This is a genomic window from Enterovibrio gelatinilyticus (assembly GCF_028683095.1).
Lineage (GTDB): Bacteria > Pseudomonadota > Gammaproteobacteria > Enterobacterales > Vibrionaceae > Enterovibrio > Enterovibrio gelatinilyticus.
In genome coordinates this window covers 1-46,514 of record NZ_JAJUBC010000038.1, presented here as the reverse complement: position 1 = coordinate 46,514, position 46,514 = coordinate 1, and the positions used below count along the sequence as shown (strand labels likewise).

The window sequence follows — 46,514 nt, the reverse complement described above, 5'->3', positions numbered from 1 at the left end:
GTAGGTTTTTGTGGATGGACTCTCACGCGCCTTCGGCTTGAGTCCCGGACGAGCGCGCCCCCGGCCGCTCCGCCATTTATTAAGAAGCCTCGCTAGCAATAGCGGGGCTTTTTATCGTTTGTAGGTTTTGTAGATGGACTCTCACGAGCCTTCGGCTTGAGTCCCGGACGAGCGCGCCCCCGGCCGCTCCGCCATTTATTAAGAAGCCTCGCTAGCAATAGCGGGGCTTTTTATCGTTTGTAGGTTTTGTAGATGGACTATCACGCGCCTTCGGCTTGAGTCCCGGACGAGCGCGCCCCTGGCCGCTCCGCCATATATTAAGAAGCCTCGCTAGCAATAGCGGGGCTTTTTATCGTTTGTAGGTTTTGTAGATGGACTATCACGCGCCTTCGGCTTGAGTCCCGGACGAGCGCGCCCCCGGCCGCTCCGCCATATATTAAGAAGCCTCGCTAGTAATAGCGGGGCTTTTTATCGTTTGAGGGTTTTGTAGATGGACTCTCACGAGCCTTCGGCTTGAGTCCCGGACGTGCGCGCCCCCGGCCGATCCGCCATTTATTAAGAAGCCTCGCTAACAATAGCGGGGTATTTTATCGGATATCACTGCGTCACTTTGTTCTCGTTTCCACCATTTATCTTAAGCCCAAGCAACTATGCTTGGGCTTTTTGACGTTTAGAGGCTTAGACATAAGCAATACTGGATGGTTTCTGCCTTTTTTGGTGAATCACAAACAAGGTAATTGCTACCGTTAGCGTGACAAATTCGGCGATCGGTAAGGCAGTAAGAAAGTGCTTTTGCTTAAAGTATATTGAGAAGGTCAGAAGGAAGAGTACTGGGAGCAGCAGCCCTCTGCTGAGTGCGATAACTGTTGATTGTATTGGCTTTTGTATTGCTGTGAAGTAGGCAGAGATTAAAACATTGAGGCCGCTGAACAAGAGGCAAGGCCAAATGATCTTGATATATAGCAAAGCCCTTTGTTGCGAAACGTCTTCTGCTTCTGATAGGAACAACTGAGAGAGCTGATGAGGGTACAGAGTACAGACTATGACGAGTACGCTACTAACACTTATAATCGTTATTGCCGCTAATAACATAAACTGTCTGATACGACGAATATGCCCAGCCCCAAGGTTTTGACTCACCAGAATATGGATCGCATCAACAATTCCATAGTACGCCATCATACTGATGAAAAGCACATAATTGGCAATAGAAAAGCCTGCAATAGCCGCATTATCACCTTCAATGAGTAAGAGCCAGTGAACCGTGAAGATCACGATACCTACGGATATTTCATTAATAAATTCAGAGAAACCGTTGATGAGTGCACGTGCTGATTCTTTGAGTTTTAGTCCTTTTAACGTGAACGTAAGAGTTCTGTGCTTTCGTGTAAAAAAGCACAGCAATATAGCGAGTTGAATACACTGCGCAAGGGTTGTTGCCCAAGCAGCCCACTCGATGCCAAGCTTTAAATAGCCAAGAAACAGCACGTCTAGCGCAATGTTTGTCAGTGCGCCAATAATCAGAGCCGTTGTTGCTAATACGGGAAATCCATCTGCACGTACAAAGTAGTACAACACCATGGCGCTTAACTGGATGATTAGGCAGTAAGACATAATCCCAAAGTAGCTATCCATGGCTGGGCGTATAGAAGGGGGCGCATTGAGCGCTTCAAAAAGATACTCACTGTTTGGTGTCACTAACAGTGCCATTGAAACCGTAAATAGCCCAGCACAGAGTAGAGATTGGGAGAAGATGGCATTGGCTTTTTTCTGCTTCTTTTCACCTATATACCTTCCCGCTAATACCGTACCTCCTATCGCAATCATTAAGCAGACGGAAAACATAAACGTAAAGTAAGGAATAAGCAGGTTAATTGAGGCAAGTGCCCCTGCTCCTAGATAGCGTCCAACAAATATCCCATCAACAATACTGGCACTGGAGATTGCGAGTAATCCAACGAGAGATGGTATCGCGAAATAGAAGAACGTCGGGATGATCGGAGCATCAGTTGTTCGGGTTTGAGAAGTCATAGAAAGTCAGGCTTTACGATAAAACGAATATCTTGTTCGAGTGGAGGAATTCTATCTATGAGGGGAATATGAATTTGGGATCTTTCTAGTGGGGTGTTGTAACAAAGGTAACAGTTAGTGAAATGATAATTAATATCAATTAGAGTTCTCAGCCTTGTCGAGTGTAGCGCTTAAAACAGTGTTACTTGCTTTTAAGGTGAGGTCATTTTGAGCCAAAACGCAAAAGTCATCGCAGAGATTGCATCATTTCAGGCATTCTTCAACTGCTACCTAAAAGAGATAGATGAAGGGCATTGGTATACCGCGAAACAATGGCAAGATGCGGAGAACAACATCTCATTTGAAAACGGTGCCTGGGTGGTTGAAACGCCCTTGCCTAACCAAAGCACTAAACTTGCCATTGTCGTTAGTTACCGCACCTTGGTAGGCTGCCACCAATTTTCCTGCGCTTATCTATTCAACTCGTTGAGTGGCGACTGGCAGGAAGTGCCTTTCTCTAGTGCTGTGCGTCTCCTGATCGACACCATTTTCTCATCCAATATCTTTTCAACATTTAACATTCAGCGTGAAACGAACAAACAGGAACTGCTCTCTAGAGTGACTGAAAGTCGATCATTGATGGAGGCCTATATTGCACGCAGACTTGGCGATACAAAGCTAGCCAGCACCGATTTTATCGATGCGGAACAATCGCTGTTGTATGGACATTGGCAACATCCAACGCCTAAAAGTCGGCAAGGCATGCTTGATTACCATCATGCCTATTATGCACCTGAAACTAAGGGGAGCTTCGCGCTGCACTATTTCAGTATTGCAAGAGACCTAATATGTCAGCGCTCTGCGCTGACGATTTCAGCAGAAGAGATCATCACGTCTTCATTGCCAATATCATCACTGATAAAAGATGATCATTTGGTTCTACCTATGCATCCACTACAAGCTCAATGGCTGCTTCATCAACCGAATGTTCGCCAGTTGATGGAGGATGGTTTAGTCGTTGATTTAGGTATTCAAGGTGTTGAGTTCACCGCAACGTCTTCGGTTCGTTCACTCTACAACGCGCATTTGTCTTGGATGTACAAGTTCTCGTTACCTGTCAAAATCACGAACTCATTACGCGTGAATAAAAGGCATGAGCTTGATGCCGGTGTAGTGATGGCAGCGCTTTATCGTAAAACTAGGTTCAGTGAAGCCTATCCTCAATTCAAAATCATTACGGATCCGGCATACATAACGGTTGTTTTACCAGGGCAAAGCGAAACTGGCTTTGAAGTCATCATTAGAGAAAACCCATTCTCTGAAGGCAGGGATACCAATGTCGTCACCATTGCGGCGCTAACCCAAGAAGCGCTTCTAGACGATATTTCTATGCTTTCTCGATTTGTAAAAGCCATTGCACTCAGGGAAACATCCTCGTTATCTCAAGTATCCATTAAATGGTTTGCTAAGTATTGGGAATGCAGCATAGAGCCTATGTTAAAACTCTATGATGAGCATGGCATCGCCTTGGAAGCCCACCAGCAAAATAGTGTTCTTCATATAGAAGACGGCTATCCATCAATCTATTACTTCAGAGATAACCAAGGTTTCTACTTGTCGAACGCTTACAGGAACCACCTTGCTGCCATGGATCCTGAGTCCGTTACTGTTGATGATCTTTACTTTGACGATGACGTTATTTGTGACCGATTTGCCTATTACCTTCTGATTAATAACCTGTTCTCGATTATTGGTCGTATGGGAGCAGACAGCTTGGTCGACGAAAGAATACTGATCAGCTTCGTTCAGCAGCGCCTTTTGGCATTGCGTCGCGTATTTACGGGAGCAGGTACGTTATTTGTCGACCAGTTGCTTTCTCAATCCAATATTCCTGCTAAAGGAAACTTACTTACTCGCGTTCATGATGTTGATGAACTCACCGTCGAAAACGAGCAAGCCATTTACTGCCAAATTCCCAATCCACTTGTAATGACCTGCTTAGAAGAAGCGACGGAGGTTTGCTATGCCTCTGCCTAAATGCGAACGGCTGCCGCCAGAAGTACGAGTGATTAAGCAATTACTAGAAGCTCTACTGTTTGAAAAGTATGTTGAGGTATCGGTTTCACCTTGTATTGAAGAGCTCTCGTGGGTGATGGGAAGCGGTGAATACAGCGTGAAGGGGAAGATTGGTGCGTTTGGCCGGTATCGATTAATCATCAACAGCTTGAAAATAAATCAACGATCCATTGATGTGAGTATCGAGTGGTTAGCAATTATTGATGACCTCCCTACAACGAAAGACATCAAGAAAGCACTCATTAAAGAATTTATTCAAACGGTACAACTAAGCCGTTGGAACTCTCAGCATTTACCCAAGCGGCTTTCACGACGTTCATCAAGTTACTCGGATCTAGAACATCAATTAGATGAAGGTCATCCTTATCACCCTTCTTTTAAAGCCCGAACGGGTTTTGATGATGCGGCTCATCGAGCCTTTGGGCCGGAAGCGGGAAATACATTTAACCTGTATTGGTTGGCTATTCGTCATTCATACCTCAAGCAAGCCTTGCCTGTTGACCAAGCTCATTTTTGGAAAAATGAACTTGGGCATGGTCAATGGAGCCGACTGTCTGGCGCGTTAAATGCGCATGATGAAACTTGGGATGACTATGGTTTACTGCCTATCCACCCTTGGCAATGGCAGCAATTAAAAGACGGTTGGCTGGCGAATCACCTTGAGAACAAAGACATCATATTTCTTGGAATTGGCGCGGATAAATACACGGCAACACAATCTGTTAGAACGTTACTGAATAAAGACGTACCACTGCACCCAAACGTAAAGTTGCCAATGAATATGGTTAATACGTCCTCGCATCGAAACTTGGCGGCGCACTCTGTTTGCCTTGCACCTCATGTATCTCAATGGCTTCGAAATGTCATTGATAGCGATGTCGAATTAATAGGCTTGAGCATTCTCAATGAGTACGCTGGCGCTAGGTTCTCCGATGATTCGTTAGACGTCACCTCATCAATTGAATTAGGCCAGTTGGCTGTTATTTATAGAGAAAGTGTTAATAGTCACTTAAAAGAGGGAGATGACGCCATTCCATTTAATGCCATCATGATGGTTGAAAATGATGGCTTACCGTTCATTGCAGGTTGGGTTGAACGTTATGGACTTGATGCATGGATAGAGCAGCTTATCGAAGTGACGGTAATCCCCATTTGGCATCTGCTGGTTAAGCACGGTATCGGGATCGAACCCCATGGTCAGAACTTGGTGCTGGTGCATCGTGATGGTTGGCCTGAGCGCATTATTGTTCGAGATTTTCATGAAAGCGTCGAATACAACACAACATTTATTCGTGATGCTGACTCGGTTCCAAATTTTGCAGAAATCGAACCTTCGCTGCTCGATGCCCCGCTTGATGATTACTACGCAATGAGTTCGGTTGAACTGTTGCGAGAACTGGTCATGGATACCTTGTTTATCTACAACCTTGCTGAAGTTTCACACCTTATTAGCATTTTCTACCCCTTGTCCGAGCGTGAATTTTGGCTCCGGGTTTCTAGCAAACTCGATGAGTATGAAAAGAATCATCCAGAACTTTCAGAACGCTTGTCATTGCTGGGATACCGATCGCCTGAAATCCTCACCGAGTCTCTTATGACAAGAAAATTGAAGGGGAGCCGCGGCGAGTGTCATCACTCTATTCCAAATCCACTATCCATCGAGCACATTTAAAAGTAGGGACGTTATGATTTTCGTTAACGATGAATTCTATGGTCATGAATATTTTCATGACGCTTACGAGACATTTAAAGCCGATCCCATTCTTGGTGACTGTGCGGGCAAACGTTTTGCGATATGCAGCGGTGACTCTGCTTACGTACTATCTGTGTGTCTGTACTTACGTGAACATGGGGGGTCTTTCTATCCCATATTTTCACCAACGCCTCGACTTGCCGCCAAGCGACTCGCAAACCGAGCTAAGTGCCATTTCTTGCTTTTCGATAAGCATCAACCTGCGATGACATTGCAAAACAGCGCGATAGATAAAGGTGCGGTGCTCGTTCAAACCAGTTCAGGAACAACGGGTGAACCAAAAGTCATTACCCGTACTTGGCAATCAGTAGCCGAAGAAGTGGAAAGCTATGTGTCTTTCTTCAGTGCCCCTCAAACCATGACGCCACTTATTGCCTGTCCTATTACGCATTCTTATGGGCTGATTGCAGGTGTGTTTGTTGCGTTAGAGCGTGGGGTAACACCCGTAATCATCAATAACATCAACCCAAAGTACTTGTTAAAAACCTTGCTGAGCACGCCCAATCATCTTTTGTATTCGTCACCAGCGTTAATTCATTCTGTTGTTCAACTCTATCCTAAAGATCAGGTGCTACATGCTGTGATGACGTCGGGCACGGTGCTTCCAGGTGTTTGGTTTGATGCGCTTAGAAAGAAAACGAAACATGTCTTCCAGCAATATGGATGCTCAGAGGCCGGATGTATCGCCATCAATCCATATACGCAAGCAGCAAATCAAATGGGGCTACCGCTTCCGCATCTCAATGTGACAGCCGGAAAAAGTGAGGCTTTCCCAGAAGAAATCTTGGTGACCAAAGGCGAATGGGTAATTCGCACGCAAGATCTTGGGTATCTCGATGATAAGGGCGAGCTTTGTTTCGTTTCTCGTTGTGATGACATGATCAATGTCTCTGGGCTAAACGTTTATCCGCAAGACATCGAAAATGTCGTGTTGGAAATTCCAGAAGTGACAGAAGCGATTGTTTTTAAACGCCCAGACTCGTTTTCAGGAGAGCGTGTTTGCCTGCAGTTTATTGCGTCAAATCAGGTTGAGCCGAGTCGTATTCGCCAATGGTGCGGTACTAGATTAGCGGCTTATCAATTGCCCGTGGATATTGAGCAATGTGAGGAGATTGAAAAAATGGCGAACGGCAAAGTTAATCGAAAAGCACTCTCACAAAGTAAAGTTCTAATTCCAGCAATAGGCTAAGGAGGCACCATGCAGCGCGAAGAAATCATTGAAGCAATCCGACAGGTATTGATGGAAAATATGCAAAGTCGACATATGAGTAGCTTTAGTGAGTCGGCAAAGTTAAATGAGGACCTCTATCTAGATTCGGTGCTAATTCTCCAGTTAATTCTTCATTTAGAGCTCGATCTAGGGCTAAGTGTGCCGGAGCAAAATATCACGGCTGCAGACTATATAACCGTATCTAGCTTGGCTGATTTTCTGTGCCGAGTTAACAGGAAAAATGAGGTGTTCGACGATCCTGTCACTGAAGAGTTTGAAGACGTAAAAGTGCATTGCTTTGTTAGCTGTGTGTGTGAGTCATTGAAGCGAAAAGGGATCGATCACCGTCCGTTTTATTTTGGCGTGTGGGATGCAACTTTCACCATCAGTGACGACTTTCGGCTTCAATACCATTCCGACGATATCAATCATGAACAGTTTCTTTCGTGGTATCAGCGGCTCTATGGTGTTCGTCTAGATTCTTGGTATACGGAAAGTGCGTCTAAGCAAGAAAACATTCAAGTAATGAATAGGTTGCTATCCGATAAATCAAATACAACAAATCTTATGGTGATGTTGGATATGTACCAACTGCCTGAACGAGAAAATAAATTTAGCCAGAACCCTTTTCCTCACTACGTCATGTTAGAAAACACGGACGATCCTAAAAAGATCATGATGCTAGATCCTGATTTTCGCTGGGAGGGTGAACTTGAGCGAGAGCGCGTCTTTAATGCCATTACACAGCCGAGTGTCGCCGGCGGTTATGTGTTTGACGAGCAGGGTTTAAAGCATGCGAAGCCCGAAGATGTGCAAGCCTATTTCGAAGCATGTTTTATCGCGGCATCGAACCCACTGACTGATGCCATTCGCACCATTCTCCACGCCCATACGTCCGGCGACAATGACGTAGCTTTGTCGGCATTGCACCTCGCAGTGCGTGAAATTCGTGTTATTGCCGTGCGCAAATACGCCTATGAGCATGGATTCGCATTTTTCTGGCGAGCCTTAGGTCTCTCAGATGATGATTTTGAGCGGTGGTGCGATGTGATTGAAGAGCTGATTCAGACTTATTCTTCGATTCAGTATCAAATGATGAAACTTGCCGAGACGAATGACCTGTCTCTTCAAGTCGGTATTTACGCACTGCTAAACAAGCAAAACAAAACCGAAATGCGCATTAAAAAGCGACTTCATGAAGTCTACAGAGACTGGTGCGAACTCAATGACTTGGTTGTTGAAAACTGTGCTGAGGCTGTGTGATATGCAACTGTCTATTTGCACTATTTCATTTCGACACCATTTGGTTTCCCTAGAGAACATCGCAGAGTGGGCGAGGAGTCATGATTTTCAAGGCATTGAGCTTTGGGGGGCTCACGCGCTTGGCTTAGAGCACCAGCCTCAATATGATGCCAAATGGATCAATGAGATGGGGCTATCTATCTCTATGTTAAGTGACTATTTGCCCATCGTTGGTGATGAACGAGAAGCTGAGAAAAAATGTCAGCATATCTGCCGTCTTGCCAACTACTGGGATACATCAAAAGTACGAACCTTTGCGGGACATCAAGCGAGCGATTGTGTTGATGCTAAACAGCGAAAATCGATGGCGCGCCGCCTGCATCAGATCTGTTGTTATGCCGCCGATTTAGGAATAGATGTGCTAGTGGAAACTCATCCTGGGACGCTTGCCGATACGCCAAATTCAACTCTCCAGTTGTTGGATGAGGTCAATCACCCTGCATTGAAATTGAATTTTGATACCTTACATGTTTGGGAGGCTGGTGAAGATCCTGTCGCCTTCCATCGACGTGTAGCGCATTGTGTTGGTCATTATCATCTAAAAAATGTGCGTTCGAGAGAGCAATTGAATGTATTCTCGCCGCACAATGTTTACTCCCCTGCAGGGAGTCGATATGGCATGGTTCCGCTTTTAGAAGGAGCGATGGATTATCATCGATTCTTACCAGAGGTGTTGAGAAACGAAGATTCAACAGCGTCGCTGGAATGGTTTGGTAATGACGTGAAGAAAACCTTATTGGTGGACAAAGCTGCACTTGAGTCCATTAAGCAAAACCTTCATATGTATTCATAAGGGAAATAACACAGCCGCCTAACTTACTAGACTCTAATAGTGTGATCTTGATCTAATCTGTGGTGTGATTCTCTTTCATAAAACGTAATGATATTGATAATCGATCTCATTATCGGGCGATGAAACCTTACGGATGGCGTAATGAATGCACAAGTAGCGCAGTACGGACACACTTTGCTGGTTGTTGAGCCTGATAAGAAATACGGAAAAGCACTCGTTGATCAACTTCAACGCAAAGGTTTCTTGGCGCGATGGTGTGTATCTTCTGGCGAGGCGTTAGCGCTTGAAGAGCAACTGGCGACTGAACTTATGATGCTATCAAGCTCACTTCCTGAAATGAAAGGGCATTGCTTACTCAAAAATCTGCGCCAAAAGACATCTATTCCGATCGTATTGTTGGCTGAAGAGTATTGCCAACGCACCTGTATCAATAGCTTTATTTACGGTGCGGATGATTACATCACTCGCCAGCAACCCTTTAGCGAAATCGTGTGCCGAACAGCCGCAATACTTAGGCGCACAGCACAACAACCAGCCTCCTCTCACCATTCGCTTATGATTGTTGATCAATTGGTGATGGATAAAAAGCAGCAAGAGGTGATCTATGATGGACAAATTATCTCTGTTACGCCCATCCAATTTAAGCTGCTTTGGACGCTGGTGGCTCAACAGCATCAAATCCTGAGTAAAGACTATTTGTATCAACGCGTTCTCTCGCGAGAATTTCAGAAATACGATAGGAGCTTAGATATGCATTTGAGTCGAGTCCGCAAGAAACTGGTGGCGGCTGGAATGAATGCAGAGCGTCTACAAACAGCCCATGGGATAGGGTACTGTTTTTCTTAGTCACAGACCATTGGCGTGAACCAGCCACTAATAACTTAAAAATCAATATCTTAGTGCATTTGTAACAGTTGTAAAATTCGTTTACAGTACACCACTCTCATTTGATAATAATGAAAATCATTATCGTTATTATATGGAAGTAGAAAGATGTTCCAAGGAAGCCGCTTCAAAGTATCCCCACTTAGTGTTGCTGTATGTACCGCACTTTTCAGCCATATCGCAATCGCGAATACCTCAAACACTGATGAGACAGTTGTTGTTACTGGTAATCCACTTCAAGCTACTGATGTCGCTATTGATGCCAGCCAGCTTGAGAAGAGCCAAGCTAGCGATCTCAATGATATTTTCCGTACCAGCTCGGAAGTATCGGTAGGTGGCAGCACGGACTATTCACAGAAAGTCTACGTGCGAGGCCTTGAAGATACCATGTTGAACGTCACCATTGATGGAGCGGTTCAAGCGGGTTCTTTGTTCCACCACCAAGGCAGTTTGTTTATTGAACCTGAGCTACTTGAACAAGTTGACGTTTTTGCAGGTGCAGGACGTGCGACCGATGGCGCAGGTGCTTTAGGCGGTGCTATCAAGATGAAAACCAAAGATCCTCGTGCGTTGCTCGAAGCGGGTGAGCAATTTGGTGGTCGAGTGAAAACCACTTACTCAGACAATACGGAAGGTTTTAAGACGTCCGCAACGGGGTATGGTGCACTAACAGAGAAAGTCACTGTTCTAGCATCCTTGGGTTATACCGATCAAGATGATTACGTTGACGGAAATGGCGATACTGCTGATTACACAGGGTTTCGTAATAAGTTCGGCTTTGCGAAAATTGTGGGTGAGCTGACAGATTTTCAAACGGTCACTTTCAGTTATGAGCGCAAAGAAGATGATTCAACGCGCTTTGCACGTCCACATATGGGGGATTTCAGTAGAAACTACCCATTGCTACAAAGCACTTATCGTGACACCGCGACGCTAAACTATTTATTAGATTCTGACAGTGCATGGCTGAATCTGGATACCACGTTTTACTACACCGATATAAATCTTGAGCGTTTTAATGATCCTCGATTCGGAACCTATGTTGGTAACACCGAATCGATCGGTGGTGACATTCGCAATACATCTCTCTTCGATCAGTTCACGTTGATTTACGGCACAGACTTCCGTGGTGATGAATCTACGTTTAGCGGTGGAGGCCAAACTTTCGTCGATAAAGGTGACCAATTTGGCGTTTACCTCCAAGGTGACTACAACGCGACACAGTCATTGGTACTAAGCGCTGGTGCGCGTTATGACCGTTATGCCTTAGATGAAGATCTGCGAGATGGTGATTCTCGCTCCGAAGGCAGTGACATTTCAGATAGCGGGTTTAGCCCGAATGCTGCAGCTACTTACTTCATCACTGACGATGTGAATGTCATTCTTGGTTATGCAGAGGCCTTTAGAGGCCCGCAAATTGGCGAATTGTGGTTGTTGGATTACACCTATAGTGATAATGACCGTAAGGGTGAAACAGCAAAAAATACGGAGCTGACCGTTAACTGGAGCTTTGACAACGGGTATTTGTCGGCACAAGTGTTTGATAGCAAAATCGAAGATGTGGTTGATCGTGATGGTGCCGTTTATGAAAACGTTGGCACGTTAGACAATCAAGGGTATACCGTCTCAGCGGGTTACCAGTTGGAAAGCATTGCAGCGACTATTAGTTATACTCGCGCAGAACCAGAGCTAAACGGTGTCCCTTTGAGCGATAGCGACATGAACATTGGCACTTCGATTGGCGATACGTTGGTTACCAGTGTGAACTATTTTGCGACGGAAGATCTTGAGTTTGGTTGGACAGGACGTTTTGTTAGCCGTTTGACAGATGTGCCAGAGGGCTCTGAAGAAAAACCAGGTTATGGTGTTCATGACGTATACGCTCAGTGGATGCCTGTGAACGGCGAAGATCTTACGTTGACAGCGTCAATCAAGAACGTGTTCGACAAAGCATACCGTGACCAAGCGAGTTTGAGTGAAGATTACAATGGTACGTTTGAACCTGGGCGTAACATCAAACTGGGTGTGAATTGGGGCTTCTAATTGGTAATGAAAGAGGAGTCTGAACTTCTCTTTTATCAGGCCTGATGCTGGCCGTAATTTTGACGAAAAGGAGAAGCGATGCTTCTCCTTTTTTGATTCGGCTTACAATTCTTTCCATCGTTTAACTCTTTAAGTAACCCTTCGTCACTCGCAGTAGTCTAGCCTGCTAAGATCGTAGAGAATTCTTTGTTGTGGGGCTGAGATGACGAAAACCATATTCATGCTTTTTCTAATGGCTTTGTTTTTATGGGGATTAGAAATGGCATTTGCCAATGAATGGGAACGTGTTGATGCCCCTGCATACGGGCAAGATCAATCAATCGGCAGTTATGCCAATGGGTGCCTTCAAGGCGGAGAAGCCATGCCGCTGGTGGGTGAAGGCTACCAAGTGATTCGACCATCAAGAAACCGTTACTATGGCCACCCAGACATGATTGCTTACCTAACGAAGCTTGCGGCGAGAACCAAAGGCTTTGGTCTTGATGACTTGTTGATTGCGGATATTTCGATGCCACGTGGAGGGAACTTTACCAGCGGGCATTCCAGCCATCAAACGGGGCTGGATGCGGATATCTGGTTAAGCTTTACGCCAGATAGGCTTAAACAAAGTACATTGGAAGCTCCCACTGCAATTAGCATGGTTGATTTAAAGTCCTATTCGTTGCGCCGTGACAATTGGCTTGAGGAACATGCCATTCTTTTCCAAGTGGCCGCGTCAGAACCTGAAGTTGCACGTATTTTTGTCCATCCAGTGATCAAAGAAACCCTGTGTGAAATGGCATGGGAAGATCGTTCGTGGTTACAAAAAGTGAGGCCGTGGTGGGGACATCACTATCACATGCATGTGCGACTGCGTTGTCCTGACGGAAACGCCTCCTGTGTTGAGCAAGCAACGCCGCCGAAAGGGGATGGCTGTGGCAGTGAATTGATCAGTTGGCGACCGAAGCCGAAAGATGAACAGGAAAAAGTCGTCACGACAAAAAAGAAAAAGCGGGTGAAAGTGAAACCAGAGCAGTGCTTGATTGTGCTTCGCCAGTAGGAGCTGAGCGTTTATTTATTGCAGCCAACAAAAAAGCGCCTTTCGGCGCTTTTCTTATGCAAGACCCTGAAGGGTAACAAACTTTTCTAATAGTTCATCGTTCGTTTCACGACGTTCTGGATCAATAATGATGCAGTTCGTGATCGGGCAAACCGACTGACAGGTTGGCTTTTCATAGTGACCCACGCATTCCGTGCATTTGTCTGGATCGATCTCGTAGATCTCAGCGCCGAACGTGATGGCATCGTTCGGACACTCAGGATCGCACATGTCGCAGTTAATGCACTTCTCGGTGATCAATAGCGCCATCGATTACGCACTCACTGTCTGAATGGTATTTGGGTTACGGGTGTTCGCACCGTCGACCAAGTTACGCATAAGCAGGCCGAAATCTAGGTTCATGTCTTCTGGCATTGGGATAAAGACAAAGTGACCGTTACCTTTCGCATCGTCGATCACTTCACTCTTGCGGTTTTCCATGGTTTCTAGCGTGAATACGACATTGCCGCTTGGCGTCATCACTTCCAGTGAGTCGCCCACAACAAATTTGTTCTTCACTTCGACTTCAGCCAAATCACCACGACGTTTACCAGTGAACTCGCCCACGAACTGCTGGGTATCTGAAACAGAGTAACCGTAGTCGTAGTTTTGGTATTCACTGTGGTTGTGACGACGAAGGAATCCTTCGGTGTAACCGCGGTGCGCTAGGCTTTCTAGCGTGCCCATCAAGGTCTCATCAAAAGGCTTGCCCGCGACTGCGTCATCAATCGCTTTACGATAGACTTGCGCAGTACGTGCACAGTAGTAGAAAGACTTAGTACGGCCTTCGATTTTCAGCGAGTGTACACCCATCTTGGTCAAGCGCTCTACGTGCTGGATAGCGCGAAGATCTTTTGAGTTCATGATGTAAGTGCCGTGCTCGTCTTCAAACGCCGCCATTTTTTCTTCTGGGCGGTGCGCTTCGCTCAACAGCACCACTTCGTCTGTTGGTTTACCAAGACCCAATGTGTTGTCTGGACGCTCTTCAACGTCTTGAACTTGAACGGCGTCTTGAATTTCAACGATTTGACCGGTTTCGTCTTCTTGCGCTTTCTCTGTTTTGTATTCCCAACGGCATGCATTGGTGCAGGTGCCTTGGTTCGGGTCACGTTTGTTGATGTAACCAGAAAGCAGACAGCGGCCAGAATAAGCCATGCAAAGTGCACCATGAACGAAGATTTCAATCTCCATTTCCGGCACTTCTTTACGAACTTCTTCGATTTCTTCTAAAGACAGTTCACGTGAAAGGATCACGCGCTCAATGCCTTGGGTTTGCCAGAACTTCACCGTTGCCCAGTTAACCGCATTCGCTTGAACTGACAAGTGAATTGACATGTCAGGGAATGCTTCGCGTACCATCATGATAAGACCTGGGTCAGACATGATTAGGGCATCAGGGCCCATATCAACAACAGGTTTCAGATCGCGAATGAAGGTTTTTAGCTTCGAGTTGTGCGGTTGAATATTACACACCACGTAGAACTTTTTACCCAGTGCATGGGCTTCATCGATACCGATTTGAAGGTTCTCATGGTTGAATTCGTTATTGCGCACACGAAGGCTGTAACGCGGTTGACCTGCGTAAACGGCATCAGCGCCGTAAGCAAAGGCATAACGCATGTTTTTTAGGCTGCCAGCAGGCGATAGAAGTTCTGGTACAAACATATTCTTAGCTTCTGTTGTCTGAGTGTAAGTCAGGCCACATCGGACTTGATGTGGAATAGCGGGCGATTTTACTGTGATCTTGTTAACATAGCCAGTTCCATTCTGGAAACCAATCGAAGAAAATGGTGTCTTTCTTATGGCCTGCCGATTTACGCGTTTTCAGTGCATAAATTGACATAGTGATGTAACGAATTGTACGGTGCTTGATTATACTGAGGCCTGTAGCTTTCGTTGATTGAGCAACATTGAGAAGTGGATTGATGTACGAAAAGAAAACCAAGACGTTTAGTAAGCTGTCTAAAACGATGCTTGGCTTGATGGGGCTATCCCTCATCACAATGGCAGTTTCCGTATCGGTGAACATGAAAAACGACCCGATCAGAATTATCCCATTGAATCTTACGGACTCAGTGATGCCAACTCAGCCAGTGGTCGAGCTAGAGGCTGAAAGTTCGATTGATCTCCCTGCCTATGAATACACCATTCAATCTGGAGATAGCCTCAGCGAAATCTTCATGAAGCTGGGCATTCCTTATAGCGATTTACTTCAGTTGATGGAAGCAGACCTCAACCACCTGCGTATTGATACCTTACAACCGGGTGACATTCTTCGCTTTTGGATTGATGGGGCAGTAAAGCATCTAGAGAAGCTGGAACTAGAATTTAACATTGCTGAAAAAGTACAGTATCAGCGCTTGGGCGATGAAGGCTATGAGTTGGTTGAAGTCAACATTCCCGGCAAATGGAATCAAACCGTCACTACGGGGGATATTGAAGGGAGCTTTTCTGTATCAGCCCGTCGTGCAGGACTTAGCTACAACGACGTAGCGGCGATAACGACACTCCTGAAAGATAAGATTAACTTCTCGCGTGATCTAAGAGCGGGTGACAAATTTGAAGTCGTGCGTGCTGAGCAGTTTGTTGAAGGTCAGCCAAGTGGCAATCGAGAGATTCAAGCCATTCGTATTGAACGAAGAGGCGCACCAATAACAGCTTACCTGCATAGTGACGGTAACTATTACGATAAAAGCGGCGATAGCTTACAAAGTGCTTTCCAGCGTTATCCAACGGTGAGCAAGAAACGTATCAGCTCCGGTTTCAACCCTAAACGAAAACACCCTGTAACAGGGCGCGTTTCGCCACATAACGGCACTGACTTTGCTGTGCCGACAGGAACGCCAGTTGTATCGACAGGGGATGGTGTAGTTGTGATGGTACGAAACCACCCGTATGCGGGTAAGTACATCGTTGTGGACCACGGCAACCAATTCCGCACCCGATACTTGCACAACAGCAAAATTTTGGTGCGAAAAGGTCAGCGTGTCACTCGCGGTCAGCGTATTGCATTGTCCGGGCGTAGTGGGCGAGTCACTGGACCGCATATTCACTATGAATTGCTGATACGTGGCCGAGCGGTGAATCCAATGACAGCCAAAATTCCAATGGCGACGTCAGTGTCTCGTCAAGAGATGACCGATTTCAAAAAATCCGTTGCCGTGTTCGACAAGATGATGCTGGCGCAGCAATTCAAATAATTCGTTCGCGGATATTGTTATTGTCACCAAGAAATTAGGCGTTCCAACAGTCCAACAGACATAAAAAGGGGCATCATTATGATGCCCCTTTTTATCGTGTCCATGAAGCATTGCGCTGTGTTAGTCAGCAGATTTCTCTACGCCATCCAACTCTTCATAGAGGTTTGGCAAGAAAGCGCCGAGTTCACCGCACATCAGAGAAAGATCAGCATCCAGGCGCTGAGCTATATCTTCACGGTCGATATCTGCGTTTTGGTCGCGCAGCTCTTCAGAGAACTTAATGCGCTTGATAGACATGTCGTCGCAAAGCATCAGATCGATGCGATCTTGCCAATTCAGTGCCAGCTTGGTTACCAACTTTTCCGCTTCGATGTGCGCAAGGATTTCGTCACTCGACAAATCTTGTTGCTTACAGCGGATCACGCCACCTTGCTCCAAAATCGCTTTCAGCTCAGCTTCATCACCAATGGTGAAACCTTTGGGCGCAGCATTCGAGCGAACCCATTCTGTCATTGCCAGCTCAACAGGCTTGTTGGTTTCAACAGGAACAACAGGAAGGCTGCCCAATGACTTACGCAGCAACGCCAGAATATCTTCCGCTTTTTTAGCGCTACCTGCATCGACAATCACAAAGCCAAGCTTTGGCATGATCAACGCGTAGGTTTGGCTCAAGCGGCTAAAGGCTCGCGGTAGCAAATCCATCACGATGTCATCTTTGATGCTGTCTTTTTCTTTCTTCTTCAGCGGGCGACCTTGTTCTGTTTCCATCGCTTCGACACGTGCATTTAGTGAGTCTTTGATGACAGAAGCAGGAAGCATTTTTTCTTCTTTACGCGCACAGATCAGCAGGTTGCCGTCGCTGACGTGAGTCATCATGTCGCCATGTTTACCTAACGCCGTCGTCCAGCCGAATTTTTGCATGTCTTGGCTGCCGCAAGGCGTGAAGCGAAACTCAGACAATTGCTTCTCAATGTGGTCTGGGTCGAGGTCGATGTCTCGAGTAAGGCGGTAGGCAAAAATATTTTTGAACCAAATCATGACGAGGCTTTATCCATCCGGTAATGACAAAGGCCACATGGTATTGCATTCATCGCAGAATGTCGCTCCAAATGGAGTACAATTTGGCGCAGATCTAAAACAGCGAGCACACAAACGGCAATGAAAATACTTCACACTTCTGACTGGCATTTAGGGCAAAACTTCTTCACGAAAAGTCGTCGAAGCGAGCACCAAGCCTTCCTCGATTGGTTACTTGACCAGATCGATGATCACCAAATCGATGCGGTTATTGTTGCGGGAGATGTGTTTGATACGGGCGCACCGCCAAGTTATGCCCGAGAGCTGTATAACCAATTTGTGGTATCGATTAGTCAACGTCACTGCTCACTGATTGTCTTAGGCGGAAACCATGATTCGGTCTCCACACTAAAAGAATCGAAATCCTTATTGGCCTGCCTTCATACACAAGTGGTGGCCAATACCAGCGACGATCTTCAAGACCAATTACTGACGTTGAAAAACAAAGCAGGCGATGTCGGCGCGATAGTCTGTGCCGTGCCGTTTGTGCGCCCTCGTGATGTCATGACCAGCCGCGCTGGCGAGTCGGGCACTGAAAAACGCCAAGCGTTAGGTGATGCTATCAAGGGCCATTATCACGCGCTTTATCAAGCGGCGGTCGCGCTTCGCGATGAACACCAATGGCAAGTTCCCATTATTACTACCGGGCATTTAACCGCATTGGGTGTGAGCCCGTCTAAATCGGTGCGTGACATCTATATCGGATCGCTCGATGGCTTTGCCGCGGATGGTTTCCCCCCAGCCGACTATATAGCATTGGGGCACATTCATCGGCCTCAAATTGTCGCCAAGTCAGAGCATATTCGTTACAGCGGATCGCCAATCCCTCTTAGCTTTGATGAACTCAAATTTAGCAAGCAAGTCGTGCTGGTGGAATTCGATGGTGAACAGCGTATTGGTATTGAGCCAATCAGTGTTCCGAGCTTTCAGCCTATGGCTGTCCTAAAAGGGTCACTGGAAGAGATAGAGGTACAGCTTTCTGAGTTAAAAGATCATGATGATCCAAAACCTATTTGGTTGCACATAGAAGTCGCGGTGCAAGACTATTTGTCTGACCTGCAGCAACGCATTCAGCTTCTTACCGAAGGCCTAAATGTGGAAGTGCTTCAGCTACAACGTGCTCGCACACAAAAATCGCAAGCGCTGACCCAAGAGGCAAAAGAAACCTTGGCTGAATTAACCCCGCAAGATGTTTTCCAAAAACGCCTCGACTTAGAAGTGTTTGACGGAGAGGTAGAGGAAGCACGCAAAGCACGCATTCAAACTCAATTCGCGCAAATCGTCGCGGAAGTTGAGCATGTGGAGGCCAGCGAATGAAAATCCTCAGCTTACGTTTTAAAAACCTGAACTCCCTGAAAGGCGAATGGAAAATTGATTTCACCCAAACGCCATTCGTAGACAATGGTTTGTTTGCCATTACGGGCGCGACCGGTGCAGGTAAAACCACCTTGTTGGACGCTATTTGCTTGGCGCTTTATCACCAAACACCGCGATTGGGGCTGATCTCTACCTCAAGTAACGAAATCATGACTCGCGGTACGGCTGAGTGTGCCGCGGAAGTGGAATTCGAAGTAAAAGGCCACCCGTATCGCGCGTTTTGGAGCATGCGACGTTCTCGCGGCAAGGTTGACGGTAACTTGCAGCAGGCCGATGTTGAGTTGGTCGATGCGAAAACCGACAAGGTGCTGGCAACACAAGTGAAGCAAAAAAATGAGCTGGTGGAAGACATCACAGGTCTCGATTTTTCGCGATTCACGAAATCCATGATGTTGTCGCAAGGCGACTTTGCGGCTTTCTTAAATGCCAAAGAAAACGAACGTGCGGAGTTATTGGAAGAACTCACGGGCACGGAGATCTACGGTCGAATCTCAGAGAAAGTGCACGAGCATTTTGCGGCAGCGAAGCTTTTACTTAGCCAAAAGGAAGCGGAAGCCAAAGGTGTTCAACTGCTGAGTACAGAAGAAGTCGAGGCAGTCGAAAAGGCCTTGGCCGATGTGGATGCTAACCACAAAACCCAGCAAGGACGACAAGTCGAGCTGGCGGCTCATCTTGTGTGGTGGAAAGAGCACCACAAGAGCCAGCAAGAAATGACTCAAGCTGAACAGCAGCAATATCTTGCCCAATCAAATTGGGATGCTGCACTGCCGCGCATTGAAAAACTAGAAAACAGTGAACCTGCTGAAAAGCTGCGTATGCCTTACGAATTATGGCAAACAGCGATGCAGAAAAGTGCATCAAGTGCCGAAGTATTTGCGGCGAAACAGCAAATGTTGTTAACCAGCACAGTCCAAAACGAGACTGCAGAAAAAGCCTTTTCTCAGGCGCAAGAAACGTTGACGCAAACAAAAGCGCAGCACCAAGCGCTTGATGCGCTGATCACCGAAAAAGTCATGCCTCTTGATACCGAGATAAAGCACAGCACCCAGCGTCATCAAGACGTCTCTGCGCAGAGCCTAGCACTACAAACCAAGTGTGCTGATCAAACCTCGGTTCGTGATGAAAAAGCGCGAGCTTTAGAGGAACAAAACCAAGCGCTGGGAGTGGTAACTGCTTACCTTAGCGAGCATCAATCGGCGGGAATGCTCAAGCAGCACCTTGGACAATGGGCGCAAATGGGTCAGCAGATCCAACAAGAACAATCCGCCATGGGGTCGCTTGCTGAGCAAGAAAAAACACTTAACGAATCACTGAATACTGATAAGGCTCGAGCAGAGAAAGATCAGCAGGCGCAGCGTGCCGCAGTTGCAGCTAGTGATTCGGCAAAACGCCACTGGGAAGCCTTGCAGCATGCCTTTGTAGAAGCGACAGCAAAGGGTGATGTGGAAGCCATCGATAAGCAGCGTGAGCAGCTCAACACGCAACTTTCAACGCACTTCCAGTTGAGTCAGTGGCAACAGCAGTGGATTGATATCGATAAAGACAATGTCGAGAAACGAACGCTACGTGAACAGCAAACCGTGTTGGCGACAACCCTAGAGCAAGAGCTGGTGGCACTTCGTGGTCAATTCAAGGACAAAAAGCAGCTTATTGACGCGCTTGGCAAACTTGTCAGCCAAGAAGAGCACCTTGCTCAGTACCGCGCAGCACTTCAGCCCGACGAAGCATGCCCGCTGTGTGGTTCGACCGAACATCCCGCTTTGACTGGTGCGGTGCTGAATGTGTCTGAAACCGTTCAACAGAAAAATAATGCAGAAACAGCATTGGGTCAGTTGGAGGTTACTGGCAAAGAAACCGGCGTGAAGCTGGAGACATGCAAGCGTTACATCACTGAACTTGAGCAGCAATTGGCGCGCGCACAATCACAGCAAGTAGCTTTAGAACACCAATGGGCCGAAACCTGTGCCGCATTGGGTATTGCATTGACGATACAGCAACAAGACACGTTTGTAGCGTTCAATGAAGAGCAAAAACAAGCCAGAGATACATTGACCCAAACACTGGCTCAGCTAAAAGACCAAGACAAGCACCTTCAACTGGCGAAGCAACAATGGACTGACGCAGAACGCGTTCAATCGGGTGTTGAGCAAGCTCTGTCTTTGCTGACGTTAACCATAAAAAATAATGAGCAGCAGCTACACCGCTTGCAAGAAGACAAGCGCCTTCGCCTAGATAAACTGGATACCTTACAAGCTGCCTTGAACACCCAAATTGTGGATAGCGGTTACACCGCGCCTGATGCCGACGCGCTATTAATGTGGCTTGAGGAAAGAAAGCAAGATGCGGAGCTGTGGGAGCAAAACGCGCAGCGTAAAGACGCACTTGGAAAAGCGGTGGCTTTGTTGGAATCTGAACTCGCGGGCATCTCTCGTGAGTTAATCGCATTGGACGAACAGCGGTTAGCCATGCAAGCGGACAGCGAAAAACTGCTCGGTGTATTGAATGTAGCGAAAGCACAGCGAGACGCGCTATTCGGCGACAAAGTGGCGGAACAAGAACGACAAAATAGTGCAGTGAAATTGGCGAACGCAGAGCAAGCCCTGACGTTATCTCAGCAGCAAGCGCAACAATGCCAAGGTGATTTGCGCGCGATACAAGCGGAAGTGAGTAGCTTAGAACAAGCGCTCAATAGCCAGAAAGAAGACACAGCAAACAAAGAAACAACGTGGAATGAACGCTTGGTTGCTTCACCTTTTGCATCACTGGATGCCTTTCAATCAGCCTTATTGCCTGAAGATGAAAAGCAGCAATTGTTGGCAGAAAAACGCCAGCTAGAACATGCGTTAGAAGGGGCGAAAGTCTTGCTTCAAAAAGCGCAAAATCATGTGGAAGAGGTATTGGCTCATGAAAACGCAGAGCGATTGCAGCAAACACCACTCGACGAAGTAGAAACTGCGCTTCAGGCGCAAACTGACGTACTTAACCAATTGGCAAAACGCAGTGGTGAGCTAAGTAATGAATTGTCATCTGACAAGCAACGTCGAGAGAATCAACAAGCCTTGTTTGGTGAGATTGAACGTCTTCGCGCAGACTACGATGATATTCAGTATTTGCACTCGCTGATTGGCTCACAAAAGGGCGATAAATTCCGTAAGTTTGCCCAAGGCTTAACGTTGGATAACCTGGTATATCTCGCGAACAAACAGTTGGAGCGTATTCATGGTCGATACCAACTTAATCGCAAGCAGGGCGAAGGGTTAGAACTCAGTGTGCTCGATACGTGGCAGGGCGATATTGAGCGTGATACGAAGACCTTGTCTGGCGGTGAAAGCTTCTTGGTCAGCTTGGCGCTAGCATTGGCACTTTCTGATCTCGTGAGCCACAAAACCAGCATTGATTCTCTGTTCCTTGATGAAGGGTTTGGCACGCTAGATAGCGAAACCTTGGATATTGCATTGGATGCGCTTGATAGCTTAAACGCCTCTGGCAAGATGATCGGGGTGATCAGTCATATTGAAGCGATGAAAGAGCGGATCCCGACACAACTGCGTGTCTCGAAGAAGACAGGATTGGGAATTAGTGAGTTAGAAAGTGACTATCGTGTCACGACAGCGTAATCTGCTTTAGACCGTATGTTTCGTGGCCTGTAGGGATTAATCGACAAAGTTCAACGTTGTCTGGACACGCATTCATGGTTGCGGGTCACAAAAATGTCATATTAAAATCACATAATGGCGCCCATAAATCATAAGTTAACTGGGTATGGAATAATGGTAAGACGGATTCTTGTTGTCGAAGACGAAGCACCAATTCGTGAGATGCTGTGCTTTGTACTAGAACAAAAAGGCTATCAGGCCGTAGAAGCAGAAGACTATGACAGTGCTCTGGAGAAAATCTGCGAGCCTTACCCTGAATTGATCCTGATGGATTGGATGCTGCCGGGTGGATCGGGGATTAACCTGATCAAACATCTCAAGCGAGATGAACTGACTCGTCAAATTCCCGTTGTGATGCTAACGGCTCGCGGCGAAGAAGAAGACAAAGTTCGCGGGTTGGAAGTGGGCGCGGATGATTACATCACCAAGCCATTCTCACCAAAAGAGTTGATGGCACGTTTAAAAGCAGTAATGCGCCGTGTTTCGCCAACGTCTTTGGATGACGTAATCGACGTTCAAGGTCTGAAATTAGACCCTGTTTCGCATCGCGTGACGGCGAATGAAAAACCGCTGGATATGGGTCCAACCGAATTTAAGATGTTGCACTTTTTTATGACCCACCAAGAGCGTGTTTATAGCCGAGAGCAACTTCTGAATAACGTTTGGGGTACCAACGTCTATGTAGAAGATCGCACGGTAGACGTACATATTCGTCGCTTGAGAAAGGCCTTAGAAGAAGACGGTCACGATAAACTGGTGCAAACCGTTCGTGGTGCGGGTTATCGCTTCTCAACACGTGCATAGAAAGACATATTACTAGTCATGTTGCTGTCCGATGGCCACTGGATGGCGTGATGGAGACATAGATGGTCGAAAGACTCACATGGAAAAAGCTGGCTCTAGAGCTGGCTTTTTTTTATTTACCTTGGTTCGTGATTGGCTGGTTCTTTGGCGGCTTGTCTTGGTTGTTGCTGATCGCCACCGTGCTGGTCTTGTTGTGGAACTTTTACCACCAACTGAAGCTTTCTGACTGGTTATGGAAAGAGCGTAGCCTCACGCCGCCATCAGGCTCAGGCAGTTGGACACCACTTTTCAATGGCATCTATCGCCTCCAAAAGCGTAACCGTCGTCGTCGTAAAGAATTGGCCAACTTGATTCGCCGATTCCGAAACGGTGCTGAATCCTTGCCCGATGCCGTTGTCGTGTTTGAGCACGATGGTTCGATTGTATGGTGTAACAAGCTGGCACAGGATCTGCTCGGTTTTCGCATGCCAGATGATGCGGGGCAGTATATTGGTAACCTGATCCGCACCCCTGAATTCATTGAGTACCTGAGTCGCGCAGAGTTGGGTGAAGCTTTTGAAATGCGCTCGCCACTGCATGTGTCCAAAACTCTCGAATTTCGTACCATGCCTTATGCCGAAGGTGAATACTTGATGGTGGCGCGTGACATTACACAGCTCAAGCAACTTGAAGGCATGCGTCGAAACTTCTTTGCCAACGTTTCCCACGAACTGCGTACGCCAATGACGGTATTGCGTGGCTACTTGGAAATGTCAGAAGACCCAGAGATGTTGCAAGGCCCAATGTGGGACAAAGCACATGGCGTTATGACAGAGCAGTTAACGCGCATGGAAGGGCTGGTGGAGCAATTGCTGACGTTGTCGAAAATCGAAGCAAGCGCAAAAATTGCCCTCGATCAGACTGTGAATGTCCCCGCGATGTTGGATGTTTTGCAAAAAGAAGCGCAAACACTGAGTGGTGAACATGCGCATGAGTTGGAGTTTGATGTTGACCACTCGCTGAGCGTGCTTGGTGATGATGACCAACTTCGCAGTGCGATTTCCAATTTGGTTTATAACGCGGTCAAACACACACCAGCCAACGCAAAAATTTCGGTTCGTTGGTATCGAACGCCACAAGGCCCACGTCTGGAAGTCAAAGACAGCGGTGAGGGCATCGCACCTCAACACATCGATCGGTTAACAGAGCGTTTTTACCGCGTCGATAAAGCCCGTTCACGAGAAACCGGCGGGAGTGGTTTAGGGCTAGCCATTGTAAAACACGCGCTGAACCATCATGAATCTGAACTGGAAATAAGCAGCAAGGTCGGAAAGGGGAGCGTGTTTTCGTTTACCTTGCCGGAGCGTTTAGCATGCTAAAATACGCTCTCGTTTTTATCGCGTTTTTATCTTGGTGCAGCACGGCTAACGCTGATGACCATCTTCCGGTTTATCATCGAGCGGATAATATCTCAGGTAATCTTTCGACTGTGGGTTCGGACACGCTGGCGAATTTGGTCACTCAGTGGGGGGCTTTGTTTAAAAAGTACTACCCCAGTGTCAACGTTCAAATCCAAACGTCAGGCTCATCGACGGCCGTTCCGGCGTTGATTGAAGCAACGGCACAATTTGGCACCATGAGCCGTCAAATGCGTCCACGAGAAGTCGCATTATTTGAGCGAAAATACGGCTATCCGCCAACGGCGATTAAAGTGGCGATTGATGCGATGGCTATTTTTGTTCATCAGGATAACCCGCTAACTACTCTTGATTTGACACAAGTCGATGCACTGTTTTCTGAAACCTTGCGTTGCGGCTCAACGGAGCGTTTTGAAAAATGGGGGCAACTGGGGCTTGGCGGTAGCTGGGACAAGCGCAATATTCAGCTCTTTGGGCGTAACTCAGTGTCTGGGACCTACGGTTTCTTTAAAGATAAAGCCTTGTGTGATGGTGATTTCCGCGCCGATGTGAACGAACAACCTGGCTCTGCATCGGTGGTGCAGTCAGTGAGTACCTCGCTAAATGCTATTGGTTATGCAGGCGTTGGGTATCGCACGGCGGGGTCGAAAATGCTTCCATTAGAAGTTGATGGAGAGCAGGTGTTCGCCACTGTTGATAACGTCACATCGGGCGAGTACCCGCTGTCGCGCTATTTATATGTGTATGTGAACAAGGTACCGGACAAGCCATTAGCACCGCTAGAGTCGGAATTTGTTGAGCTGATCCTATCTCGTCAGGGGCAGGCGCTAGCAGCCGGTGAAGGCTTTGTGCCATTGCCAGCAAGTGTGATCGAAGAGCAGCGCAAAGTGTTAGGGTTATAGGTTGTAAGTCTGATATTAAACAATGAATCAATAACAACAAAGCCGATAGGGTCGACCTTATCGGCTTTGTTGTTATTTGCTAGGAGGCTTCGATGGCTAGCGTCCATCCAGCGGATTGCCAGTAGATTTGCTCGGTGGCAAGGTCTGCGGCAAGCAAACGATTCTGGTTAAGCCAATTTTCAGGGAAGTGTAATGTCCAGTGGTCGTCATTGGCGATGAGTTTTACATCGGGTAACTCGTCTCCTGAACGTTGAACATTGAGCACGCAAGCAAGTCGCAACGCGCGTACCAGTGGGAAAATATGCTTGAGTTTAAACAAGGTGAACTCAGGCATCTCTCCCAGTTTTAGAGCTTTGCGATGAAAGCGAGTGAGCGTCGCTAATACGGTTTGTTGCTCTTGGTTAAATCCTGGCAAATTGGTGTTTTGTAAGATGTAAGCAGAGTGCTTGTGAAAGCCTGAATGCGAAATACTGAGCCCCACTTCATGCAGCAATGCAGCCCAGCTCAACAAAATAGCCAGTTCTGCTTTTTTGCTATTTAGCTGAGGTTCCGCCTGCAAATAGAACTTCTCTGCGGCTTGCTGCACATTGTCTGCATGTGTTTGGTCGATGTGATAACGTTCGGCGAGATCGGCCGCCGTTCGGCTTCGGATGTCACTGTGTTGGAATCTGTCTTCCATTTCATAAAGTAGCCCTTCTCTCAACGCACCGTCTGAGAACACCATTTTCTGAATGTTCAATGCATGGAATACACCGGAGAGAATGGCGAGGCCTGAAGCAAAAACGGGTTGCCTGTCTGGAGAGAGGCCAGGAAGAGATAGTTCTTCGCAGGATTTAAACGTGAGGACTTGGTCAATCAAGTTGTCGAGACGTTTTCGGGTGATAATGCCATCTTCATGACCGCTGGCAATTAAAACTTCCCGTATCGATTTTATCGTTCCCGATGAGCCCACGGCTTCGTCCCAGCCACGCTTAATATACTGTCTAGCGATGCTTTCTAGTTTCAACTCAGCGGCGAGTTGTGCGGATGCAAAGCGTTTGATTGAGAGTTGTCCATCTTTGAAAAATTGTTCGTTAAAACTGACGCAGCCCATACGCTTGCTGTTAACCAATGAGGGGGTAAACCCTTTGCCGATAACGAGTTCGGTACTGCCTCCGCCGATATCAACCACCAACTTTTGACCTTCTCCCGGCTGAGTATGACTGACGCCTAGATAAATTAGCCGAGCTTCTTCAACACCAGGAATGATTTCGATCGGATAAGGAAAGACGTGCTGTGCGCGCTGGAGAAAAATGTGGCTGTTCTTGGCTTCACGCAATGTAAATGTTGCCGCGATGCGCACGTTTTCTTGGTTGAACCCTTGTAAGCGTTCGGCGAACATTTTTAGGCATTCAATGCCGCGGTTAATAGCGGCATTATCAATGTTAAGTTGCTCATCAAAGCCAGCGGCAAGCCGAACGCGTTGCTTGTGTCGGCTAATAATTTGCAACCCTTGCCCGACAACACGAGCAACGACCATATGAAAACTGTTTGAGCCGAGATCAATCGCGGCAATTTCGCGTGGTTTTTCTGTATTGGTGGTTTCACTCATTCTTCTGCTTGTCCGCTAACCGTCGTCTTTCTGTTCTCTCTATTTGTTTAAGGTAATCATAAATTTCAACCTGTGATCGTATTTTTTTGCGATTTCCGCGTTTTACATAAGCATTGGACATGTCTTTATCCAAAACACGGGCTTTGGCGCGGTCGGAAAACTGAATTTCTAAGATTTCCATAATGCGGTCTTTTAAGCGCTGATCTTTTATCGGGGTTGCCACTTCTATTCGGTTATCGATATTGCGCGTCATCCAGTCGGCAGAAGATATGAAGACGTCACGATCGCCGCCATTTTCAAACGCGAAAACGCGCGGGTGTTCGAGAAAGCGGTCAACGATACTGATTGCTTTGATGTTTTGGCTAAGTCCTTTTACCCCAGGGATGAGGGAGCACATGCCACGTATAATCATTCGTATTTTGACACCTTCGTTGCTGGCTTTGTACAGCATGTCGACAAGCCCTGTATCAACCAAATTGTTAACCTTTAGGGTGATGCCCGCTTTTCGTTTTGCTTTGGCGTGCTCTATTTCACGCTCAATAAGGCGATACAGACGGTTTCTTGAGTTGCGCGGCGACACTATTAGATGATTGAACTTGACTGGCTTGTAAGGGTTTTCGATGAAGTTGAAAACCTTTCTCACTTCAGTCGTGAGTGATTTATCTGCGGTGAACAAGGAGAAATCAGTATAAATTCTGGCGGTTTTTTCGTGAAAATTGCCCGTGCCAATATGGGCATATTCGCGCAAGCCATCGTCTTCTCGACGTGAGATGAGACAGAGTTTGGAGTGTATTTTTAATCCTGGCGTGCCAAAGACAACTTTGACACCAGCATCGGTTAAAACTCGCGCCCATTCGATGTTGGCTTCTTCATCAAATCGCGCTTGCAGTTCAACGACAACAGTAACCCGTTTGCCATTATTGGCAGCATCGATCATTGAGTTGATGATCCGACTGTTTTTGGCGACACGATAAACATTAATGCGGATGCTTCGAACTTTGGGATCGTAGGATGCCTGACGAACCAACTCGGTCATATGTCTGAAGGTGTGATAAGGGTAGTGCAGCAATATATCGCGCTGGCGAATAGCATCAAACGCATTGGATGTTTGCCTGAAATCGGCGGACTCTATCGGCGGTAGTGGTGGGTTTTCTAAGTAACGCATCCCCACGTTTGGAAAGCCGATAAAGTCTTTGAAGTTGTGGTAGCGGGCGCCGGGTAATACGCTGTCATAGTCCGAGATACGCAGCATCTTGATGATGCGTTTAACCATAGCTTTGGGCATGTCTCTTTGGTAGACAAAACGTACGGGCAATGCCGTCAAGCGTTGGTCCAAACTGTCGGACATGTTTTCTAACAGGCTGTGATCAACTTCGTTAGTCAGGTCATACTCAGCATCCCTTGTCATTTTCATGGCAAAGGCTTCAATGCTGTCGTAATCGAAGAAACCATCAAAAATTTCGTCAAGACAAAGACGAATGATGTTATCGAGCAAGATGATTGTCTTGCGACGGCGCCGACCTTTTGGCTCTGGCACTTTAATAAAGCGCTCGATTTCATCAGTGGGAATTTCGATCAATGCGTAACGTGTCGCTTGTCCTTCTTTTTTGAGTTCGACAACGAGGTAGGAATAAGCGTCCTTAAGGAATGACAGCAAATCCATGTCATCAGTCAGTATGATTGGGGTGATATGGGGAAGAAGATTGCTGACAAAGTGCCTTTTCAACCAATTTTTTTGGTATTCCGTCAACTGTAATTCGTTGACTAGGAATATATGGCGACGTGCCATTTCCAGTAAAATATCGTTGTAGAGGTGGTCAAAATCTTGATTGAGCTTGAGTACTTTGTCTTGAATTTTACTAAGTAGTTCTTTAGCTGTTCCGTCAATTCCTTGCTCTTCATTGATCAAGATTCGACGTTTAACATCTGCAAATCGGACTTGGTAAAACTCATCTAAATTGCTTGAGAAAATACCCAGAAAGCGCACTCTTTCAATGATGGGAACACTCTTGTCTGCTGCTTCTTGCAGCACCCTTTCATTAAAGGATAACCAGCTGAGTTCTTTGTCTATATAGCAATTATTGGCGCTCATTCTTCCCTGTTCCTGTTACTAAATGTCGTTAGCGTCAAACTCAACGATCAAATCGTCAGATAGGCCTTCCAATGCTTCTCCGAGATCATCTAATGATGTTGTGTTGGCAATATCTAAATCAAAATCGGCAGTGAAAATCATGCCACCCGAATTCGCCGCGCTTTGTGCGTTGGTTTCGAGGTTATTAATGTTTATGCCGAATTTTGCAATTTCTCGAGTGACCTCTTGAATAATCCCCGGTCTATCATTACCGGTAACGGTCAGAGAGTGTGTTGTGGAGTCAGGCTCCGATTGGTGAGGTGCGTCGGCGATAAGCACGTCGAGTTCAGGGATCTTGTTAAGTGCGAGAGACAGCGATTTTGCATCGTCATCTTTAATGTCGACTTGAATGATCCCTGCAAATTTTCCAGCGAGTTTGCTAAGACTACTGGCCTGCCAACTGCCATGATGTTGAAAGACGGTGTCGGAAAGTGTTTCTACGAGGCCAGGACGATCAGTGCCGATTAAGGTGATAACTAACTGCTTCATGGTTGATCCTTAACGTTTACAGCGGGAGGAGATTTCATTATTGGAGTTGTATGAAAGCCTGTCTACTGCTGCTTTAATGAGCACTTCCTTTCTGTGCCTCACATCAATGTTAGAGAAGCCTAGACACAAATTGTGACACTTTTATTTCACTTGGTTGACTAAGTATGTTTTTCTGTACTGTCACATTTATGTCATCAAAAAGAAATATTATGTATCGCTTAATTTAGGAAAAGAGGTACCAATGGCAAACGCCACACATTCGCTGATGCAAGGAGACCCTCGTCGGCGTATTAAGGATAAGTTGGCTCGTCTATCTGTGACCGGTGGCGGCCTTGTGGTGTTGTTCGCGCTATTGCTGATCTTTTTCTACCTCGCCTATGTGGTTTTGCCGCTATTCAAAAGCCCTGACGTTACGCTCAGTGAACAGCTTGATTTAAACCTGTCAGGTGCGCCTGTTCAAATTGGGGTCGATGAAAACAATCAACTTGGTTTTCGCTATTCTGATGCGGGTGACTTGACGGTATTTTCATTGCGCGGCGATCATGATGTCTTAGTTAATAGGCAGGTCGCATCATCTCCTACAAGCTTTTTTGCACAAGATGCGTCTACGGGTTTCAGCGCTTATGGCTCTGATGATGGAAGTGTGTCTTTTCAGAGATTGCGTTTTGTTGCGCACTACAACGATGGCGCTCGTCATTTCACCCCTGATGTTCATGTACTCGACACCTTGCAACTTGGCGATGTCGACCAGACGGTTTCTAGTCTCTCTTTTTCCATAAATGGTAATGAGCGCGTGGTGGCTGGTGTGGTAGGCGACACCGTCAACATTGTTACTGAGGTCGAGGCGATTGAACGTCTTCGCGTTGCTATTCCATCAGAAAAAACCGCAACGGTCTTAGTCACCCCCAATGGGCGAAAGCTCTTTGAAATGGTGGGGGACGAACTGAACATCTATAACCTTTCAACGACCAAGCTAGCATTGCGTGAAACCGTGAACATTAAAGATGTGACGGGTCAAAAACCTATTTCGATGACCTTGCTTGCTGGTGGTCACTCTCTTTTGATTCGTCTTGAGGACGGACGCATCGGTCAGTGGTTTGATGTGGTGAAATCCAACACAAGAACTTTGACCATGGTGCGGGAGTTTTCAACGCCGAAAGGACGTCTAGCGGTTGAAGCGCATCGTAATGTGTTTACTAACCTTGCCGATAATGGTGAGTTGTCTCTTTGGCATGCGCCAAGTGAGTCATGGGACGGTTTTGAGTTTTTGACTTTGTCTGGTGGTGTCGAAGCCCTGACGTTTTCACCTCGTGCTGACCGTCTCTTGGTTGAGCAAGCACAGCGACTCACTGTACTCGATGTCGATAATTCGCATCCTGATGTGAGTATTACTTCACTTTGGAAAGAGATTTGGTACGAAGGTTATAGCGAACCAGATTATGTGTGGCAGTCAACGTCAGGGAGTGATGCCTTTGAAGGTAAACTGAGCGCAGTACCTGTAGTATTCGGTACTATCAAAGTTGCAGCTTATGCCCTGATTTTTGCAATTCCGATGGCGGTGGGTGGAGCGATTTACACGGCTTACTTTATGCCATCAGGTTTGCGAAAAGTCGTGAAGCCAACCATTGAAATCATGGAAGCTTTGCCCACGGTTATTCTCGGTTTTCTTGCGGGCCTTTGGTTGGCACCCATTGTCGAATCGCATTTACCTGCCATGTTTATCATTTTCTTCGCGATGCCTGTGTCTTTCTTGCTGACGGCGGTGGTTTGGACTTATATACCACGCGGTTGGCGTAAGAGAGTGCCTGCGGGTGGCCACCTCATCATTTTAGTGCCTTTGATCTTGATAATCGGTTTCTCTGCATTTTCTCTGGGGCCTTGGGTTGAGCAAACCTTCTTAGGTGGCGATAGTCGTGTATTTGTGACGGACGTGCTCGGTGTGAATTTCGACCAACGCAATGCCATTGTGGTTGGTATTGCGATGGGCTTTGCGGTGATACCAACCATATTCACGATTGCTGAAGATGCTATTTTCTCTGTACCCAGCCATTTGACTAATGGGTCTTTAGCGCTTGGTGCGACTCATTGGCAAACCCTCACTCGCGTGGTGTTACTAACAGCAAGTCCAGGGGTGTTTTCTGCGGTGATGATGGGGTTAGGTCGCGCGGTGGGTGAAACCATGATTGTATTGATGGCAACGGGGAACACACCGTTGATGGAATGGAATCCCTTCGAAGGTTTACGTACGCTCTCTGCCAATATTGCTGTTGAAATGCCGGAGTCCGAAGTCGGCAGTTCGCATTATCGGGTATTATTCCTGACCGCCTTCATTCTGTTTAGTTTTACTTTTTTGATTAATACGGTGGCAGAGTTTGTACGCCAGCAGCTACGAGAAAAATACCGTGCGTTGTAATGTCTCCATGCCGATAGATATCTCGTTCCTTCAGGGGAATGTAGATGTTTAAGCGATTGAACAGCAGTTCGCCTTGGGTGTGGATGACCGCAGGCATGGTCAGTTTGTGCTTGGTCGCGGTATTGGGTGTGATGCTTTTGATCGGCTGGAAAGGGTTAGCCTATTTTTGGCCAGCGCCAGTATATGAATTCCAAGTAAAAACACTGCAGGGTGAAGAGACCCTGTTTGGCGAGATCTATGGCATTGAGTCTGTGTCATCTCTCCAGTTGCAAGAAGCAGGCGTTGACGTTAGTCCAGAATTTGAACTCGACCAAAATCGACTTTTGATAAAAATTGCAAATCGTGAGCGTGAGGCTCATGACTTTGTTTCTGTGCTCGAACAAAACATTTTATCTCAAACACTTCGTGCTGATATTGCCGTCATTGAACGCACTGAACATGGCGTGTTCTTTGGTATTCCTGTTGGCTTCATGGAAAATGGAGCGATTGTCGACAGGGATGTAAGCCCTGCCTTCTATGAAGAAAAGATAGATGTCGCCGAACAACAGCGAACTGCGATTTCAACACTGGAATACAGTGAGATAGAGAAGGTAAATCGACAGCTAAATGCGATAAAAACGGAAGCCCAGTCCTATCAAAAAGCGGACCAATCTATTCCTCAATTCGTGTCTGATGAAATTGCGATACTGACTCAGCGTTATGATGCGTTGGAGACGTCTTTAATGACGCTACGCACTGCTCACGCGCTGGATTATTTATTGGTAAAAGACCGCAACGGCAATTCGGTGAAAGTCCCGCTAAATAATGTTTTAGCCATGTGGTATCCCAATGCAATGAGTGGGCCCGAAAAGCTCTTTCAGTGGGCGCATCAAATTCTACGGTTTGTGACTGAGAACCCACGAGAAGCGAACTCTGAAGGTGGTGTGTTCCCCGCTATATTTGGCACTGTGCTAATGGTGCTATTGATGTCGATAATGGTGACGCCTCTTGGGGTGCTAGCTGCTGTATATCTTCATGAATATGCGGGAAAGAATGCGTTTACTCGCCTCGTTCGGATTGCAGTGGTCAATTTGGCCGGTGTCCCGTCTATAGTATATGGCGTTTTTGGGCTTGGTTTTTTTGTTTACTTTGTCGGCGGAAATATCGACGACCTTTTTTATTCGGATACGCTACCTAACCCAACATTTGGTACGCCGGGGCTACTTTGGTCATCATTAACTTTGGCAATTTTAACGCTCCCTGTTGTGATTGTATCGACGGAAGAGGGCTTGACGCGAATTCCTCTCTCGGTTCGTCATGGGTCGATGGCATTGGGAGCGACGCAAGCTGAGACTTTGTGGCGAATCGTTTTGCCTATGGCAAGCCCAGCGATCATGACAGGGTTAATTCTTGCGATTGCAAGGGCCGCGGGCGAAGTGGCTCCCTTGATGTTGGTCGGGGTGGTGAAAGTCGCGCCAAGCCTTCCTTTGGATGGTAATTTTCCGTTTCTGCATTTGGATCGGAAGTTTATGCACTTGGGATATCATGTTTATGATGTCGGCTTCCAAAGCCCAAATATCGAAGCGGCACGTCCCTTGGTATATGCAACGTCTCTGCTTTTGGTTACTGTGATAGTGAGCTTAAACCTCGCGGCAATCTCTATTCGTAATCATCTTCGTGAAAAATACCGCGCGCTCGAACAAGAACTGTAGGATCCCGAAAGGAACAATCAACGACATGATATCCATCAATGCCAATATCGGACTACCTGGGCCAATTGACTTGTCATCACTCTCTGATGAGCAGACCGCGCTGGTCATCCAAAATCTCGATTTGTATTACGGCAATACGCAGGCATTGTTCGATATCAATATGCGTATTCCAAAGGGAAAAGTGACCGCATTTATCGGTCCTTCGGGGTGCGGTAAATCGACACTTCTTCGCTGTATCAACCGCATGAATGATCTCGTGGACGGATGCCGTGTAAATGGCGAAATTTTGCTACATGGTACGAACGTTTATGACGAAGCTATTGATGTACCAGCGCTACGCCGAAAAGTTGGCATGGTATTTCAACGTCCAAATCCGTTTCCAAAATCGATATATGAAAACGTGATTTACGGCCTTCGATTGCAGGGAGTCAAGAATGTTAGAACCCTAGATGATGCAGTCGAGCGCTCGCTTCGAGCGGCAGCCCTCTGGGATGAAGTGAAAGACAGGCTTCAAGACAATGCGTTTGGTTTGTCTGGCGGTCAGCAACAGCGCCTTGTCATTGCTCGCGCGATTGCGATTGAGCCTGAGGTCTTGTTGTTGGATGAACCCACCTCGGCGCTAGACCCGATTTCTACGTTAACCATTGAAGAACTGATAAACGATTTAAAGCGCAAATATACTGTAGTCATCGTCACTCACAATATGCAGCAAGCGGCGCGTGTCTCGGATCAGACGGCATTTATTAACTTAGGTAAACTGGTAGAATACGCAGATACAGACACACTCTTCACGACGCCGAAAAGTAAGCAAACTGAAGACTATATCACTGGCCGTTACGGCTAAAGGATTCGGACCTGATGGACAATCATAATTTCAGTCGACATATATCGGGCCAGTTTAATGCTGAACTGGAATCCATTCGTACGCATGTTCTTGCGATGGGTGGTTTGGTTGAAAGACAGCTGACAGACGCACTTCGTGCTATGCATTATCAAGATGTCGAGCTTGCCAAACAGGTTATCCGAGAAGATCACAAAGTGAATTCGATGGAAGTGGCGATCGATGAAGCCTGTACGCGAATCATCGCGAAGCGTCAGCCCACCGCGGGTGATCTGCGGTTGGTGATTGCTATTATCAAGACGATTACTGATCTTGAGCGTATTGGTGATGTAGCCGATAGCATTGCGAAAATGGCACTGGATAATTTCTCGAACCATCAGCAACCGTTTCTTGTTTCGCTAGAAAACTTAGGCCACAAAGCCGCGCGTATGCTTCATGATGTGCTGGATGCGTTCGCACGCATGGACGTTGATGCAGCGATGAAGGTGTATCACAGCGATGATCATTTGGATAAAGAGTATGAAGCGATCATTCGTCAGTTGATGACCTATATGATGGAAGATCCGCGCTCAATACCTAATGTGCTCAAGGTGATGTGGTCTGCACGCGCCATCGAGCGAGTGGGTGATCGCTGCCAGAATATCTGTGAGTACATTATCTACTTTGTTAAAGGTAAAGATATTCGTCATACCAACAAAGAGCAGCTTGAGAAAATGTTGAAGTAGGCGATGCGCTTTCGTCTTTAAGTCCTAAGTTAAGTTGAGGCAGACGGCGGATGACGGCGTTAGATTAGATATAAAAAAACCCGCGATTGCGGGTTTTTTGTTATTTGATTATCGAATCGCTTCAAAGAAACTTGTACCGGCTTCAAAGTCACCTTTCATGCCGATTAACTGACCACTGTCATCGAAAGAGAGTATCAATTCTTTTTGCTCAGGCTCTGAATGGCCAGGTTTCAGCCATTGAACGAAGTACCAAGTGTTTGGATAACCTGATTCGACCAACATGGGTGGACCGAGTAAGAATTTGACCTGTTCTTTGGTCATGCCAAATTTCAGTTCTTCAACAGAACTTTGGTCGATGTAGTTTCCCTGATTGATATCTATACGGTAAACCAGCTTGTTAACCCAAGAGCAGCCTGAAAGGCTGGCTAGGACAAGAGTGACCGCAACGACGTGTTTCCAATGCATGACTTCTTACTTCATTTCCAAAATAGGGGACGATGATAAACAAGCGAGTGAGAGAAGTAAAAAACTCTTCTCTCAACTTGGTTGTTCGACCGTGCTATTTGAAAAAAGTTTCTTTTCAGATAAACACTATGCAGCCACTAACAACTCTTTGGCATTTGCCAGCGTGTGTTCTGTTATTTCACTACCACCGAGTAAACGAGCTAGCTCATGCACCCGTGCAGAGATATCAAGCAGTATCATGTTGGTGGAGGTGGTTCCTTTCTCGCTCGTTTTGGTAACAAACATTTGCTGATGACCGCAACCTGCAACCTGCGGTAAGTGGGTGACACACATAACTTGCGTGGACTCGCCAAGTCTGCGGAGCAGTTTCCCTACAATGGCTGCTGTTGGGCCGCTGATGCCAACGTCGACTTCATCGAAAATCAAACTTGGTGTATCCACTTTTTGAGCGGTAATCACTTGAATGGCTAGCGAGATACGTGACAGTTCACCACCAGATGCGACTTTTCCTAATGCTTGCATAGGTTGGCCTGGGTTAGTGGAGACCAAAAACTCGATGCTATCTACCCCCATTGGCGAGAGGTGACTCTCCGGTTGGCTGTTAAGGGCAATATGGAATTTGCCATGTTGCATGCTAAGTTCGTGCATACTCGCAGAAATAAGCTTATCCAATTCTTTAGCGTATCGCTTACGGCTCTTACTGAGTTTCTCTGCGGAAGCGAGACAAGCCTGATGTTTCAATTCAACGTCTTGTGTGAGCTGTTCAATGTGATTGTCACTGTCATTGAGTGAGTCCAATTCGGATATCAATGCTTGATGAGCATCATAGAGTGCTTCAGGTAGCACCTGATGTTTACGAGACAAACGCATAATGGTTGCCATGCGATCGTCTAGATAGTTCAAACGTGCAGGATCCATATCCAGTCTATCCATATAGCTGGTGATCTCATGGCTGGTTTCTTGAACTTGAATGCAAGCTTCGTCCAACATCTGCATAAGCGGTGTGAACTGGCTATCCATCGTCGTTAATTCAGCCAGTTTTTGTTGGGCATATTGCAACAGAGAGAGCGCATTGTTGTCTTCGTCTTCACTAAGCGCTTGAATCACGCTTTGGCTACAAATTGCAATATCGCCGCAGTTAGATAAACGTTTGTGTTCCTCTTCTAGTTCAGGGTACTCCGTTTCTCCCAATGCAAGCTCATTGAGCTCACTGACTTGATATTCGAGTAGCTGTTTTTGCGCCTCGAAGGCTTCTTTGTTTTTCTCAAGTTGCTTTAGTTCATTGCGCTTCGCTCGCCATTCTTGATAACGCTGACGCATGGTCACAAGAAGATGTTGATGACCAGCATACTGATCGAGCAAAGTAAGCTGGTAATCATTGCGCATCAAAAGTTGGTGGGCGTGCTGACCATGAATATTAATCAGGTGCTGACCTAAAGATTTTTGTTGTGAGGCGGGCACTGGGCTGCCATTGATGAAGGCTCGAGAGCGTCCCTCTTTGGTGATCACTCGGCGCAAAATGCACTCATCGCCATCAGTTAGCTCATTATCTTCAAGCCATCGACGTGCTGCTGGATTGTTCTGCAGATGAAAGAGAGTCACGATCTCTGCTTTATCTTCTCCGGGGCGAACCATGGATGCATCAGCACGATCACCGAGACAAAGGCCAAGTGCGTCGATGGCTATCGATTTACCTGCGCCAGTTTCACCCGTGATGGTGGTCATCCCTGAATGGAAGTCGAGTTCTAACGCTTTAACAATGGCAAAGTTTTGAATCGTGATGTGCGCCAGCATGAGTGAGTACCTGTATCTATAAACACCTGTTTGTAATTACAGTATATACTGTGTTTGTATACAGTAAAGTCGTTCGGATCCAGTTGAGGGATAATTTTGTGATATTGGTAACGAAAAAAAGCAGGCTAGGCCTGCTCTTGATGCGGAAATTCCGAATTTAATCTTCTCTGTTGGGTCAGAAGAGCTTGCTAGACCAACCCAATTTAGTCCGCAACGTTTTGTAGTAATTGTAATTTTTAGGGTGAATTAGCTTCAAAAACGAAGGGCTTCGATAGATGTGAACTTCGTCCCCAGGATTTACTGGTAGTGAGACTTGGCTATCGCAACTGACTTCCAATGTGCTTCCATTGTCTGGCGACACGACCAATTTAATATGGCGTTTGGCATCGACGACCAAAGGGCGGCTGGAAAGTGTATGAGGGAACATGGGTACCAGCGAAATCGCATCAAGGCTAGGCGATAAAATCGGGCCACCGCCAGATAAGCTATATGCGGTAGAACCCGTAGGCGTAGAAATGATTAAGCCATCCGAGCGCTGCGAGAATGCAAAGTTATCATCGATGTACACTTCAAACTCAATCATATGAGCGACTTGACCCGGGTGCAGCACAGCTTCATTGAGCGCGGCATTGTGGCTCTTAATCTGCCCATGTCGATGCACTTCAGCTTCAAGTAAAAAGCGCGGGTCTTCGACGAATTCTCCTGCAAGGACCTCTGATAGGGCAAGTTCGTAGTCATCGGGATCGAGATCGGTAAGGAAGCCGAGATTGCCACGGTTAACACCAATGACGGAGATATCGAAGCGAGAAAGTACGCGAGCCGCTCCAAGCATATTGCCGTCACCACCAATGACGATAGCCAGATCTGCTTTCGCTCCCATCGAGAGAAGGTCGTGAAAATCTTCGGCTGGCACATTGATGTAACTATCCAGTCGATTATCGACAAGCGTGCGATAGCCTTGTTCTGTTAGCCAGTAATACAGTTTTTCGTGTGTTGCTACGGCTTCGGGGTTTCGCGGCTTACCAACCAAAGCAATTGTCTTAAAACGCTTTGACATCTTAGAGATCCTGCGCTGTCTAATGACTTGATTATATACCTAATAATTAGATGAAATCCTGCTCCTTCATGCAGAACATCGCTATCAAAAGGTAAAATCTTGGTATGTCGTCTCAAGAGACACCTTGAAACGTAGCCATACATCCCCATAATAAGCAAAACCGTCGAGATTGATGCCCCAATGCTAATAAATTTGGGGTTCAACACAGTGTATTGTGTCGGAGAGAGCATGAACAAAGAAGAAAACAAGATCCAGGACGAAGAGTTGCAAAACAATTCTGTTGAAGCACAAGACGAAAATGCCCTTGATGCAGAAACTGACGCAATGATTAGCCGGATTACTGAGCTTGAAGCGGCGCTTGAAGCAAGCGAAGAGAAAGTGAAAGAACAGCAAGACAGTGTGCTGCGTGCTCGTGCTGATATTGAGAACATGCGTCGTCGTACTGAGCAGGAAATTGACAAAGCGCGTAAGTTTGCGCTTGAGCGATTTGCTAACGAACTGCTACCTGTTATCGACAACATGGAGCGTGCGGTTGAAATGGCTGATAAGCAAGACGAAGCCATCAAGCCAATGCTGGAAGGCGTGGAGCTGACGTTGCAAACCATGAAAAGCTCGGTAGAGAAGTTTGGCTTGAAAGAGCTTAACCCTCACGGCGAACCTTTCAACCCTGAATTCCACCAAGCAATGTCTATTCAAGAAAGTGCAGAGCACGCGCCGAATACCGTTATGTTGGTGATGCAAAAAGGTTACGAGTTGAATGGTCGTGTTGTTCGTCCAGCAATGGTTATGGTGTCAAAAGCGGCATCAGGAAACGTTGACGAACAGGCATAAGCCTCATATTAAAAAAAAGCCCGCTTTTTGCGGGTTTTTTTGTGTCTGGGCCTTGAAAGCCCAGAATGCGCCCTTATCTAAGGGGCATCAAAAAAGAAAATTTAAAATTTTTCTTGTGCAGGGTTGAACCCTAAACCGCGGCCCCCATATAAGGGGTAACGCAATATAGACGTAAGACGAATTTCGGAGAAAACCTAATGGGTAAGATCATTGGTATCGACTTGGGTACTACCAACTCATGTGTAGCAGTACTGGACGGTGACAAGCCACGCGTAATCGAAAACGCTGAAGGCGATCGCACAACGCCATCAATCATCGCGTACACCCAGGATGGTGAAACTTTGGTAGGTCAGCCAGCTAAACGCCAGGCTGTAACCAACCCAGAAAATACGCTTTATGCAATCAAGCGACTGATTGGTCGTCGTTTTGAAGATGAAGAAGTTCAACGTGACATCGAAATCATGCCTTTCAAAATTGTTAAGGCTGACAACGGTGATGCTTGGGTAGAAGCGAAAGGCCAAAAAATGGCAGCTCCTCAGGTATCGGCTGAAGTTCTTAAGAAAATGAAGAAAACTGCTGAAGACTTCCTTGGTGAGGAAGTCACTGGCGCGGTTATCACTGTACCTGCTTACTTCAACGATGCTCAGCGTCAAGCAACGAAAGATGCTGGCCGTATCGCAGGTCTAGAAGTAAAACGTATCATCAACGAACCAACTGCAGCGGCACTTGCTTACGGTTTGGATAAAGAAGGCGGCGACCGCACTATCGCGGTATACGACCTTGGTGGTGGTACTTTCGATATCTCTATCATTGAGATTGATGAAGTTGAAGGCGAGAAAACCTTCGAAGTTTTAGCAACCAATGGTGATACTCACCTCGGTGGTGAAGACTTTGATAACCGTCTGATCAACTACTTGGTTGACGAGTTCAAAAAAGACCAAGGTATCGATCTTCGTAAAGATCCACTTGCAATGCAGCGTGTTAAAGAAGCAGCAGAGAAAGCGAAAATCGAACTGTCTTCTGCTCAGCAAACTGACGTTAACCTGCCGTATGTAACAGCAGATGCAAGCGGTCCTAAGCACATGAACATCAAAGTGACTCGCGCGAAACTTGAGTCACTGGTTGAAGATTTGGTTATTCGTTCACTTGAGCCGCTTAAAGTTGCTCTTGCTGATGCTGACCTGTCTGTTAGCGACATCAATGACGTTATCTTGGTGGGTGGTCAAACCCGCATGCCAATGGTTCAGGCTAAAGTGACTGAATTCTTTGGTAAAGAGCCACGTAAAGACGTGAACCCAGACGAAGCAGTTGCTGTTGGTGCAGCGGTTCAGGGTGGCGTACTGTCAGGTGAAGTTAAAGACGTTCTATTGCTAGACGTGACTCCACTGTCCCTAGGTATTGAAACCATGGGCGGCGTGATGACTAAGTTGATTGAGAAAAACACCACGATTCCTACAAAAGCGAATCAAGTGTTCTCAACGGCTGATGACAACCAAAGCGCGGTAACTATCCACGTGCTTCAAGGTGAGCGTAAGCAATCAACCTACAACAAATCACTAGGTCAATTTAACCTAGAAGGCATCAACCCAGCACCACGCGGCATGCCACAAATTGAAGTAACCTTCGATTTGGATGCTGATGGTATTCTGCACGTGTCTGCTAAAGATAAGAGCTCTGGTAAAGAGCAGAAGATCACTATCCAAGCGTCTGGTGGTCTGAGCGACGACGAAATCGAGAAAATGGTTCAGGAAGCGGAAGCGAACAAAGAAGCAGATAAGAAGTTTGAAGAACTTGTTACTGCTCGCAACCAAGCTGACCAACTAGTACACGGCACTCGCAAACAAGTTGAAGAAGCAGGCGATGCACTACCAGCTGACGAGAAAGAGAAAATCGAAGCTGCAATCAACGAGCTAGAAGAAGCGCGCAAAGGCGAAGATAAAGAAGCCATTGATGCGAAAGTTCAAGCTCTAATTGCAGCATCTCAGAAGTTGATGGAAGTTGCACAGCAAAAAGCTCAAGCAGCTCAATCACAAGATGCCGGTGCTGAAGCGAAGCAAGACGACGATGTTGTTGATGCTGAGTTCGAAGAAGTTAAAGACGACAAAAAATAAAACCCGCTAATTAGCCGTTTTATTTCGCACGGGCGCAGGAGGGATCTCCTTCGCCCGTAGTTGTATGATGCGAAGCGATATAAATTAGCTTTGTATAGAAACAGGTGACAAGTAGAACATGTCAAAACGTGATTTTTATGAAGTACTTGGCGTAAGCCGTGACGCCAGTGAACGCGACATTAAAAAAGCGTACAAACGCCTGGCGATGAAGTATCACCCAGATAAAAACCCGGGTGATGAATCAGCCACCGACAAGTTTAAAGAAGTTAAACTTGCTTACGAAATCCTGACTGATGCTCAAAAACGTGCAGCTTACGATCAATATGGTCATGCGGCATTTGAACAAGGCGGTATGGGCGGCGGCGGCGGTTTTGGTGGCGGCAACGCAGACTTCAGCGATATCTTTGGCGACGTGTTCGGTGACATCTTTGGTGGCGGTGGTCGTCGTGGCGGTCAAACTCGTGCCCAGCGTGGTGCGGATCTACGCTACAACATGGAACTTACCCTCGAAGAAGCTGTTCGTGGTGTTAACAAAGAAATTGATGTTCCTACCTATGTAAGCTGCGACCCTTGTAGTGGCAGTGGTGCAAAACCTGGCACATCACCACAGACTTGTGGCACATGTCATGGTCAAGGCCAAGTGCAAATGCGTCAGGGTTTCTTTGCGGTTCAGCAAACCTGTCCAACCTGCCATGGTCGTGGAAAGATCATCAAAGACCCATGTGACAGCTGTCATGGTCAAGGCCGTGTTCAGAAAACCAAAACACTTAGCGTTAAGATCCCAGCAGGCGTCGATACCGGCGACCGTATTCGCCTAACCGGTGAAGGTGAAGCGGGAGAATATGGTGCACCAGCGGGGGATTTGTACGTTCAAGTACATGTCCGTGACCACCACATCTTCACACGTGATGGCAACAACCTTTACTGTGAAGTACCGGTGAGCTTCACGATGGCAGCATTGGGTGGTGAGGTTGAAGTACCGACACTTGATGGCCGTGTGAGCTTGAAAGTGCCATCTGAAACTCAAACTGGTCGTATGTTCCGCATGCGCGGTAAAGGCGTTCAGTCTGTTCGCGGTGGTGGTTTGGGTGATCTGATTTGTAAGCTGGTGGTGGAAACGCCTGTTAACCTAAGCAGCAAGCAAAAAGAATTGCTAAAAGAGTTTGAAGATTCTTTAGGTGGTAGTGCGGCTAAAAAGCACAAACCGAAATCGGAAGGCTTCTTTGATGGCGTGAAGAAGTTCTTTGATGACCTGACAAGCTAAGATTTAGAAAAAGAAAAACCGGCGAAAGCCGGTTTTTTTATATCCAACATTTATTGTTTAGGGCGACACCATCTTTGTTTTGGTTCGATTGTTCAGAACCAGCATTGATGACCATGGTGTAGCAATCAGTATCATTTTTTTGTTTAGACGTTGCCTTTGGTGTGGCCTTTAACTTGTAGGCATTATTTCCCGTGCCTCCTACCTCGATGCTGAAAGTGTATTCGTCTGATAACTGACAACTTGTACAATTGATTGCGGCAGGATAAGCCCCGCCAATTGTGTACTGTTGTTCAACCCAAACTTGCAGTTGATACAGATCTGTCTGTACTCGGCTTCTTTCTGACTTAATTACATATTGTCCGAAGGCAGGAATCGAGATTGCAGCGATAGCACCGATTATGGCCACGGCTACCAATATTTCGATCAACGTCATACCAGTTTGAAACGTTCGAGTTCTCAGTGTCATAAATTGTTTCGCCATACAGGATATTTGCTTACGTACCAGAGGGATAAATTATCTCTGTGTTAGCATTCAGACAAGTTGTGTGGGAATAATTGGATGTTCAGTGTGGGTAAATGGAATCGACAGCGCGGATTGAGTCTAATTGAAATGATAACCACTCTGTCGGTGTTGGCAGCGGTCACAGCGGTTGCTGTTCCTAATTATATGTCAGCGCATAAAACCGCTGTGGTTGAAAATAAAGCAATCCAATTACTCTCCGTACTTGAAATGGGGCAATCAGAGTCGCTGAAGCGTCACCGCCATATTTATGTTCACTACGTACCCACTTCTGAGATTGCGGATGGCTGTATTGGTTTAAGTGAAAAGCCAGACGTATCAAACTTTGACTGCTCCGATAGTGAAGGGTTGAAAAAAATTGCCCTTGACCGCTCAGGAACGCTATCTGTTCAAGAACCTGAATTAAACGCCCCGTCTAAGCTTTTTCATTTCTCTCCGATGACCGGACTTCCTTCTAACAATAAAACAGTGAAATTGACGTCGGGTACAGAAACCGGAAAAGAGTCAGGTGTCATGATTCGTCAATACTCTGGCCTAAAAGGGTGTAGCAATACCGCGATTGGAGATTGGGAGTCTTGCCCATCATGAATGGATATCTTTCTCGGGGTTATACCCTGGTTGAAATGATGATCGGTATGACGGTTAGCCTCGTTGTGCTTGCATCATCAATGGCGCTATTTTCTGTTAACACCAGTATGGGAAGCCAACAACTTCAGAGCGACTTTCTGCACACTCATATCAATTCGTTAGCAGCCAATATGAAGCGCGAAATATCGAGAGCAGGCTTTTGCTATGACTGTACTTCTGGGAACCCATTTATTGTTGAAGGGAGTTCAGGCGGCAATTCTTCAATACTTATTGATGACAGCGCTACACAGCTCGAAGGCGCTTGTATTCGTTTTGCTTACAACCATGATAAACGTTTAGGTGCATCAACTTATGGAAAAGATGATGCAAAAGGGTATCGATTAGGCACAGATCCTGATGGAAATAAAGTTATCGAAATCTACGAAAATTGGAAAGGATTAGAAAACTGGAATTGCAGTAGTGATAGCTCTGGTGGTGGCCTTAGTGGTTATTGGCGAGATATGACTTACGAAAGAATTGTGATTGATACGCTTTCTTTTACGAGATCGAGTTTCTCAGGGGTTGGTGGAAGTTCGAACACGCTTCAATCTGTAGAAGTATCAATTACCGCCTCATTAAAAGCAGACCCAACCATGACGGATACGGTTGTATTTTCTGTTTCAATTCCTAATGTGGATGGTTAGTGATGAATAATCAAAATGGAATGGCAACACTCGCTGTAGTCAGCGGCATCTTAATCGTGATCGCTTTGTTCTCTGTATCTGTGGCGAGTTCTGGGTTGGGAGATATAAAGAAAGCTCAGAACTTGGTCGAGGATACGAGACAGCGAGCAAACGCAAAGGCGGGGTTAGATTGCGCAATCGCCGTGTTTGAGCAAAAAGAACTTAATCCAAAGGATGTCGATTTTTCTGAATCAGTATTTGACGAATGTGAAAATTCTACTGGAAGCTCAATTGTCATGATCGGTTCAGAGAGCCCTTGGCTCCTCTCCGCTACATCTGGCTACGCATCTTCAAATATTGTTGTTCAATCTGGTGGGGCCTCGGCTGCTGCGTTCAAGACAACTGGGAGCTTGATTATAGACGGAGGAAATGCTTGGACACCGGCAAAAGGTAGCAAAGTCGCAACTGCTGATGGCGTCGATATTTATGAGTGTACAGCGATTATTGCCGGCGGGGATGTCACTATTGATGTGGGAAATAGCGCCGCAGAGTTTACTTCTGAGCTTTCAGGTGAAAATGAGCAGTGTCACTCTAACTTCAGTACACATATTCCAGCAAACACAGAACCGGTCACCAATAACTTTGATTCAGATATTTTAACTAGTCAGGAAAATATCGATGTCTTTCAAGACTTCTTCGATGTGCCTAAAGAAAAATGGGAAGAGGTAAAATCGGGTTATGATGTGACTCTAACGACTGGCTCTGCTGTTGGAGACGAAACTAAAACCGCAGTTTCTGATTGTGGAGCAAGTATTAAGAGCTTGATTGCATCTGGGAACAAGAAAATATGGGTTGAAGGCGATTGTATGCTCAACGGCCTATCAGGGGCCGGTAGTGTAGATAATCCACCTACAGTTGTTATTAAAAACGGCGTTGTAGGTGCAAACGGCGCATTTGTGTTTAACGGTACTATTTTCCAATTTACGGTAGATTACGCAGAAAGTGCCATTGCCAATTCGTGGGGTGCTTACAAAAAAACAGATGGTACTGGGCACATCCTCTGTAATAACGGTGCTATGTCAGCACTTTGTGCCCAGATTATAGGAGGATATCAAGACGATTCTGATAAATGGGGGAAATTACCTTTTTTCTTCAACGGGTCATACGAAAGCTTTGGTAGCTATCTACTAGACGTAGATAACTCAGTATCTCTTGTCCGGGGTGCCTTTAAGCCAGGCCATGATGAAGGATCTGAACCTCCAGGCACGAGTGGAGTGCCAATGCTCCTAAAAGGAAGTATTCATGATTTCTAACAAGGGCTTTTCACTTGTCGAGATACTTATCGCTATTTTAGTCGTGGCACTGTCCGGCGTTGGGACGTTGAAGCTCTATAGCTATATGGAAGTTGAAAAGGCCAATGCGGCCATGTTCGTTGAGGCAAAGTTAATTGCTGAATCTCAATTAGCTCTTCTTCAAACTGTCAACACAACGGGATCTATTTGTACCGGAAAAACGTTCGCAAACATCCAAGACTGCGTAAATGAGCAAGATGAAGGTAGTCCTTTTACTGTAACAGTAACTAGCATCAAATCTCTAACGCATGAAAGTGCGGCTGGAATAGTAGAAACCTATGGCAACGTCTACAAGGTAACTGTGACGTGGGCCGACAGAAATAATGAAGGAAAAACACTGGCAATCCCTGTTTCTGTGTCTAAATACACCAATCTGCTTGAATAACGCGCGAACAGCACTATTTTGTGATGTTTTTCACATAAAGC

Annotated in this window: 36 protein-coding genes; 25 read left to right on the top strand and 11 right to left on the bottom strand. The window is 46.4% G+C overall.

Annotated elements, in window-relative coordinates; all coding sequences use genetic code 11:
- Positions 1-678 precede the first annotated feature (678 nt).
- Complete coding sequence (locus LRP50_RS22905) at positions 679-2,031, bottom strand: MATE family efflux transporter (protein WP_274166739.1); 1,353 nt, start codon at positions 2,029-2,031, stop codon at positions 679-681.
- Positions 2,032-2,238: 207 nt separating this feature from the next.
- Here LRP50_RS22905 and LRP50_RS22900 point away from each other — a divergent pair, with 207 nt between their 5' ends.
- The 8 genes from LRP50_RS22900 to mepA all read left to right on the top strand — a co-directional run bounded on the left by LRP50_RS22900 (position 2,239) and on the right by mepA (position 13,111).
- Complete coding sequence (locus LRP50_RS22900) at positions 2,239-4,047, top strand: IucA/IucC family protein (protein WP_274166738.1); 1,809 nt, start codon at positions 2,239-2,241, stop codon at positions 4,045-4,047.
- Entirely contained in the window at positions 4,034-5,758 is a 1,725-nt protein-coding gene (locus LRP50_RS22895) for an IucA/IucC family protein (protein WP_274166737.1), read from the top strand. Before LRP50_RS22900 ends, LRP50_RS22895 begins: the two co-directional genes overlap by 14 nt.
- Positions 5,759-5,771: 13 nt before the next feature.
- A complete protein-coding gene (locus LRP50_RS22890) occupies positions 5,772-7,028 on the top strand; it encodes an AMP-binding protein (protein WP_274166736.1) in 1,257 nt (418 codons plus the stop codon).
- A gap of 9 nt (positions 7,029-7,037) precedes the next feature.
- Positions 7,038-8,312, top strand: coding sequence for a DUF6005 family protein (locus tag LRP50_RS22885; RefSeq protein WP_274166735.1), 1,275 nt, complete (start codon positions 7,038-7,040; stop codon positions 8,310-8,312).
- A 1-nt stretch (position 8,313) separates the two neighbouring features.
- A complete protein-coding gene (locus LRP50_RS22880) occupies positions 8,314-9,144 on the top strand; it encodes a sugar phosphate isomerase/epimerase family protein (protein ID WP_274166734.1) in 831 nt (276 codons plus the stop codon).
- Positions 9,145-9,285: 141 nt separating this feature from the next.
- On the top strand, positions 9,286-9,990 hold the full coding sequence (locus tag LRP50_RS22875) for a response regulator transcription factor (RefSeq protein WP_274166733.1): 705 nt from the start codon (positions 9,286-9,288) through the stop codon (positions 9,988-9,990).
- A gap of 147 nt (positions 9,991-10,137) precedes the next feature.
- Positions 10,138-12,072, top strand: a complete 1,935-nt coding sequence (locus LRP50_RS22870; RefSeq protein ID WP_274166732.1) for a TonB-dependent receptor domain-containing protein — start codon at positions 10,138-10,140, stop codon at positions 12,070-12,072.
- A 202-nt stretch (positions 12,073-12,274) separates the two neighbouring features.
- Positions 12,275-13,111 carry a penicillin-insensitive murein endopeptidase gene (gene mepA, locus LRP50_RS22865; protein WP_274166731.1) on the top strand — a complete coding sequence of 279 codons (837 nt, stop codon included), beginning with the start codon at positions 12,275-12,277 and terminating at the stop codon, positions 13,109-13,111.
- 54 nt (positions 13,112-13,165) lie between these two features.
- Here mepA and LRP50_RS22860 read toward each other — a convergent pair whose 3' ends face one another.
- Positions 13,166-13,420 carry a YfhL family 4Fe-4S dicluster ferredoxin gene (locus LRP50_RS22860; RefSeq protein ID WP_274166730.1) on the bottom strand — a complete coding sequence of 85 codons (255 nt, stop codon included), beginning with the start codon at positions 13,418-13,420 and terminating at the stop codon, positions 13,166-13,168.
- A gap of 3 nt (positions 13,421-13,423) precedes the next feature.
- A complete protein-coding gene (gene trhP / locus LRP50_RS22855) occupies positions 13,424-14,815 on the bottom strand; it encodes a prephenate-dependent tRNA uridine(34) hydroxylase TrhP (RefSeq protein ID WP_274166729.1) in 1,392 nt (463 codons plus the stop codon).
- Between the two features lie 260 nt (positions 14,816-15,075).
- On the opposite strand from trhP, the gene LRP50_RS22850 reads away from it, so the two are divergent.
- The gene (locus LRP50_RS22850; RefSeq protein WP_274166728.1) at positions 15,076-16,350 is read left to right on the top strand and encodes a peptidoglycan DD-metalloendopeptidase family protein; all 1,275 of its coding nucleotides are present in this window, start codon (positions 15,076-15,078) and stop codon (positions 16,348-16,350) included.
- A 120-nt stretch (positions 16,351-16,470) separates the two neighbouring features.
- Here LRP50_RS22850 and rdgC read toward each other — a convergent pair whose 3' ends face one another.
- Positions 16,471-17,385 (bottom strand): recombination-associated protein RdgC, encoded by a 915-nt coding sequence (gene rdgC, locus LRP50_RS22845; RefSeq protein ID WP_274166740.1) that lies wholly within the window; start codon positions 17,383-17,385, stop codon positions 16,471-16,473.
- A gap of 123 nt (positions 17,386-17,508) precedes the next feature.
- Between rdgC and sbcD the strand changes: the two genes are divergently transcribed.
- The 5 genes from sbcD to LRP50_RS22820 all read left to right on the top strand — a co-directional run bounded on the left by sbcD (position 17,509) and on the right by LRP50_RS22820 (position 25,563).
- The gene (gene sbcD, locus LRP50_RS22840; protein WP_274166727.1) at positions 17,509-18,744 is read left to right on the top strand and encodes an exonuclease subunit SbcD; all 1,236 of its coding nucleotides are present in this window, start codon (positions 17,509-17,511) and stop codon (positions 18,742-18,744) included.
- On the top strand, positions 18,741-22,421 hold the full coding sequence (locus LRP50_RS22835) for an AAA family ATPase (RefSeq protein WP_274166726.1): 3,681 nt from the start codon (positions 18,741-18,743) through the stop codon (positions 22,419-22,421). Before sbcD ends, LRP50_RS22835 begins: the two co-directional genes overlap by 4 nt.
- Before the next feature lie 153 nt (positions 22,422-22,574).
- Complete coding sequence (gene phoB, locus LRP50_RS22830) at positions 22,575-23,264, top strand: phosphate regulon transcriptional regulator PhoB (RefSeq protein ID WP_016960564.1); 690 nt, start codon at positions 22,575-22,577, stop codon at positions 23,262-23,264.
- A 62-nt stretch (positions 23,265-23,326) separates the two neighbouring features.
- On the top strand, positions 23,327-24,622 hold the full coding sequence (phoR, locus tag LRP50_RS22825) for a phosphate regulon sensor histidine kinase PhoR (RefSeq protein ID WP_274166725.1): 1,296 nt from the start codon (positions 23,327-23,329) through the stop codon (positions 24,620-24,622).
- Positions 24,616-25,563: a PstS family phosphate ABC transporter substrate-binding protein gene (locus LRP50_RS22820; RefSeq protein ID WP_274166724.1), complete on the top strand. Its 948-nt coding sequence runs from the start codon at positions 24,616-24,618 to the stop codon at positions 25,561-25,563. The genes phoR and LRP50_RS22820 overlap by 7 nt, the downstream gene beginning before the upstream one ends.
- A gap of 79 nt (positions 25,564-25,642) precedes the next feature.
- Here LRP50_RS22820 and ppx read toward each other — a convergent pair whose 3' ends face one another.
- From ppx to LRP50_RS22805, 3 genes are read right to left on the bottom strand one after another with little or no spacing between them, the layout of a single operon-like run.
- Entirely contained in the window at positions 25,643-27,154 is a 1,512-nt protein-coding gene (gene ppx, locus LRP50_RS22815; protein ID WP_274166723.1) for an exopolyphosphatase, read from the bottom strand.
- Positions 27,147-29,246 carry a polyphosphate kinase 1 gene (gene ppk1 / locus LRP50_RS22810; RefSeq protein ID WP_274166722.1) on the bottom strand — a complete coding sequence of 700 codons (2,100 nt, stop codon included), beginning with the start codon at positions 29,244-29,246 and terminating at the stop codon, positions 27,147-27,149. The genes ppx and ppk1 overlap by 8 nt, the downstream gene beginning before the upstream one ends.
- Before the next feature lie 18 nt (positions 29,247-29,264).
- On the bottom strand, positions 29,265-29,774 hold the full coding sequence (locus LRP50_RS22805) for a glycine cleavage system transcriptional repressor (RefSeq protein ID WP_274166721.1): 510 nt from the start codon (positions 29,772-29,774) through the stop codon (positions 29,265-29,267).
- 241 nt (positions 29,775-30,015) lie between these two features.
- Between LRP50_RS22805 and LRP50_RS22800 the strand changes: the two genes are divergently transcribed.
- From LRP50_RS22800 to phoU, 4 genes are read left to right on the top strand one after another with little or no spacing between them, the layout of a single operon-like run.
- Positions 30,016-32,187 carry an ABC transporter permease subunit gene (locus tag LRP50_RS22800; protein ID WP_274166720.1) on the top strand — a complete coding sequence of 724 codons (2,172 nt, stop codon included), beginning with the start codon at positions 30,016-30,018 and terminating at the stop codon, positions 32,185-32,187.
- Between the two features lie 44 nt (positions 32,188-32,231).
- A complete protein-coding gene (pstA, locus tag LRP50_RS22795; RefSeq protein WP_274166719.1) occupies positions 32,232-33,878 on the top strand; it encodes a phosphate ABC transporter permease PstA in 1,647 nt (548 codons plus the stop codon).
- Positions 33,879-33,903: 25 nt separating this feature from the next.
- Positions 33,904-34,722: a phosphate ABC transporter ATP-binding protein PstB gene (gene pstB, locus LRP50_RS22790; RefSeq protein WP_274166718.1), complete on the top strand. Its 819-nt coding sequence runs from the start codon at positions 33,904-33,906 to the stop codon at positions 34,720-34,722.
- Between the two features lie 14 nt (positions 34,723-34,736).
- The gene (gene phoU, locus LRP50_RS22785; RefSeq protein WP_028024592.1) at positions 34,737-35,444 is read left to right on the top strand and encodes a phosphate signaling complex protein PhoU; all 708 of its coding nucleotides are present in this window, start codon (positions 34,737-34,739) and stop codon (positions 35,442-35,444) included.
- Positions 35,445-35,552: 108 nt separating this feature from the next.
- Here phoU and bamE read toward each other — a convergent pair whose 3' ends face one another.
- From bamE to nadK, 3 genes are all read right to left on the bottom strand, one after another.
- Entirely contained in the window at positions 35,553-35,909 is a 357-nt protein-coding gene (gene bamE / locus LRP50_RS22780; RefSeq protein WP_274166717.1) for an outer membrane protein assembly factor BamE, read from the bottom strand.
- A gap of 126 nt (positions 35,910-36,035) precedes the next feature.
- Positions 36,036-37,703 carry a DNA repair protein RecN gene (gene recN / locus LRP50_RS22775; protein WP_274166716.1) on the bottom strand — a complete coding sequence of 556 codons (1,668 nt, stop codon included), beginning with the start codon at positions 37,701-37,703 and terminating at the stop codon, positions 36,036-36,038.
- 175 nt (positions 37,704-37,878) lie between these two features.
- Positions 37,879-38,760 (bottom strand): NAD(+) kinase, encoded by an 882-nt coding sequence (nadK, locus tag LRP50_RS22770; protein ID WP_274166715.1) that lies wholly within the window; start codon positions 38,758-38,760, stop codon positions 37,879-37,881.
- A 228-nt stretch (positions 38,761-38,988) separates the two neighbouring features.
- Here nadK and grpE point away from each other — a divergent pair, with 228 nt between their 5' ends.
- The 3 genes from grpE to dnaJ all read left to right on the top strand — a co-directional run bounded on the left by grpE (position 38,989) and on the right by dnaJ (position 42,966).
- Positions 38,989-39,591 carry a nucleotide exchange factor GrpE gene (gene grpE, locus LRP50_RS22765; protein ID WP_274166714.1) on the top strand — a complete coding sequence of 201 codons (603 nt, stop codon included), beginning with the start codon at positions 38,989-38,991 and terminating at the stop codon, positions 39,589-39,591.
- A gap of 197 nt (positions 39,592-39,788) precedes the next feature.
- Positions 39,789-41,702, top strand: a complete 1,914-nt coding sequence (gene dnaK, locus LRP50_RS22760; RefSeq protein WP_274166713.1) for a molecular chaperone DnaK — start codon at positions 39,789-39,791, stop codon at positions 41,700-41,702.
- A 118-nt stretch (positions 41,703-41,820) separates the two neighbouring features.
- Positions 41,821-42,966, top strand: a complete 1,146-nt coding sequence (gene dnaJ / locus LRP50_RS22755; protein ID WP_274166712.1) for a molecular chaperone DnaJ — start codon at positions 41,821-41,823, stop codon at positions 42,964-42,966.
- A gap of 37 nt (positions 42,967-43,003) precedes the next feature.
- Here dnaJ and LRP50_RS22750 read toward each other — a convergent pair whose 3' ends face one another.
- Positions 43,004-43,447: a type IV pilin protein gene (locus LRP50_RS22750; RefSeq protein ID WP_274166711.1), complete on the bottom strand. Its 444-nt coding sequence runs from the start codon at positions 43,445-43,447 to the stop codon at positions 43,004-43,006.
- 78 nt (positions 43,448-43,525) lie between these two features.
- Here LRP50_RS22750 and LRP50_RS22745 point away from each other — a divergent pair, with 78 nt between their 5' ends.
- The 4 genes from LRP50_RS22745 to LRP50_RS22730 are packed head-to-tail and all read left to right on the top strand — an operon-like array spanning position 43,526 to position 46,473.
- Complete coding sequence (locus LRP50_RS22745; RefSeq protein WP_274166710.1) at positions 43,526-44,074, top strand: pilus assembly FimT family protein; 549 nt, start codon at positions 43,526-43,528, stop codon at positions 44,072-44,074.
- Positions 44,071-44,757, top strand: coding sequence for a PilW family protein (locus LRP50_RS22740; protein ID WP_274166709.1), 687 nt, complete (start codon positions 44,071-44,073; stop codon positions 44,755-44,757). The genes LRP50_RS22745 and LRP50_RS22740 overlap by 4 nt, the downstream gene beginning before the upstream one ends.
- 2 nt (positions 44,758-44,759) lie before the next feature.
- On the top strand, positions 44,760-46,049 hold the full coding sequence (locus LRP50_RS22735; RefSeq protein WP_274166708.1) for a hypothetical protein: 1,290 nt from the start codon (positions 44,760-44,762) through the stop codon (positions 46,047-46,049).
- On the top strand, positions 46,039-46,473 hold the full coding sequence (locus tag LRP50_RS22730; RefSeq protein WP_274166707.1) for a type IV pilus modification PilV family protein: 435 nt from the start codon (positions 46,039-46,041) through the stop codon (positions 46,471-46,473). The genes LRP50_RS22735 and LRP50_RS22730 overlap by 11 nt, the downstream gene beginning before the upstream one ends.
- The last annotated feature ends 41 nt before the right edge of the window (positions 46,474-46,514 follow it).

Coding starts and splice junctions, on each gene's coding strand:
- bamE (WP_274166717.1), bottom strand. CDS start 35,909: ATGCATTGGAAACACGTCGTTGCGGTCACTCTTGTCCTAGCCAGCCTT.
- LRP50_RS22805 (WP_274166721.1), bottom strand. CDS start 29,774: ATGAAGCAGTTAGTTATCACCTTAATCGGCACTGATCGTCCTGGCCTC.
- LRP50_RS22880 (WP_274166734.1), top strand. CDS start 8,314: ATGCAACTGTCTATTTGCACTATTTCATTTCGACACCATTTGGTTTCC.
- phoU (WP_028024592.1), top strand. CDS start 34,737: ATGGACAATCATAATTTCAGTCGACATATATCGGGCCAGTTTAATGCT.
- LRP50_RS22850 (WP_274166728.1), top strand. CDS start 15,076: ATGTACGAAAAGAAAACCAAGACGTTTAGTAAGCTGTCTAAAACGATG.
- nadK (WP_274166715.1), bottom strand. CDS start 38,760: ATGTCAAAGCGTTTTAAGACAATTGCTTTGGTTGGTAAGCCGCGAAAC.
- pstA (WP_274166719.1), top strand. CDS start 32,232: ATGTTTAAGCGATTGAACAGCAGTTCGCCTTGGGTGTGGATGACCGCA.
- LRP50_RS22745 (WP_274166710.1), top strand. CDS start 43,526: ATGTTCAGTGTGGGTAAATGGAATCGACAGCGCGGATTGAGTCTAATT.
- ppx (WP_274166723.1), bottom strand. CDS start 27,154: ATGAGTGAAACCACCAATACAGAAAAACCACGCGAAATTGCCGCGATT.
- LRP50_RS22895 (WP_274166737.1), top strand. CDS start 4,034: ATGCCTCTGCCTAAATGCGAACGGCTGCCGCCAGAAGTACGAGTGATT.
- phoB (WP_016960564.1), top strand. CDS start 22,575: ATGGTAAGACGGATTCTTGTTGTCGAAGACGAAGCACCAATTCGTGAG.
- dnaK (WP_274166713.1), top strand. CDS start 39,789: ATGGGTAAGATCATTGGTATCGACTTGGGTACTACCAACTCATGTGTA.
- LRP50_RS22860 (WP_274166730.1), bottom strand. CDS start 13,420: ATGGCGCTATTGATCACCGAGAAGTGCATTAACTGCGACATGTGCGAT.
- LRP50_RS22875 (WP_274166733.1), top strand. CDS start 9,286: ATGAATGCACAAGTAGCGCAGTACGGACACACTTTGCTGGTTGTTGAG.
- LRP50_RS22820 (WP_274166724.1), top strand. CDS start 24,616: ATGCTAAAATACGCTCTCGTTTTTATCGCGTTTTTATCTTGGTGCAGC.
- LRP50_RS22740 (WP_274166709.1), top strand. CDS start 44,071: ATGAATGGATATCTTTCTCGGGGTTATACCCTGGTTGAAATGATGATC.
- recN (WP_274166716.1), bottom strand. CDS start 37,703: ATGCTGGCGCACATCACGATTCAAAACTTTGCCATTGTTAAAGCGTTA.
- grpE (WP_274166714.1), top strand. CDS start 38,989: ATGAACAAAGAAGAAAACAAGATCCAGGACGAAGAGTTGCAAAACAAT.
- dnaJ (WP_274166712.1), top strand. CDS start 41,821: ATGTCAAAACGTGATTTTTATGAAGTACTTGGCGTAAGCCGTGACGCC.
- pstB (WP_274166718.1), top strand. CDS start 33,904: ATGATATCCATCAATGCCAATATCGGACTACCTGGGCCAATTGACTTG.
- LRP50_RS22890 (WP_274166736.1), top strand. CDS start 5,772: ATGATTTTCGTTAACGATGAATTCTATGGTCATGAATATTTTCATGAC.
- ppk1 (WP_274166722.1), bottom strand. CDS start 29,246: ATGAGCGCCAATAATTGCTATATAGACAAAGAACTCAGCTGGTTATCC.
- LRP50_RS22730 (WP_274166707.1), top strand. CDS start 46,039: ATGATTTCTAACAAGGGCTTTTCACTTGTCGAGATACTTATCGCTATT.
- LRP50_RS22905 (WP_274166739.1), bottom strand. CDS start 2,031: ATGACTTCTCAAACCCGAACAACTGATGCTCCGATCATCCCGACGTTC.
- LRP50_RS22870 (WP_274166732.1), top strand. CDS start 10,138: ATGTTCCAAGGAAGCCGCTTCAAAGTATCCCCACTTAGTGTTGCTGTA.
- trhP (WP_274166729.1), bottom strand. CDS start 14,815: ATGTTTGTACCAGAACTTCTATCGCCTGCTGGCAGCCTAAAAAACATG.
- LRP50_RS22735 (WP_274166708.1), top strand. CDS start 44,760: ATGAATAATCAAAATGGAATGGCAACACTCGCTGTAGTCAGCGGCATC.
- LRP50_RS22750 (WP_274166711.1), bottom strand. CDS start 43,447: ATGGCGAAACAATTTATGACACTGAGAACTCGAACGTTTCAAACTGGT.
- LRP50_RS22835 (WP_274166726.1), top strand. CDS start 18,741: ATGAAAATCCTCAGCTTACGTTTTAAAAACCTGAACTCCCTGAAAGGC.
- LRP50_RS22800 (WP_274166720.1), top strand. CDS start 30,016: ATGGCAAACGCCACACATTCGCTGATGCAAGGAGACCCTCGTCGGCGT.
- LRP50_RS22885 (WP_274166735.1), top strand. CDS start 7,038: ATGCAGCGCGAAGAAATCATTGAAGCAATCCGACAGGTATTGATGGAA.
- phoR (WP_274166725.1), top strand. CDS start 23,327: ATGGTCGAAAGACTCACATGGAAAAAGCTGGCTCTAGAGCTGGCTTTT.
- mepA (WP_274166731.1), top strand. CDS start 12,275: ATGACGAAAACCATATTCATGCTTTTTCTAATGGCTTTGTTTTTATGG.
- sbcD (WP_274166727.1), top strand. CDS start 17,509: ATGAAAATACTTCACACTTCTGACTGGCATTTAGGGCAAAACTTCTTC.